This is a genomic window from Croceivirga thetidis (genome assembly GCF_012272815.1).
Classification (GTDB): Bacteria; Bacteroidota; Bacteroidia; order Flavobacteriales; family Flavobacteriaceae; genus Croceivirga; species Croceivirga thetidis.
Window position 1 is genome coordinate 173,014 of record NZ_JAAWWL010000002.1, and the last position, 43,170, is coordinate 216,183.

General features: G+C 38.4%; 25 protein-coding genes (1 of these 25 only partly in view). 16 read left to right on the forward strand and 9 right to left on the reverse strand.

Annotated features, from left to right (window positions below; translation table 11 throughout):
• Together HCU67_RS08495 and HCU67_RS08500 are read right to left on the reverse strand one after the other, a co-directional pair.
• Positions 1 to 592 carry the 5' portion of an AI-2E family transporter gene (locus HCU67_RS08495; RefSeq protein WP_168552213.1) on the reverse strand. It extends 509 nt beyond the left edge of the window, so the window shows 592 of its 1,101 coding nt (coding positions 1-592); it begins with the start codon at positions 590 to 592; the stop codon falls past the left edge of the window.
• Between the two features lies 1 nt (position 593).
• Positions 594 to 1,247 carry a DUF4159 domain-containing protein gene (locus HCU67_RS08500; RefSeq protein WP_168552214.1) on the reverse strand — a complete coding sequence of 218 codons (654 nt, stop codon included), beginning with the start codon at positions 1,245 to 1,247 and terminating at the stop codon, positions 594 to 596.
• Positions 1,248 to 1,285: 38 nt separating this feature from the next.
• Here HCU67_RS08500 and HCU67_RS08505 point away from each other — a divergent pair, with 38 nt between their 5' ends.
• Positions 1,286 to 2,047: a DUF1223 domain-containing protein gene (locus HCU67_RS08505; RefSeq protein WP_168552215.1), complete on the forward strand. Its 762-nt coding sequence runs from the start codon at positions 1,286 to 1,288 to the stop codon at positions 2,045 to 2,047.
• Here HCU67_RS08505 and HCU67_RS08510 read toward each other — a convergent pair.
• Positions 2,044 to 2,748 carry a 16S rRNA (uracil(1498)-N(3))-methyltransferase gene (locus tag HCU67_RS08510; RefSeq protein ID WP_168552216.1) on the reverse strand — a complete coding sequence of 235 codons (705 nt, stop codon included), beginning with the start codon at positions 2,746 to 2,748 and terminating at the stop codon, positions 2,044 to 2,046. The genes HCU67_RS08505 and HCU67_RS08510 overlap by 4 nt on opposite strands.
• A gap of 18 nt (positions 2,749 to 2,766) precedes the next feature.
• The gene (tsaD, locus tag HCU67_RS08515; RefSeq protein ID WP_168552217.1) at positions 2,767 to 3,795 is read right to left on the reverse strand and encodes a tRNA (adenosine(37)-N6)-threonylcarbamoyltransferase complex transferase subunit TsaD; all 1,029 of its coding nucleotides are present in this window, start codon (positions 3,793 to 3,795) and stop codon (positions 2,767 to 2,769) included.
• A gap of 81 nt (positions 3,796 to 3,876) precedes the next feature.
• Between tsaD and HCU67_RS08520 the strand changes: the two genes are divergently transcribed.
• The 4 genes from HCU67_RS08520 to HCU67_RS08535 all read left to right on the forward strand — a co-directional run bounded on the left by HCU67_RS08520 (position 3,877) and on the right by HCU67_RS08535 (position 11,356).
• A complete protein-coding gene (locus HCU67_RS08520) occupies positions 3,877 to 8,307 on the forward strand; it encodes a translocation/assembly module TamB domain-containing protein (protein WP_345890700.1) in 4,431 nt (1,476 codons plus the stop codon).
• 122 nt (positions 8,308 to 8,429) lie between these two features.
• Entirely contained in the window at positions 8,430 to 9,416 is a 987-nt protein-coding gene (pfkA, locus tag HCU67_RS08525; protein ID WP_168552218.1) for a 6-phosphofructokinase, read from the forward strand.
• Between the two features lie 19 nt (positions 9,417 to 9,435).
• Positions 9,436 to 10,437 carry a type I glyceraldehyde-3-phosphate dehydrogenase gene (gene gap, locus HCU67_RS08530; protein WP_168552219.1) on the forward strand — a complete coding sequence of 334 codons (1,002 nt, stop codon included), beginning with the start codon at positions 9,436 to 9,438 and terminating at the stop codon, positions 10,435 to 10,437.
• Between the two features lie 67 nt (positions 10,438 to 10,504).
• Positions 10,505 to 11,356: an N-acetylglucosamine kinase gene (locus tag HCU67_RS08535; protein ID WP_168552220.1), complete on the forward strand. Its 852-nt coding sequence runs from the start codon at positions 10,505 to 10,507 to the stop codon at positions 11,354 to 11,356.
• Here HCU67_RS08535 and HCU67_RS08540 read toward each other — a convergent pair.
• Positions 11,349 to 11,729 (reverse strand): RidA family protein, encoded by a 381-nt coding sequence (locus tag HCU67_RS08540; RefSeq protein ID WP_168552221.1) that lies wholly within the window; start codon positions 11,727 to 11,729, stop codon positions 11,349 to 11,351. The two genes, HCU67_RS08535 and HCU67_RS08540, sit on opposite strands and share 8 nt — an antisense overlap.
• A 16-nt stretch (positions 11,730 to 11,745) precedes the next feature.
• Positions 11,746 to 14,478: a putative LPS assembly protein LptD gene (locus tag HCU67_RS08545; RefSeq protein ID WP_168552222.1), complete on the reverse strand. Its 2,733-nt coding sequence runs from the start codon at positions 14,476 to 14,478 to the stop codon at positions 11,746 to 11,748.
• A gap of 130 nt (positions 14,479 to 14,608) precedes the next feature.
• On the opposite strand from HCU67_RS08545, the gene HCU67_RS16630 reads away from it, so the two are divergent.
• The 9 genes from HCU67_RS16630 (at position 14,609) to HCU67_RS08590 (ending at position 25,607) form a co-directional block, all read left to right on the forward strand.
• On the forward strand, positions 14,609 to 15,988 hold the full coding sequence (locus tag HCU67_RS16630; protein ID WP_168552223.1) for an N-acetylmuramoyl-L-alanine amidase family protein: 1,380 nt from the start codon (positions 14,609 to 14,611) through the stop codon (positions 15,986 to 15,988).
• A 54-nt stretch (positions 15,989 to 16,042) separates the two neighbouring features.
• On the forward strand, positions 16,043 to 16,999 hold the full coding sequence (locus tag HCU67_RS08555) for an MlaD family protein (RefSeq protein ID WP_168552224.1): 957 nt from the start codon (positions 16,043 to 16,045) through the stop codon (positions 16,997 to 16,999).
• 76 nt (positions 17,000 to 17,075) lie between these two features.
• On the forward strand, positions 17,076 to 18,401 hold the full coding sequence (locus tag HCU67_RS08560) for a 4Fe-4S dicluster domain-containing protein (RefSeq protein ID WP_168553463.1): 1,326 nt from the start codon (positions 17,076 to 17,078) through the stop codon (positions 18,399 to 18,401).
• A gap of 10 nt (positions 18,402 to 18,411) precedes the next feature.
• On the forward strand, positions 18,412 to 19,197 hold the full coding sequence (locus HCU67_RS08565; protein ID WP_168552225.1) for a (Fe-S)-binding protein: 786 nt from the start codon (positions 18,412 to 18,414) through the stop codon (positions 19,195 to 19,197).
• A 1-nt stretch (position 19,198) separates the two neighbouring features.
• Positions 19,199 to 19,684: an ABC transporter ATPase gene (locus HCU67_RS08570; protein WP_168552226.1), complete on the forward strand. Its 486-nt coding sequence runs from the start codon at positions 19,199 to 19,201 to the stop codon at positions 19,682 to 19,684.
• A 94-nt stretch (positions 19,685 to 19,778) separates the two neighbouring features.
• Positions 19,779 to 22,685 (forward strand): serine hydrolase domain-containing protein, encoded by a 2,907-nt coding sequence (locus HCU67_RS08575; RefSeq protein ID WP_168552227.1) that lies wholly within the window; start codon positions 19,779 to 19,781, stop codon positions 22,683 to 22,685.
• A gap of 29 nt (positions 22,686 to 22,714) precedes the next feature.
• Entirely contained in the window at positions 22,715 to 23,857 is a 1,143-nt protein-coding gene (gene bshA, locus HCU67_RS08580; protein WP_168552228.1) for an N-acetyl-alpha-D-glucosaminyl L-malate synthase BshA, read from the forward strand.
• A complete protein-coding gene (locus HCU67_RS08585) occupies positions 23,817 to 24,311 on the forward strand; it encodes a hypothetical protein (RefSeq protein ID WP_168552229.1) in 495 nt (164 codons plus the stop codon). Before bshA ends, HCU67_RS08585 begins: the two co-directional genes overlap by 41 nt.
• A gap of 111 nt (positions 24,312 to 24,422) precedes the next feature.
• Positions 24,423 to 25,607 (forward strand): OmpA family protein, encoded by a 1,185-nt coding sequence (locus HCU67_RS08590; RefSeq protein WP_168552230.1) that lies wholly within the window; start codon positions 24,423 to 24,425, stop codon positions 25,605 to 25,607.
• 9 nt (positions 25,608 to 25,616) lie between these two features.
• Here HCU67_RS08590 and HCU67_RS08595 read toward each other — a convergent pair whose 3' ends face one another.
• The 3 genes from HCU67_RS08595 to HCU67_RS08630 form a co-directional block, all read right to left on the reverse strand.
• Positions 25,617 to 26,318, reverse strand: coding sequence for a fibronectin type III domain-containing protein (locus HCU67_RS08595; protein ID WP_168552231.1), 702 nt, complete (start codon positions 26,316 to 26,318; stop codon positions 25,617 to 25,619).
• A complete protein-coding gene (locus HCU67_RS16505; protein ID WP_210423678.1) occupies positions 26,315 to 30,856 on the reverse strand; it encodes a PQQ-dependent sugar dehydrogenase in 4,542 nt (1,513 codons plus the stop codon). Before HCU67_RS16505 ends, HCU67_RS08595 begins: the two co-directional genes overlap by 4 nt.
• A gap of 270 nt (positions 30,857 to 31,126) precedes the next feature.
• Positions 31,127 to 32,341 carry a glycosyltransferase gene (locus HCU67_RS08630; protein ID WP_168552232.1) on the reverse strand — a complete coding sequence of 405 codons (1,215 nt, stop codon included), beginning with the start codon at positions 32,339 to 32,341 and terminating at the stop codon, positions 31,127 to 31,129.
• 359 nt (positions 32,342 to 32,700) lie between these two features.
• On the opposite strand from HCU67_RS08630, the gene HCU67_RS08635 reads away from it, so the two are divergent.
• Both HCU67_RS08635 and HCU67_RS08640 read left to right on the forward strand, forming a co-directional pair.
• Positions 32,701 to 39,459, forward strand: a complete 6,759-nt coding sequence (locus HCU67_RS08635) for a PKD domain-containing protein (protein WP_168552233.1) — start codon at positions 32,701 to 32,703, stop codon at positions 39,457 to 39,459.
• 210 nt (positions 39,460 to 39,669) lie between these two features.
• Positions 39,670 to 43,170 (forward strand): PQQ-dependent sugar dehydrogenase (locus HCU67_RS08640; protein ID WP_210423679.1); only part of this gene is annotated, 3,501 nt, incomplete at its 3' end.

Genomic DNA, 43,170 nt, shown 5'->3' on the forward strand with positions numbered 1-43,170 from the left:
TATTACCCTCTTTTTGATCAGGAATGAAGGTCATTATACCATTCTGAAACAACTTACTGTCTTTAAGAAAAAAGAAAGAAATGAATAGCACAGAGAACAATCCTATACTAAATTCACTAACCACGTTAACCACTGAATTTAGCAAATTGGGTATGAAATTTAGGTTAATACCAGAAAGCACATTTTTTTCAATTTCAGAATCCCTGATTAGGTTATTGACATCGGAGGTTGATGTACCCAGATAATCCATAATCTGGGCATAAAGGAGATTTAGGTTTTTCTGAAGGTCTTCAACACTTAAAAGGGATAAATTTTTACTTTGCTCATTAATTAGAGGTATGAATAGGGCCAATATGCCTAAAAAGATAGATACCATAAACACCATGGTCACAATTACAGCTACCGTGTTTGGGAATTTTAGTTTCCTTCTTAAAAACAGAACAATGGGCCTCCCTAAAAGAGCAACAACAGCTGCAATTGCTAAATAGGCCAAAACCGAACGAATGGCATATAAGAAATAACCAACCAAAACAATGGCCGCTAAAATCAGAACTGCACGCAAAATGCCGTTGGCTATTTTTTTGGATTCCATTTTAAGATTTAAAAACGTATTGAACAATATTTGCGCCCATCTGCAAAGCCCTTTTTCGAACTTCTTCTGGGTCATTATGAACTGAAGGGTCTTCCCAACCATCACCCAAATCACTTTCAAGGGTAAATAAAAGCATCAATCGACCTTCTTCGAAAATTCCGAACGCTTGCGGCCGTTCACCGTCATGTTCGTGAATTTTTGGTAATCCATTGGGGAATTTAAATTTTTGATTGAATATCGGATGGTCACTTCCTAATTCCACCAATTCACTATTAGGAAAGACTTTAGTCAATTCTCTCCTGAAATAAGTTTCCATTCCGTAGTTGTCGTCTATATGAAGGAACCCCCCGGACAATAAATAAGTTCTAAGGTTCTCAGCTTCTTCTGCTGTAAAAAATACATTTCCATGACCCGTCATATGCAGAAAAGGATACTGAAAAATGCCCACGCTACCTACTTCAACTGTTTCAGGTTTTGAATTGATCTTGGTATCGATTTCCTGATTGCAAAAACGAATTAAGTTCGGTAGTGCCGTTGGGTTGGAATACCAATCACCGCCACCACCATATTTTAAAATGGCAATCTCTTGTGATAGCGATGTGTTAATCACAAAAAGAGTTAAAAACAGTATTGATTTGGTAAGAATCCTGTGCATTTTCCGAATAATCAAGGGTAATCAAAAATAACATTTTCGTGATTAAGAATCTCTCAATTGTAACAATAGTACTTGTTGGCCTGTTATCGACAGCTTTTTTGGCTAGTAATGAACCTGAAAATAAATTAACTACTTCAAATTTTAAACCAATTGTTGTTTTAGAACTGTTTACTTCTCAGGGTTGTTCGAGTTGTCCACCCGCTGATGTTTTATTGGATGAGGTAAAAGTAAAGTACCCTAAAGACGTGTACGCATTATCGTATCACGTTGATTATTGGAATTACATTGGTTGGAAGGACCCTTTTAGTCAATCAAAATTCTCGACTAAACAGCGATTTTATAATTCAAAACTTAGGAGTAGGGGTAATTATACACCACAGTTGGTTGTAAACGGAAGTGAACATTTTGTCGGTTCAAACAGGTTAAAAATGTACAATGCCATTGAATCAAAAAAGAACTTAAATCCAACAAACCAAGTTGAAATAAAAAATGTTGGAAAGAAAAACAATACGATTTCATTCAATTACGAACTGCTAGGCAGTGTTAAGGATAAAGATGTGAGGGCCGTTTTGGTGCTTAACGAGCGAATTACTAAGGTTTCTCGGGGAGAGAATCGAAACCGAACACTTAAGAATACGAATATTGTTGTTGCCGAAAAGTACTTAAGTAACATAAATGAAAAATCTGGGATTATTAAGATTCCAGAATTGGTGTCTGAAAACGATGAATTGAGCTTAATGATAATCATTGAAACTTCAGATCTAACGATAACAGGGGCCGCTAAAGAAAAAATAAATTAGGCATTGACGATAGCTATGGTAGCACAAGCTACAACTGCTGCTGTCTCCGTTCGTAGTCTATTTTTACCCATGGTAATTGGGGTGAAACCCTTTTCCATAGCTTCTTTTATTTCGTTTTTCGAAAAATCACCTTCCGGACCTATCAATATGACAACGTCTTTATCTGCAGCCAATCTTCTCTTAAGTTCAACTTTTTCAGAATCATCACAATGCGCTATGAATTGTAATTCTCCCTCGGTTTTCGAAATGAAGTCATTGAATGATGTAGGTGCGTTTAATTTGGGTAATCTGGTTTGTAATGATTGTTTCATAGCTGCCTGAAGTACGCGTTCAAAACGTTCTTGTTTTATAACTCTACGCTCAGAATTTTCGCAAATGATAGGGGTGATTTCATCAATCCCTATCTCCGTAGCTTTCTCCAAAAACCACTCATATCTATCGTTCATTTTCGTTGGTGCGACTGCTAAATGCACTGAGAACATTTTGGGTATGGAGCGTTCTTCATTGATTATTTGCGCCTTACACTTTTTAACGTCCGCAACTAAAATTTCCGCTTCAAACAGGCTTCCTTGTCCATTGGTTATATGAAGAATATCGCCTTCCTTTTTTCGTAATACCCTCACTATGTGCTTGCTCTCCTCAGCTGAAAAGAAAAATTGTTTAAAGCTATTATCCAATGAAGGGTTGTAAAAAAGTTGCATTTTTTTATTTATTAGTTATTATTCCCCTATGACATATCGCGCTTTCGCAACTACATTTTTAGCTGAAAAGTTTTTTTGTAAATATTTCAAATAGCCAACAATACCAATCATAGCAGCATTATCCGTACAAAATTCAAATTTTGGAATATAGGTTTGCCAACCTTTTTCATGTTCGGCAGCAGCCAATCGATTTCGAATTCCAGAATTCGCTGCAACGCCACCTCCGATAGCCACTTGTTTTATTCCGGTTTGATTCACTGCTTTCTCAAGCTTTTCCATTAAAATTTCCAATATGGTATATTGGATACTTGCACAAACGTCTTCTAGGTTTTCTTCCAAAAAATTTGGATTTGCCTTGGTTTGTTTTTGAATGTAGTACAAGATACTGGTCTTAAGACCACTGAAGCTAAAATTTAAACCATCTACCTTAGGTTTTGGAAAAGGATAAGCACGTGGATTTCCCTTTTTTGCAAGTTTGTCAATTAGTGGCCCACCTGGATAGGGTAGACCTAATAATTTTGCGCTTTTGTCAAATGCTTCACCAACAGCATCATCTAAGGTTTGCCCAAGAATTTCCATCTCTAAAAAGTCCTTGACCAATACGATTTGCGTATGCCCGCCACTAATGGTCATCGCCAAAAAAGGAAATGTAGGCGTTTTTTGGTTTTCATCCTTTATGAAGTGAACTAATATATGTGCTTGCATGTGGTTGACCTCAATTAGGGGTATTTCCAGTCCCATCGACATGGATTTGGCAAATGAGGTGCCTACCAAAAGGGAACCCATAAGTCCAGGACCACGAGTAAAGGCAATAGCTGATAGCGCTTTTTTATCGATATTTGCTTGAGCCAAAGCTTGATGAACCACGGGAACGATATTTTGTTGATGCGCCCTCGATGCCAATTCGGGAACCACACCACCATATTTGCGATGAATTTCTTGGTTGGCAACAACATTGCTAAGCACTTTGTCATTTGCAAGAACTGCAGCTGACGTATCATCACAAGATGATTCAATGGCTAATATGTAAGTTGTTTTATGATTCATTAAAGTTTGGAACAAAAATTGTCGAACAAAGATAAAAGTTAGGTCCCTATCAAAAAACTCCGCAAAATACTGTTTCGGGTTGTGCTGTTCATTTTACTGATTTTAGTAGTGGCAACCTTGGTATTTTCCATTCCTGCAGTTCAAACAAGTATAGCGAAAAGGGTCACCTCAGATTTGAATGGAGAGTTTGGTACGAATATTCAAATGGAGCGAATACAAATTTCTCCTTTAACCATGAATACTCATATCAAAAGTATTTATGTTGAAGATTATCAAGGTGATACCTTAATTTTTATAGATAAAGTTTCCACATCAATTTTGAGCGTCAAAAATTTAATTGACGGTAAATTGGAGTTTGGTGATTTTGATATTGAAGGACTGCTGTTCAATATGAAAACCTATAAGGGCGAACGTGACACCAACTTAGATGTTTTTGTAGATAAGTTGGATGATGGCAAACCTCGAGAACCGGGTACACCTCCTTTTTATATGTCATCTACAGAGATAAAAATTAAAGATGGTAGCTATAGACTGAATGATGAAAACTTAGAAGAACCAAAAATCTTAGACTTTAGGAATCTAAAAGTTTTGGCTAATGATTTTCAAATTTTAGGTCCGGAAGTAAGTTTGGATATCAAAGAATTAGGATTTGATTTTAACCGTGGTCTAAGAATGGAGAATTTGAAGACTCAATTCAAATACACCAAACAAGAGATGCGTTTCGAAAATCTTGGGATTAAAACACCGGAATCGAATCTAGAAGGTCAATTGGTGTTTTCTTACGACCGCAAAGATTTCGCGCAATTTTTGGACGCGGTAAAATTGAAGGCAAGCTTTAATGATTCTAAAATTGCATTCAATGAACTTAATCTGTTTTTCAATGAATTTGGAAAGGATAAAGTGGCAGTTTTTTCTGGAGATTTTGAAGGAGTGCTTAATGACTTTGAAGCGCAGAATCTGGTATTAAATTCTGATTACACCAGAATCAACGGTGATTTTAATTTCAGAAATCTTTTTAGGGAAACGGAACCTTTTATTATCAATGCAGATTTGAATAGAGTCTCTTCTAGCTATTACCAACTTAGATCTATTCTACCAAGATTATTGGGTAGAAACATACCAAGCTCCCTAAAAAATCTTGGTGGATTTTCCGTACGTGGAATTGCAGAAATTACAGAAAGTTCAGTTGATGCCCAAGTTGATCTTACTACGGCTATCGGAAACGCCACAACTGATCTACAAATGACGAATGTCAATAATGTTGATAATGCCTCATATAGGGGGCTTGTTTCTTTTGAAGAGTTTGATATTGGTGTTTTTTTGGAAGATCCAACTTTTGGCAAAACCACATTAAATCTTGATGTTGAGGGTAGGGGCTTTACACCAGAATTTTTAAATACCCGGGCCACTGGTGAAATTGACAAACTCGTCTATCGTGGTTATGAGTATAATGATATTAAGGTTTCAGGTATTCTGAAAGATCAGTTATTCGATGGTAGACTCAATTGCAATGACCAAAATTTGAGATTCGATTTTCAAGGATTAGCAAATTTTGGAGGTGGTCGAAACCAATTCAATTTTATTGCCGATGTCGATTATGCAGATTTAAAGAAAATGCGCTTCATAAACGACAGTATTTCAATATTTAGAGGTAATGTAAAAATGGATATTACAGGTAATACACTAGATAATATTGCTGGAGAAGTGAATTTTACTGATACTGCATATCAGAACAAAAATGAAATCTATTTTTTTGATGATTTCAATATAGTTTCAAAGTTTGAAGGAGATTCAATTCGAGAAATTAGCATAAACTCTCCTGATATCATAGAAGGGTATGCTCGTGGTATTTTTAAAGTTAATGAATTAGGTAAATTGGTTCAAAATTCAGTTGGAAGCATTTACACTAATTATGAACCATTTGAAATCTCATCAGGTCAACGTATCAATTTTAATTTCAATATTTATAATAAAATTGTAGACGTCTTTTTTCCCGATGTTAGCTTTGGTCCTGATACTTCAATCAAGGGAAGAATTGTATCAAATGAAAAAGATTTCAAACTCACTTTCGAGTCCCCTCAAATTGAAGCTTTTAGAAATAAATTTGATGGGGTCGAGCTACAAATAGATAATAATAACCCATTGTTCAATACCTTTTTGACAGTTGATGAAATGTCAACAATTTACTATGATGTCAAAGACTTTAGTTTAATAAATACCACATTAAAAGACACCCTGTTTTTTAGAACTGAATTCAAAGGTGGTGGTGATAATGACGATGAATACAACCTAAATTTTTACCATACTTTTTCTGGTAATAACAGTTCGGTAATCGGACTTAAGAAATCGGATGTGAGTTTTAAGGGTAATACCTGGTTGTTGAATTCAGAAGGCAACCAGCAAAATAAAATTATTATAAACAACTCATTGGATAGCTTGCGAATTCAAGAAATTGTAATGGATAATATGAACAACGAAAGAATTCGTTTGAACGGTCAAATGGCCGACTCAACCTTCAAAGATTTGGAATTGGAGTTCAAATTGGTTTCGTTGGACAAAATAACCCCCAACATCGATAGTCTTAAACTTGATGGCCAAGTTGATGGGTTTTTGAATATTCTCCAGAAAGATGGAAAATATTTGCCTTCATCGAGTTTAAGAATCGACGATTTTTCTGTTAACAAAACGATTCTGGGTGACATGGAGATGATGATATTCGGTAACGATGATTTAACTGAATACGGAGTTAATACATGGTTGACCTACAAAGGCCAAGAGCAATTCGGCATGAGCGGTAAAATTTTCGACTCTAAGACTGAAACTACACTTGATTTATTGGCGACTTTTGAGGATTTTTCTTTGGAGCCGCTCGCCCCTTTAGGTGAGGATGTCATCTCGAATATCAGAGGGTTTTTGAGTGGTAGCGCCCGTGTTACTGGTAATGCACGAAATCCTAGTATTGACGGAAGTTTAACAATGAACGAAGCGGGCATGGGTATCGCTTATCTAAACACAGACTATGATTTTGCCCCGTTATCGCGAGTACGTCTTTTTGATCAAACCTTTTTCTTTGAGAATATAGAACTCACAGACACCAAGGAGCGTACAAGGGCCATTCTAGATGGAACAATTTCACATACCGATTTTTCTGATTGGACCCTTGACTTAAACGTCAATGCTGATGAAGGTCGTTTCATGATTCTTGATACTGAATTTGAAGAAGAAGCCCTTTATTACGGAACAGGCTTTGTTAATGGTCAAGGAAAGGTTTATGGACCGGTGAATGCCCTTAATATAAATTTCGAGGGTTCTACAGCTAGAGGTACTTCTTTAAAAATACCTCTAAGTGATTTGACTAGTGTAGGTGATTATTCATTTATAAATTTTATAGAAAAAAATCAGTCGACCACGTTTGAGGCTGATCGGGTACTAGATGAATATGAAGGAGTTGAATTGTTCTTCGATTTGGATGTTACTCCAGAGGCTGAGGTTGAGATTGTTGTTGATCAACAAACTGGTAGTTCATTAAAGGGCACGGGGGAAGGACTATTGCTTTTTGAGATAAATACCAATGGTAAATTCAACATGTATGGAAACTTTGTTGTGGTATCGGGTCAATATCGATTTAAACGAGCTGGGGTTATTGATAAAACATTTACCGTACAGCCCGGAGGACAAATAAGTTGGGATGGAGACCCTTTGGCTGCTCAGTTGGACTTAGAGGCAATTTATTCTTTGACAGCAAATCCAGCACCCTTGTTAGACAGCGATAATGCCCAGGGGGTTCGCAGGATACCGACGGATGTTATTGTTAGGTTAGATGGCCAGCTTGAAAGTCCGACCATTGATTTTGATATAGACTTTCCGGGTACTAGTTCAGTTTTAAAGTCAGAATTGGAATACAGACTGCAAGACCCCACCATTAAAAGTAATAATGCATTTTACCTGCTTGCGCAAGGCACCTTTTATGGTGAAACTACCAGTATAAATCAGCAAGCAGTAACGGGAAATTTAATTCAGACTGCCTCTGGATTACTTAATTCGGTACTCGCTGGGGATAACGATAAATTTAATTTTGGTCTGTCATATGAACAAGGGTATACCGAATTTGACGAAGATAGGGTAGGGGTAAATATTTCTACCCAACTATCTGATCGCATTTTGGTTAACGGCAGGGTAGGTGTACCGGTCGGGGGAGTATCAGAAACTGTAGTGGCTGGAGATGTTGAAGTTCAAATCTTATTGAATGAAGAAGGTACTTTGAGTGCGAAAATTTTTAACCGCGAAAACGAAATTCAACGGTTTTTAACCGAACAGATTGGATATACTCAAGGTGTTGGACTTTCTTATCAAGTAGACTTTAATAATTTTAGGGACTTATTAAGGAAGATTTTTAAAAAAAACAGGGAGGTTGAAAATCCTAAAGAAGAAGAATTTATAAGTAACACTACAATGGGCCAAGACAGCTTAATTAAGTTTTACTCCAAGAAATCTTCTCAAAAGCCCAAATAACAAACAATTCTTAAAATTTTCATTAAAAATTACCACCGAAATCGTTGTAGATTTTGGTCTGCATTCGCCTTTTTTTTTTATTGAACCGACATTTGCTAGTTTTGCAATTCTTTGTTTCAAATATGACTGAAAACATCAAGAAAGTTGCAGTTTTCACCTCTGGAGGAGATTCACCAGGAATGAACGCTGCTATCCGTTCTGTAGTAAGAACCTGTGCCTATAAAAATATCGAATGCGTTGCAATCTATAGAGGCTATCAAGGAATGATAGATGGAGATTTCAAGCAGATGAATGCTAGAAGTGTTAACAATATCATTAACAAAGGTGGGACAATTCTTAAATCAGCCCGATGTGAAGAATTTAGAACCGAGAAAGGTAGAAAGAAGGCCTACGACCAATTAAAAAAGGAAGGCATTGATGCATTTGTTGTAATTGGGGGTAATGGAAGTTTTGCTGGAGCGGTCAAATTCAACCGTGAATATGATTTCCCAGTTATGGGCATACCGGGCACTATTGATAATGACATATTGGGAACCTCTTTTACAATTGGTTTTGATACAGCAATAAATACAGTTGTCGATGTAATTGACAAAATCAGGGATACGGCAAGTTCACATAACCGGCTTTTTTTTGTTGAGGTTATGGGCCGAGACGTTGGCCATATTGCTTTAAATGCAGGTGTTGGTGCTGGAGCAGAAGAGATTTTGATACCTGAGCAAAACCTTGGTTTGGAGCGTCTTTTAGATTCTTTGAAAAGAAGTAAGAAATCGGGTAAATCATCAAGTATAGTAATCGTTGCCGAAGGTGATAAAATTGGAAAAAATGTTTTTGAACTCAAAGAATATGTAGAAGAGCATCTTCCAATTTACGATGTAAGGGTCTCGGTACTAGGCCATATGCAACGTGGTGGTAATCCAACATGTTTTGATAGGGTTCTGGCAAGTAGAATGGGTGTTCGAGCGGTAGAAGCCCTTATAGAAGGCAAATCAAATTATATGGTTGGAATCAGAGATAACAAATTAGTTCTGACCCCAATTGAAGAAGCTATAAAAGCGCATACTGAAATCGATATGGAATTATTGAGGGTTTCAGATATCATGACAACTTAAAACTTAAAAACACTTAAAAATGGCAAATACAAAAATTGGTATTAACGGATTTGGTAGAATTGGTCGCCTGGTTTTCAGGGCAAGCGTAAAACGAGACAATATTGATGTCGTTGCTATCAATGACCTTCTTGATGTTGAACATTTAGCTTACCTATTAAAATATGATTCTGTTCATGGTAGGTTCGATGGTGAGGTTGATATTAAAGATGGTAACCTAATCGTAAATGGTAAGACGATTCGTATCACTGCTGAAAGAGACCCAAAGAACCTGAAATGGGATGAAGTTGGAGCAACTATCGTTGCTGAGTGTACCGGAATTTTCACAACTTTAGAAATGGCACAATACCACATTGATGGTGGTGCCGAAAAAGTGGTGATTTCCGCGCCTTCGAAAGATGCGCCAATGTTTGTAATGGGTGTTAACCATCATGATGTTAAGGCCAGCGATAAAATAGTTTCAAATGCTTCCTGTACTACGAACTGCTTGGCACCATTAGCAAAAGTGGTTAATGATAACTTCGGTATTGTTGAAGGTTTGATGACTACCGTTCACGCTACAACCGCTACACAGATGACCGTTGATGGTCCTTCACGAAAAGACTATCGTGGTGGTCGAAGTGCTATGTTGAATATAATTCCAGCTTCTACAGGTGCTGCTAAAGCAGTAACAAAAGTAATCCCAGCTTTGGAAGGTAAATTGACTGGGATGGCATTTCGTGTTCCAACTGCTGATGTATCGGTTGTTGATTTAACCGTTAAAACCGAAAAGGCAACCTCTTATGAAGAAATTAAGGCTGCATTCAAAGCCGCCTCAGAAAATGAATTGAAAGGCATTTTAGGTTATACCGAAGAAGCTGTTGTATCTCAAGATTTCGTCTCTGATGCTAGAACTAGTATTTTTGATGCGGGAGCAGGAATCGAGCTTAACTCAAACTTTTTCAAATTGATTTCGTGGTATGACAATGAAGCTGGTTTCTCAAACAAAATGGTTGATTTGATGGGCCACGTTGCCAGTTTGTAATTTTCAAATCCATATTCCTGAAGAGTAAGATTAATTCTTATTTTTCAGGAATATTTCTATTTCCAATATGATTTTAATAGTCGATAGTGGGGCGACCAAAGCTGATTGGATTGCCTTAGACGAAAAAGGTGACAAACTCTTTAATACCCAAACTTTAGGCTTGAGTCCTGAGGTCTTGACACGTGAGGTAATCGAAGATAGATTAGCCAATAACTTTGATATTTCAAAAAATAAGGAGGATGTTACCAATCTTTATTTCTATGGTGCTGGATGTGGTACGGATAGGATGAAGATTTTTTTAAAAGAAATTTTTACAGAATTCTTTCCGAAGGCTAAGGTTGAAGTTCGAGAAGATACCTACGCCGCTATCTACTCAACGACCAAAATTGGACATCAAGGTATTGTCTGTATTTTGGGTACGGGATCAAATTGTAGTTATTATGATGGCCATCAGCTTTTTCAAAAGGTTACTTCATTAGGGTATATTTTAATGGATGATGGTAGTGGTAATTTCTTTGGAAGAAAATTACTTCGCGACTACTATTTTCATAAAATGCCCCAAGATTTGGGAATTAAATTTGCAAAAGAGCACGAGTTGGAAGCAGATGTTATAAAAGAGAATCTTTACAAGCAGCCTAACCCTAACACCTATCTGGCGACCTTTGCACGTTTTTTAATTGAAAACAAATCACATCCTTATTGCCGTGGTGTAATAGACAAGGCGTTTCAACAGTTCGTAAATAATTATATCATGCAATTTGAACTGGCAACTAAAGTTCCAATCCATTTTGTAGGGAGTATTGCCCATTTTCTAAGGGAAGAACTGGAAACAGTAATCGAAAGAAACGATTTAATTCTTGGGGAAATTCGCAGAAGACCAATTGATGGATTGGTAGAGTTTCATAGAGAAACTATTTAACCGCAATCATCGAAATTTCCACATTTACAAACATCGGTAGATTGGCTACTTCAACTGTCTCTCTTGCAGGTGCGGTTTCGGCATTAAAATAACCTCCGTAGACTTCATTTACTTGAGAAAATTGATGCATATCTTTTAAGAAAATAGATGTTTTTACAACATTTTCGAAAGTCATATCGGCCGCCTCAAGAATAGCACCTAAGTTTTTCATGCATTGCTTCGCCTCATCTTTTACATCTCCTTCAACTAACTTTCCGGTAGCGGGGTCGATTGGAGTCTGACCTGAGATATACAGCGTATTTTTTATTAAAATGGCTTGGTTATAAGGTCCGATAGGGCCTGGGGCATTGGAAGTTGTTATAATTTTTTTCATAACCTAAATTTAGGACTTATCTGCTACCTAGCCTACGTTGACTTCTATTTTCCCATTTTAAGTCTTGCAACAGTGAACTACTTATTCCTATAAAAAAGTACCAGCGCTGGTTTCTACCAAAAGGAACCCAATCAAATCGTAAATCGAAGCTCTTCAAATTTCGAGTAAAATTGAATTGGGTTAGTGTAAAACCTTGATTTTTAAAGTCATATCCAGAACTAAAGCGCATGCTCCAGCGTGGGGTTAATTCTAAATTTCCTGAAAACATCAAAGAAGCATTGGAAAATTCATTCTGGCGATTGCTATTTAAATATGAAGTTGTGAATGCCAATCGCATATCCCAAGGCGTTTTATTGGCATACGCAGGGTTTTCAATATCCGAATCATCTTTTTTAGTATCCCTTCCGTAAACGGGATCGTTTCCAAAACCTAGTAAGTCGTCTGTACGACCCCCACTTTGTGCGCGATATAAATCTTCTGCATCCTCATCTTCTTGTGAATCCGGATCCTTGTCCTTCTTTTTCTTAAAGGTATTGCTGTCAAGTGAATAACCTAGATTGATACTGGCTCTGGTAAGTCTAAGTAAACTTCCTCCGGCATCAACATTGAACGTATTGATTCTCCTACCATTATTATCAACCGTATAAGGGTCTAAAGAACCTGAAAAGTTAATTGACAGTTTACGGTCAAACAGGGTCGTCCCGCCATTAAAACTGACCGGAGCCAATTTTAAGGAGTCTGCCTCGAAATTATAGGAAGTGGCAAAGTTCAGGTTGCTCAATAGTTGTATTTTCTTTGGTTCGGTAGCCGTTGAGTCCTTATCCCTAACCTTGGCTTCCAATTGATTTTGAACTGAAAATGAGATGGAGTTTGCTTTGTTTAAACTCGGAGCTCCATTTAGCGTTCCTTCAAAGCGGCTATAGAGCACTTCTTCGCCGTTATTATCAGTATAGCTATCGTAAAACTGCTCGAACGATGGTGTATATCCCCAACCAATTGAAGGTCGAATCTGATGGCGAATAGCTTGTATTTTCTTATCCTCACCAAAATTGAAGGTTCCATATAAGGTTGTACCGATACTGGCATTTAAACCGTAGCGATTAAATCTATCAAATCCGTTGATAGTGTCAAGAACAACCTCTCGATTGCTGTCAGGATCATCTGGGTCTAGGCCGCGTTCAAATGTTTCTAAAGTCCAGATATCCTCGTAAGTACCACCAACAGAAACGCTGAAATATTTGGCTACTTTAAAGTTAGTCGTAAATGGTAATCGATGCGTGGCTCCGAACCTTGCATTATCAAACATTCGATTGGTAAGAAAAAGTGAATCGGTTGTAGAGATTTGGTTACGAGCATTTACGTTATACTGTAAGTTAAAGTTTTGTATAGCTCCTTTTTTAGTTCCTTCACGTTTGGCAAAAGGGAATATACGCTCCATACTTCCTTGAAGGGTTGGCAACGTCATGTTAATGGCTTCGGTATTCGTATTTTGATTATGGGTAGCTGTCAAACTAACATTGACCGAAGGATATTCAGGAAAAGTCTTTGAATACGAAATTGATGATGACAAGTTATTATTTTGAGTATTGGCAAGATTCACTTGATTTGCTGATTGCGCAAAATAATTACTACTACCTAAATTGACCGAGGCAGCAAATCGCGAGTTAGGATTTGCCTTAGCATCTTGTTGATGCGATATTTGTAGGTTATAGAGCGTGCTCCTTGAGAAATCATCAAAGCCAGGTTGACTTCGTATTAGGTTCTCGAATCTGAAATTTATGTTACCTCGAAACTTATAGCGTTTGGTATAAACTGATTGAATTCTAAAATCATAGCTCCCATTAGTGTAAAAACTACCTAATAGATTTAAATCAACATATTCACTTATCGGAAAATAATACCCACCATTTTGTAGAAAATAACCACGTTGAGGATCGTTACCAAAAGATGGAAACATTAGACCTCCAGTTCTACCTGCCGATAAAGGAAAATAGGCAAAAGGTAATGCAATTGGAGTTGGTACATCAACCAAATACATATTACTGAAACCAGCGATTATTTTCTTTCCGGGTACAAATTTGGCCTTATTGATTAAAATATAATAATCGGGATCTAAGGTATCTTTTGAAGTTGTAATTTTTCCTCTTCTCAAGAAATAAACCGAATCATTTTCTTTTTTAGTTATTTCGGCAAGTACTTTCATCGCGTCAACTCCGACAGAACCTATACCACCTGAACTCTGTTCAGTTCTAGAATTCCAAATCAGTGCTTTTTGGGTGTCAAAATTGAATCGTATGGAATCTGGTATTACTTCTTGAGTTCCCTGCTTAAAATAGGGTAACTGAGTATATTCCCCAGAGACAGTATCCTTTATTCGACCTGCATAAACTTCATTTTTTACATAATCAAGAATTATTATACCCGCTTTTAGCTCCGTATCTTGATAATAAACTTCGGCTTCGTTGTATAGGTAAATTTTATTGTCCTTTTGGCTTAGCCTTGCGTAGTCTTTTGCCTTGTATTTGATCTTATCAAGCAAAAACCCTTGCTTTTGTACAGTTGTGTCTTTTTGAATTGAATCGTTTTCAGGCTTATTGTTTAGTAGTTCTTCAGTTAAAATAGGAGCTGTAATACTGTCGTTAATGGGTCTAATTGGAAGCGGTACAACACGGTCCTCTTGAGCCTTTGCAGAGACCATGGCCAAAACAGCTATTAACAGTAAAAGAAAAGATGGATTGTTTGCTCGCAAGGTGATTAATCCTATTTTTGTATAGCTTGGCTCGGTTTTTGGAAGCCAAACTTACATATATTTTTAATTCTGATTTAGGGGCATTACAATTATTTTAACCCCATCAGTGTTTGAAAAAACTGCAGTTCTTATGTTTAAAAAATGTTCGGTTCTTTTCATTTTTTTGGTGTCCTTTCTATTCTTTTCATCTTTCCACAAGAATGATACCGAATCCACATCCATTAAAAAATTCGTTGTTGTTTTAGATGCTGGTCATGGTGGACATGACCCAGGGAACTTAGGAAATGGGTTCTTGGAGAAAGATATTGCTTTGGCCATTACGAAGAAGGTTGGTGCGTTATTGGCCAAGAACAAAGACATAAAAGTGGTCTACACAAGAGAAGATGATACCTTCATTGGATTACAGCAAAGAGGTGCCATTGCAAATGAAGCCAAGGCCGATTTATTTGTTTCCATTCATTGCAACGCGCATAAATCGGAGGCTTATGGAACAGAAACATTTGTATTGGGATTGCATGCTAATGATAGGAATTTTGAGGTAGCGAAAAAGGAGAACTCCGTAATATATCTTGAAGATAATTATGAGATGAAGTATGGGGAATATGATATAAACTCACCAGAATCCGTAATTGGTTTGACCATAATGCAAGAAGAATTTCTAGAGCAGAGTCTTCAAATTGCAGGCTTAGTGCAAAGTAGGTTCAAGACCAAATTAAAAAGGAAAGATAGGGGACCTAAGCAGGCAGGATTCATAGTGTTACATCAAACATTCATGCCCAGTATTCTCATTGAAGTTGGTTTTCTAACCAATAAAAGTGAAGGAGCTTATCTAAATTCTGATAAAGGCCAAAACGAAATGAGCAATACCATAGCCCAATCAATTCTTGATTATAAAAATGGTGTGGAAGCAGGTTCAATTGAGATAAAATCTGAACCTAAAGAAGATGTTATGGCAAAGGAAAAGGTAGTTGAGAAAGCACCCGAGGTTAAAAAACCTGAATCAAAACAAGTTGCCACCGAAAAACCTACGGTAGAAGCAGTAAAGCAACAGGCCGAGCCAACAAAAGAGCTAGTTGAAGAAGTTATCGAACCGAAAAAAGTTGAACCAGAGCCATCTACTAGTGTGCAAAATACTACTAAGGAAGTTGTTGAAAATAAGGTAGATGAGACTAAAATCGAAACAAAGAAAGTATTACCGGAAAAAGTAAGCAGTAAAACAGTTTCTGAGGTCGCCAAGACCAGTCACGGCGTTACCTTCAAGGTGCAGATAATGGCTACAGTTGACGTGATTCCTTTAGACGGAAAATTTTTCAGGGGACTTGATACAATATCAAAAGAACCATTTCAAAATTTGTTTCGTTACATGTATGGAGAAACGGATAAATATGAAAGTGCGAAACAATTAAAATCAAATGCTGATGCCAAAGGTTACACTGATAGTTACATTGTATCTTATAAAGATGGAGAACGAATTCCACTTTGGAAGGCTCTCAAATTGATTTCAGACTAATAAAATCCCACTGATTTATTTGCTAATTTTGTTAGTAACCAAAAAATCAAGCTTTTGAAATTATCGCGCGAAGTAAAAACGGGTATAATCGTTTTAGGCGGAATTTTACTTTTTATCCTTGGCTTCAGCTATCTGAAATCCAGTTCACTTTTTGATAATACAAAGACCTTTTACGTTGTCTATGACCATGTTGGTGGATTGCAAACTGGGACGGTAGTCTCAATAAATGGTTTTGGAGTTGGAAAGGTTACCAATATGGGATTTAAGGATAGTTCTGGTAAATTATTGATAACACTAGCAGTAGATAGCAAATTCGAATTTTCGAAAAATAGCCCTGCAGAACTCTTTGATACCGGAATAATCGGTGGAAAAGGAATTCAGATTCAACCTGTATTTGATGGCGCTCCAATGGCCAAATCTGGGGACACCTTAAATGGTACCATTAAGCAAGGACTGACTGAATTGGTTCAAGAAAAATTAACCCCTCTGCAAATGAAAGTTGAAGGAGCGGTTACTAATGCTGATTCCTTGTTAGGGAATTTTAATGATATTCTGGACGATCCAACAAAAAGGAGTTTGCAGAATAGCATCGCAGGCCTAAATCAATTGGTTTATTCCTTACAGAAAAGTGCAAATGCCTTCAATTCTTTAATTGCTGATAATCAAGAAAAACTTGACAGTTCATTAAATAACGTTAACACGATTACCCAAAATTTTTCAGAAATATCAAGTGCACTTAAAGAAGCGAATCTCGAAGAGACCATGAAAAAATTCGGGGAAACTGTTGATAATTTAAATGGTCTACTGGCAAAAATTGAAAATGGTGAAGGAAGTTTGGGAAAAATGGCCAACAATGAGGAGTTATACAATAATCTATCCAACGCCTCACGAGAACTGGACCTATTACTTCAAGATTTTAGATTGAATCCTAAGCGCTATGTAAACGTTTCAGTCTTTGGCAAAAAACAAAAGGAATATACCTTGCCCGAAAACGATCCGGCCGAAAACTAATAAAGACCTAAACAGATAATCAATTTATTATGCATGCATAATAAATTTTGTAATTTAGCAGTTGACTATTTCTATGATGGCTTACATTCCGAACATTGTATTTGCAATTGCCTTGATATTTGGCATTTGGTTTTTTACTAAAAACGTTAAAAAGTTAAAGCGCAATATCAATCTTGGTAAAGAGGTTGATGTTTCAGATAACAAAACCCAACGCTGGAGCAACATGGCAAGAATTGCTCTCGGACAAACTAAAATGGTCGTACGGCCAATTGCAGGGCTTTTACACATAGTTGTATACCTAGGCTTTATTATCATCAACATTGAGGTATTGGAGATTATAATTGATGGTTTGCTAGGAACGCACCGCATTTTTTCCTTCATGGGTGGTTTTTACGATTTTTTAATTGCCTCATTTGAAATTCTGGCTTTGTTGGTTATAGTTTCGGTAGTCATTTTTTGGCTTCGTAGGAATATTATTCGTTTAAAGAGGTTTATTAAGCCCGAGATGGAAGGTTGGCCTAAAAAAGACGGTAACCTTATTCTTTATATCGAGTTGGTCTTAATGTTTCTATTCTTGACTATGAATGCTGCCGATTTGCAACTACAGAATATGGGAGCTGATCATTATGATAGAGCAGGGGCATTTCCGGTAAGTCAGTTTATAGTTCCTTTATTAGAGGGAATGTCACAATCAACTCTTATCTTGCTAGAACGAGGTGCGTGGTGGATACATATTTTAGGAATTTTGTTTTTTCTGAATTATCTCTATTATTCGAAACATCTGCATATACTTCTCGCATTCCCAAATACGTATTACGGTAAATTAAAACCGCAAGGACAGTTCAATAATCTGCAATCGGTAACCAATGAGGTTAAACTAATGCTTGACCCTTCAGCGGACCCCTTCGCTGCTCCATCTGAAGATGAAGGAACAGATCCTGAAAAGTTTGGAGCATCAGATGTAATGGATTTGAATTGGGTTCAGTTGATGAACGCATATACTTGCACCGAGTGCGGTCGATGTACATCGGAGTGTCCCGCGAACCAAACGGGTAAGAAACTTTCCCCTCGAAAAATAATGATGGATACCCGAGATCGTTTGGAAGAAGTAGGGAAAAACATAGATGCCAATAACGGAGAATTTGTACCTGATGGAAAGCAATTATTAGACGATTATATTTCAAGGGAAGAGCTCTGGGCTTGTACCACATGTAATGCCTGTGTTCAGGCTTGTCCAATAAGTATTGATCCTTTGTCCATTATTGTTGAGATGCGGAGATTTTTGGTAATGGAACAGTCTGCGGCACCGACCGAACTAAACAATATGATGTCTAACATTGAGAATAACGGTGCCCCATGGCCTTACAATCAAATGGACCGTCTTAATTGGGTAAATGAATAAAGCAGTGATTATGAAAGAAGCACTTATTGTTAAAACAATGGAGGATTTCGTGGCGGAAGGAAAACAGCCTGAAATCTTGTTTTGGGTTGGTTCGGCAGGTAGTTATGATGATAGGGCAAAAAAGATTTCGAGGGCGTTTGTAAAAATTTTAAACAAAGCCAATGTCGATTTTGCTGTGTTAGGACCCGAAGAGAGTTGTACAGGCGATGTAGCGAAAAGGGCCGGCAATGAATTTTTATTTCAGATGCAGGCTATGATGAATATCGAGGTTCTCAATGGTTACGAAATTAAGCGGATAGTTACCTGTGATCCACACTCTTTTAATACCCTTAAAAACGAATATCCAAATCTTGGCGGAAATTACGAAGTCGTTCACCATACTCAATTCATTAAGGAATTGTTGGATAGTGGAAGATTGGTAGTCGCTGGAGAGACTTATAAGGGCAAAAGGGTAACTTTTCATGACCCATGCTATTTGGGTCGTGCAAATGCCGTTTACGAAGCACCTCGTGAAGTTCTGCAAAGAACCAACGCAGATATTGTTGAGATGAAAAGGCACAAAAAAACAGCGCTTTGTTGTGGGGCAGGTGGTGCCCAAATGTTCAAGGAACCTGAGAAAGGGGATATGGACATCAACGTATTGCGAACCAAAGATGCCTTGGAAACGAATCCGAATATTATAGCGACCGGTTGCCCCTATTGTAACACGATGATGACTGATGGAATAAAAGCGCATCAAAAGGAAGATAGAGTTACTGTTTTGGATGTTGCGGAACTCTTGGCAAATTCAATTTAATATGTTGGTAGACTTTACATTGCTTCCTGAAAATGCACGAATTTGGATTTACCAATGCAATCGCAGCTTTTCGGAAGAAGAGATAGTCGAGGTAAGAAGTTCACTCCAAGATTTTCTAACCCAATGGACAGCACACGGTCAAGATTTAAATGCGGGATTCGAATTACCTTACAACCGATTTATTGTCATAGGTCTAGACCAGTCTATGGCCAGTGCTTCTGGTTGTTCCATTGATGCTTCTGTTCACTTCATTCAAGCTTTGGAGCAAAAATTCGGTGTTGATCTTTTGGACAAAATGAATGTGTCTTACAAACATGGAGAATACATCGCTTATAAGCCCTTAAAAGATTTTAAAAAGATGGCTAAGGATAAGGCCGTTTCAAAAAATACCGTGGTTTTTAACAACCTCGTCGCCACAAAGGGAGAGTATGTTGAGCATTGGGAAGTTCCGGCTTCTGAAAGCTGGCATGGACGTTTTATGAAATAGAGACTTGAGAACATTTGGCATGTTTTTGGTTCATTCTATTTGAATTACATATTTTTAAACGTATCATTTTAATTCCCTCAACAAAAAAGGCTGCATGAAGAGACTTGTACTATTCATTTTCCTATTCTCAACTTTAATAAGCGCCCAAAATAATCCACTACTATCTTTAGATTCCATATCGCAAAAATCTTGGGTTGATTCAAGGTATAATGAAATGTCCCTTGAAGAGAAGATTGGCCAACTATTTATGGTCATGACCTTCACTAAAAATGGTGATAAAGAAAAACAGTCAATTAAGAAATTAATTGAAGAACATCACATCGGGGGTGTAATTTTTTCTTTGGGCGGCCCGGTTAGGCAGGCTCAATGGACTAACGAGTTCCAGTCCTCATCAAAAATACCACTAATGGTAGGTATGGATGCCGAGTGGGGGTTAGCGATGCGTTTGGATAGTACCTATGCTTTCCCTTGGAATATGACCCTCGGGGCAATTAAAGACTCCTCGATAGTCGAACGTGTTGGAAAACAGATAGGTAAACATTGCAAAAGACTTGGGGTGCACATAAATTTTGCTCCTGTTTTAGATGTCAATATTAATCCTAAGAATCCAATTATTGGTAATCGCTCCTTTGGGGAAGACCGAGAAAATGTTACCCGTAATGCAGGGGCTTTTTTAAAAGGAATGGCTAGTGAAGGAATTTTGTCTTCAGCAAAACATTTTCCAGGTCATGGAGATACGGCTACTGATTCCCATAATTCACTTCCCTTTCTAGATTTTACAAGAGAACGGCTTGATAGTATTGAACTGTATCCATATAAAAAATTAATGAAGAAGGGTCTTAGCAGTTTTATGGTAGCACATTTGAACATACCTGCTTATGAGTCTCAAGAGGGTCTACCGTCTTCGCTTTCAAGGTCCATTACTACGGACCTTATAAAAAAAGAACTTGGCTTTCAAGGTTTGGTCTTTACCGACGGGTTGAATATGAAAGCTGTGTCAGAGTTTGCACCAGAAGGTGAAGTTGAGCTTTCTGCCTTTTTAGCGGGCAACGATATCTTGTTAATACCTGCCGATCTCAAAAACGCAAAACAAAAACTACTTGAGGCATATCAAGATGGCAGGGTTACCGAAGAACGTTTAGCTGAATCAGTTAAAAAGATTCTCATGGCCAAATACAAGGTAGGTCTTAACGCTTATCAAGAAATTTCGACAGAAAACTTGTTTGAGGATTTGAATTCAGTAGAAAACGATTTGGTATACGAGAACGCCATCGAAAATGCTATAACCCTTGTACAAAATCGCCTATCATTGATTCCAATAAGAAATTTGGACAATAAGAAAATAGCATATGTAAAGTTGGGGGATGCGGAAAATAAAACGTTTTTAGAAACTTTAAAACGATATGGCAAGGTTGACGAAATTTCTGCTCCTGATATAGCCACGTTTAAAAACAAACTGAAAGATTACAATCTAGTAATTATAGGGATTCATAAAAGCAATAAAAACCCTTGGAAAAAACATAATCTTTCAAAAAATGAACTTTTTTGGCTGCAAGAGATATCAAAAATGCGGACCAGTAATACAATTTTGGTTTCATTTACAAATCCTTATGCACTTCAAGATATAGTTGATTATTCTGGTCTCGATGCTGTAGTCTTAGCTTATCAAAATAGTAAGTTCGCTATGATTAAGGCTGCTGAAATACTATTTGGAGCTATTGGTGCCAAGGGAAAATTACCTGTCTCTATTTGGAAGGAATCCCCCGTAAATAGTGGTTATGAAACCAAACCCATTGGACGGTTGGGTTTTAGTTTTCCAGAACGTGTAGGCATGAGTTCTAAAGGTTTATCACATGTCGATTCACTGGTAATTCAAGGTATAGACTCTATGATGTTTCCCGGAGCGCAGGTATTGGTCTCAAGGAAGGGCAAGGTCATTTACAATAAGAACTTTGGTAAAACGACCTATCATAAAAATGATACGATCACTGGTGACCACATATATGATTTGGCATCCCTAACCAAAATTTTATCCACATTACCCATCATAATGAAAATGGAAGAAGAGGGTAATTTGAAGTTGAACCAAACCTTTGAGGAGCTTTTACCGGAATATGCCGATACAGAGCTAAAGGATGTAACGGTATTAAAGTCCTTGTCCCATTATGGGCGTTTACCTGCATGGATTCCATTTTACATTAGCACATTGAATAAAAAGCGTAAGCCTTCTGATGAGTTTTATCGAAGAAGTCCAGAAACGGGTTTCTCAATAAAGGTCACGGACGATTTATATCTAACCGATGCATATACTGATTCTATTTATAACAGAATCGGTAGGCAAAGTCTAAAATCCAATCGTTATCGCTATAGTGATGTAGGGTATTATGTTTTCAAAAAATATATTGAAGAGTTCTATGGTTCAAAGCTTGATTTTTTATTGGATAATTTTTTATTAAAGTCGCTTGGAGCCTCAAATACGACATTTAATCCGCTAGAAAAATTTGAAAGCGATAAAATCGTTCCCTCCGAAGAGGATAATTATTTTAGGCATAGAACAATTCAAGGATATGTTCATGATATGGGTGCTGCTATGCAAGGCGGCATAGGTGGGCATGCTGGATTATTTGCCAATGCCCTTGATGTGGCTAAAATAATGCAGATGTATATACAAGGCGGATATTATGGTGGGACCCGTTATTTAAATTCAAGAACCGTTGAAAAATTCAATAAATGCTATTTCTGTAATAAAAAAGTTAGGAGGGGTGTTGGCTTCGACAAACCCCAACTAGAAGATAGCGGTCCAACATGCGGTTGTGTTTCTAGAAAAAGCTTCGGACACAGTGGATTTACGGGCACCTATACTTGGGCCGACCCCGAAGAGGAAATCGTTTATGTTTTTCTTTCCAACCGCACTTACCCTACATCGAGCAATCGAATGTTGGTCAAAAGTGGATTACGCACAAGGATTCAGAAGGTGATTTATGATTCCATTATAAATTAACAAGTCAATAAAGAACTAGATTTGTTGCTATGAAAATTGCCATTGTCTGTTACCCTACCTTTGGCGGTAGTGGGGTTGTTGCCACTGAATTGGGAATAGCACTAGCTGAAAGAGGTCATGAAATCCATTTCGTTACATACCGTCAACCAGTCAGATTAGAACTTTTAGGAAATAATATTCACTTTCACGAAGTAAATGTTCCAGACTATCCTTTATTTAGATATCAACCATATGAATTAGCGCTATCGAGCAAGCTGGTAGATACCATTAAAATGTATGATATCGAGTTACTTCATGTACACTATGCCATTCCACATGCATATGCCGGATATATGGCTAAAAAGATGTTGAAAGAAGAAGGGATTTATATTCCAATGGTTACGACCCTACATGGTACTGATATCACGTTGGTTGGTAACCATCCCTTTTATAAAACAGCCGTAACATTTAGTATTAATAAATCTGATGTTGTAACATCCGTTTCACAAAACTTAAAGGAGCAGACTATTGACTTTTTTAATGTTCATAAAGATATTGTGGTAATTCCAAACTTTATTGATGCTTCAAAATATGAAGAAGATTATACCGACTGCCAACGCTCACTAATGGCCGATGAAAATGAAAAAATCATCACCCATATTAGTAACCATCGAAAGGTTAAACGAATAGCTGATGTCGTGAAGATTTTTGAAAAAATTCAAAAAAATATTCCTGCTAAACTAATGATGGTGGGTGAAGGCCCAGAACGGGAACCAGCTGAAGCATTAGCAGAATCTTTAGGTATTAAGGATAAAGTAGTTTTTCTAGGTAATAGTAATGAAATTGATAGAATTCTTTGTTTTTCAGATTTGTTCTTATTACCCTCAGAATCAGAAAGTTTTGGATTAGCTGCCTTGGAAGCCATGATTAATAAGGTTCCAGTTATTTCTTCTAATGTTGGGGGGATTCCTGAGGTGAATAAAGACGGTATTTCCGGTTTCTTAAAACCAGTTGGAGATATAGAAGGTATGGCACAGAAAGCAATAGATATTCTCAAAGACGATTCGGTTTTGGAAGAATTTAAAATCAGGGCAAGAAAGACTGCACTTAACTTCGATATCCGAAACATTCTACCGCTCTATGAAGAAGTATATGAGAAAGCTTATGCGTCACGCTATAAAAATTCATACTAGTGAAGTCCTTCTAGTTATTCTTGCATTAACATTTGTTTTTGCCTGTAAATCTAAACAACGTGTTGATTCAATGAACCCAGAAAAACCAAAGCAACAAATGGAACTTTTGTTGCATGATGCTTATTTTCTGTCTGATAGTTTAATTACTGAGGTTGTAAGGGATGAAAAAAGTTTACAGAAATTTTTTTCAAAAGTAAATTTGACCCGTAAACCAGGTTTACCTGTGCCTATAATTGATTTTTCTAAAAATGATGTTATCATAGTTTGTGCAGGGAAAACCAAAACAAAAGGGTATCCAATTCTAGAAATCTCTACCGAAGATTCTAATCAAATTACAGTGCTAATTCAGCAATCGGACATTGATAAGTCTGCTGATAATCAAGCGATTTCATACCCATTTAGTGTTTATGTCACACCGAAAACAGATAAAAAATACGTTTTCAAAAACCAATAGATTAGACTTTCACAACGTAAATCAATACAATCACAACCTTACAGGCTGCATTTCATCGATATTTTTCGATTTTAAACTACTTTTAGCATTGAAAACCTCAAATGTTCATTGATGAACCTTAGAATTTTAATTTTACCATTTTTCGTTTTTTTCTCAATAGCCGTTCTGGGTCAAGACGAGACAGAAAATCTTCAGCTTACAAAGAAAGATAGCATTGTGACAAGTTCATGGATTGCAGGACTTGGTTTTAATGCAGTTGATGATGCTGGTACAGAATTCACCAACTTTTTCAATGTTTCGGATAATTGGAACATTGTGCCTTACCCTTCAAGAATTAGTATTGGAAAGTACTTTAAAAATGGTTTGGGCATAGAATTCATTGGCGCTTATAATCAATACCAAGAAGGAAAGTTTGTAGATGGATTCATTATAAGTGAGGCAATCGATTATTACAGTGGCGATTTAAGATTTAGCTATGATTTGAATAAAATCCTAGGGGAAACAGGCTTCTTTGATCCATACGTTGGTTTAGGAGCTGGTTATACTGAGGCAAATAATCAAGGACGAGGAACCTATAACGCCACTCTTGGTTTTAGAACTTGGTTCAATGATCGCGTAGGTTTGGATTTTAATTCTACTGGCAAATGGACAATGAACCCAGACAATTCTACCAACCATTTACAGCACGCTGCAGGAGTTGTTTATCGGTTTGCAATAGAAAAGGGTCTGTCTAAAAAAGGAGAGGAGAAGCTTGCTCGAATCAAGGAAATAGAAGAGAAGCAGAAAAAGATGCAGGATAGTATAAATATCGTTCGTCAAGCTGAGGAAGAACAAAGGCTATTAGCTGAACGATTAAAACGAGAAGAAGAAGAACGATTAGCGGCAGCAGCGAGCGAAAAGCAGGCAATTGAAGATGCCAGGAGGACTTCAATTGATGAAGCTATTAACGCATTGGGCTATGTTTACTTTGATTTAAATTCTTCCTACCTGCCTGCGAAAGGAAAAGGTTTATTGGATGAATTGGCATTGATATTACTTAAGAATCCCTCTGTAATTCTAGAAATCAGTTCTCATACCGATTCACGAGGAACAAGCAAATACAATCAATGGTTATCAGAGCGAAGGGTTATGCGAACAGCAAATTATCTAATTGCAATGGGTATTGATGAGAATAGACTAAAGATAAAAGGTCTTGGTGAAAATGAATTGACCAATGAATGTGTTGATAGGGTACCTTGCCCTGAAGAAAAGCACCGGGAAAATAGACGCTCTCAGTTTAAAGTTCTAGAGTACTAAAACAGATATCTATTGAACTGAAAAAAAGAAGATTTCAGAACTGGATTCGTTTCCAACCTGGTCTTTTGTAACTACTTTCCAATAGTAGGTATTTCCAGTACTGATGACAATATCGTTGACAATCGTATTCTCTAAATCCGACATTTCAAGCGGAGGTGGTGTCACAGTACCAAAATAAAAATCGAATCCTATAATATCATTGTCTAGATCACTGGATTCCCAGCTTACATCTATCGTCGTAGTAGAAGAGAGAAAAGAAGAACCAGATGTCGGGGAAGGATTACTAGCAGGAAATGGCACAAAGAATTGTAATCCAGGACCTGAATTATAAAATGCTTCGGTATCACTGTCCGTTCCTTCTTGTGAATTCACCAGGAAAGAAGTGATTTTCCAACTGTATGGTGTACCTAAAGACAATCGAACTGGCATTGAAGTCATTTCACTGTTATAGGTGTTACTTTCACCAGATGAAAGATTGGTCAGGGTTAATTGATAACTATCACCAATTTCTGCATCACTCCATTCAAAAGTCACTTCACTTTCGGTATCTGAAACTGGAACTCCGGTTGTACATTCCTCATTTTTCTCGGGAAAGATTAGGCTTACTTTAGAAGGGACACTTGGGTCTTCCAGCACTTGTTGAACAAAATCCGTATCTGCAGCGCATGATGCGACTAAGAAAATTAAAAGAAAATAGCTTAGAACTTTCATTGCTTTATTAATTTGAGATGGCTAACAAATCCATTTTCAAAAACTTGAACCAGATAAACCCCTTGAGGTAAAAATGCAGTATCAATTTCTTTTTGGGAGTTCGAGCTATCCATTTGATCGGTTAATAATACTCTACCGGAAATATCGTAAAACTTAATCTCAATTTCGCCAGAGGAGGCTGGGCTTCTTACAATAGTAAGGTTATTTTTAAAGGGATTAGGATATGCTAGAACTGTCCCTTTTAATACATAAGTGGCTTCGAATATTCCTTGACAGCTTTTATCTGTGGATATTTGAAGAATATTTTCTTCTTCAGATAATTTTAGTTCGATTTCATTCGAAGTAGTGGTAAAACTTGTTCCATTGAGGTTTATTTCATATTCATTTCCTCCTTCCAATCGCAATTGAAGTAGGTTGGATTCTTCGATGAACTCACTAAATACACTTAAAGAACTTGGAGCATCAACAACGATGGTTGAACAAGATTCAAAATCTTCAACCCCATTAACAGTAATACATAATTCAAATGTTCCTGCAGGTAAATTATCAAAAGTTAAATTTTGAGTGAAATTTTGACTTTCGGCAAAAGATACAGCTCGTAATCTAGCGCTGTAATTTAATGTTCTTTCTGCTTGAATATTTATTTGACCATCAAAAACACCAATACATGATATACCTACGCTAGAAAGCGTAAAATTACTTGCGGGTAGGGTGAATATTTCACAACCGTTGACATCAACAAGACTACCTGAAGGTGTGTTGGGGCAAATATCATCCTCGTTTGCGACTCCGTCACCATCATCGTCAGGGGGTAATTCACAGCCTGCAAAATCAACTTCAACACCAGAAGGTGTATTAGGACATAAGTCGTCTGCATTGGTAACACCGTCATTATCATCGTCTAATTCGGAATCTGCACAGCCATCCGCATTAACAGCTTCTCCTTGGGGAGTATTGTTACACAAATCTTGAGAATTTGGCACCCCATCATTATCAATGTCTTGTTGGGAAGAACTACAACCATTGGCATCTACACTTTCTCCAGCTTCGGTATTTGGACATAAGTCATCGAGATTAGAGACTCCATCATTATCATCATCGAGTTGAGATGCACTACAACCAGAAAGATTAGCTAATTCATCAATGGGTGTATTTGGACACTGGTCCTCCGAATTATTTACACCATCTCCGTCATCATCTAATTGTGACTGTGAACAACCATTTGAATCTACAGATTCGCCATTCGGAGTTTCTGGGCAGTTATCCAAATTGTTGAATACACCATCGTTGTCGTCATCAAGTTGTGATTGTCCACAACCATTTGCGTCAACAGTTTCTCCGCTTGGAGTATTTGGACATTGATCGTCAGGATTTAAAACCCCATCGTTGTCATCATCTCGCTGTGAGTTCGAACAACCATTGGAATCTACTGATTCGCCATTTGGCGTATTCGGGCAGCTATCAACATTGTTAAATACCCCGTCATTATCGTCATCGAGTTGTGATTGACCACAACCATTTGAATCTACAGATTCGCCATTTGGCGTGTTAGGACATAAATCCTCTGTATTGAATACACCGTCATTGTCATCATCTAATTGAGATTGGGAACAACCATTGGCATCAACTGTCTCGCCAGCTGGCGTGCCATTACATAAATCATTAACATTTAAGACGCCGTCGTTATCAATATCTTGTTGTGATGGTCCACATCCTAAAACATCAGCGGTTTCACCAGCGGGTGTATTCGGACAAATATCAACATTGTTGAACACGCCATCATTGTCATCATCTTTTTGGGATTCGCCACATCCATTACCATCTACCGATTCGCCATTTGGTGTATTAGGACAAAGGTCAACGTTGTTGAACACACCGTCATTGTCATCATCTTTTTGGGATTCACCACAACCATTCACATCCACTGATTCTCCTGCCGGAGTGCCTGGGCATATATCGCTGGAATTAATAACTCCGTCATTATCTTCATCTCCGTTAGGGTCTTGAAGAACGGTTAATTCAAAGGTTGCAGAGCAACCTTCCGTAGTGGTTATAGTATAAGTTCCAGCATCATCGAAAGTTACATTAGCAATTGTGAGGTTGCCTGAAATCGAAGTGTTATCAGGTGATTGAACCGTTATAAAAATGTCTTGGGTGACACCCAATTCAAACGACGAACCTTCAAAAATATTCAATGAATTATTACCACTGTCAGCAGTACCATCAACACTATAATTAGGAGTTATGGTTCTATTTGCACAATTTGCATTTTCTCCCCAAATCACGATGTTCGAGGCAGTTGTTGTACCCGCATTAGAAAAATTCCCTCCAATCAAAAGTTCGGAGTTGTCATTTGTAAACGCCATTGAATTGACTAAAGTGGTCACACCTACGTCGGTGTTAGGTCCCATTGCCTCCCATCCATTACTATCACTCCAGCGGGCAATGGCATTCATTATTTTATTGACATCAACTTCATCTGAAGCCGTTGTAAAGGCTCCACCCACATAAAGATTACTGCCATCGAAAGACATGGAATTAACATTGCCGCTTAATCCTTGGTTTAGTGATTGCCAATTATTTAAGTTCCTATCCCAACGAGCTATTCTGTTGACAGTATTGCCACCTGCAATTGCGAAATTTCCTCCAGCGTAGATATAATTTGAGGTGGTAACTATTGCCTGAACAAAACCACTTGTTCCACTACCTAGCGTTCCCCAGTTTGTACCGTTCCAAACAGCTATTCTGTTTGCCGAATTACCCCCGGCAGTATCAAAATTTCCACCAATGTACAGGTTGTTCGATTCGTCGAAAGCAATAGCACGTATTTCATTATTGGTTCCTGCAAGACTATTCGTTGCATCTGTAAGCGCATTCCAGGATCCATTCCATAACGCGATATTGTTTACTGTAATCCCGCCAGCTGTCACAAATGAGCCCCCAACATATACATTGTCATTTGAATCAATACCGATTCTAGCAACAGCTCCGTTTGTTCCAGTACCCAAAGCTGACCAAACACTACCATTCCAAAAGGCTATATTGTTGGCAGAAACCCCGTTAACCGAGGTGAAATTTCCTCCAATGTATACATCTCCATTGCTGGCAACAGCAACTGCACTCACTTTTCCATTTGTTCCTGTTCCTAACGTCTCCCATCCTGCTGATTTCGAATACTTTACGATGTTATTTGCTGCAACTCCGGAAGCATCGGTAAATTCTCCTCCAACATAAAAAACATCATTTCCATCATTGACAATTGATTCAACAATTCCGTTCACTCCAGGTATTCCACTATTCAAATAATTTCCTACACCATTAACAGCAACATCTATGGGTCCTGAATTCTCATCAGTTATTTTATAAAGTTTTACGCTTGAACCATAATTTGAAAAATAAATTTCACCAGATTCGTCAAGACCGAAACTCGAAATGAATTGACCACTTGTCTTAAATAGTAATTCGTTGGATGTTTGACCATTTGAAGAATTGTATTCTAGTGCCCATACACGACCTGAGATATAATCTCCATAGATGTACTTGCCTTGAAGGGAGGAATTAGACATAGGTCCCCGATATACATACCCCCCTGTTATTGAAAGGTCTCCACTTCCGTGACCATATGTGAAGATAGGCTTTGTATCAGGCGAACTAACAAGGCCTACACTTCCTTTATACAGGTTATTACCTTCAAAACGGCTCCAACCATAATTTCCACCATTCTCGATAATGTTGATTTCCTCTATATTGGCTTGACCAACATCTGCCGCATACAGAAGGTTTCCGTCGAAGGAAAATTTCCAAGTATTTCGAATACCCCACGCATATATTTCATCAAGACCACTTTGCCCGACCCTTGGATTATCAGAAGGTATTTCATACTGCCCGTTGCTTGAAGTTGGATTATTACCATCTACGTCAACATCTATTCGAAGCATGCTACCAAAAGCATTGTTTAAATTTTGGGAATTATTTTGGGGGTCTCCCGCACCACCGCCATCACCTAGCGAAGCATACAAATAACCATCTGGTCCAAAGGCAATTTTCCCGCCATTATGATTGGAATCACTTTGATTCTTTACTGTGCTGAGAATCAAGGTTTCAGTACTTGTATCTGCAAGGTTTGGATTATCTGAACGTACTTTATATCGAACAATATTTGCTCTGTAATTGCCAGGTCTGTCAGTGTAGTAAACGTAGAAAAAACCATTAGAGCTAAAGTTCGGATGAAAGGCCAAACCAAGTAAACCTATTTCTTGTCCCGAGCTATAGCTCACCTTTGATGTAACATCTAAAAATGTAGTCACTTCGCCTGAAGTTACTGCTGAATTGTTAGGAAATACCTTGATTCTACCCGGTTGTTCTACGACAAATAGTCTATTGCTCCCATCATTGGCATTTTGAATTTCTACTGGAAAATTGAAAGAGATATTGGAGAATGCCTCTTCATAAGAGACTTGAGAGAACGCTGAAAAACCTATAAAAAGGAACGTAAATAAACTATTGAAATAGTTAAGCTTTGCTATTTGGGAGCGCATTTTATTTAAATGTGGGGGGGCCAAAGATACAACGTTTAATTAATTTGTTAATTATAACCAAATCTCTTTTCTTAAATTCATGTAAGGATTTAGTCTTTCTATTTACGATGTATTTTCTGTTTTGGATCTTAGTTTTTAAGAATTCTTTAGCGCTTTTCGTTTAATAAAAACCTAATTGTAAAACCTCAAATTTTGTTCATAAAGTTTAAAGGTCAAGGTTTATCAAGATTGGTGCTATTGGTTCATGAACTGGAATAAGAAATACGAAAACTAATTCTCAAGTAATCGTTTGTAAAGTTTAATGTACTTCAAGAATTGTGCGTCTTTTTCATAGTTATCCACAGCAAATTCCCTACATTTTTTTATGTAATGTTCTTTCCCAATTTTTTTAATTTCCCTAACCTGTTCAAGACTGGCATCCAAATCACCTTGATCAACTACAAAGCCCGTATTCGAATTTACTGGTTCAGTACTTCCTCCTGTTTTGTAGGTCACAATGGGAGTCCCACAAGCCAATGCTTCTAAATTGACTGTTGGAAAAGTATCTCCATAGGTCAAATTCAAGAAAACATCTGAAATAGAATAGAATTCGGCAAGTTCATGTACATCTTGAGTTCTTTGGATACCTAGTATATTTTTTGGAATTTCCTTAGTCTGTTTCTCATCCAAGCCAACTAAAATCAAAACTTCATCCGTGTTGAGCTTAGATGAAAGTTTTAAAAAATCCTTATAGCCTTTATTCACAGTCCAAACCGCTGCAACACCCAGAATAATAAACTTATTCTCAAGATTGTACTTTGCTTTTAATTTACTGTTCTCCCTAGGATAAAAAATGTTGGTGTCTACACCATTTGATATTTTTACGATTTCCTTATTTGACAGAAAAGATTTGCGAATGATATCGACTGACCATTCAGAACTGGTAACCAGTGTAAGATTGTCGACTTTCGTAAACCAATTTTTTTTCATCAACTGGTTTTTTGTTGAACGGTCAATTCCTAGGCTTTTCGGATACTCACGGGTCAATGGACATTTATGGCAAGAAGTAATCCATTTTTCACAACCAATATGCTCAAATTGAGGGCAATGGCCGGTTAAATTCCAGGAGTCATGCAATGACATGACAACGGGTCCTTCAAAATTTTCTAAAAACTTAAATAAGATGGGAATATTGAGATAGTAGCCATGTAAATTATGTAATTGAATAATATCAGGTTCAATTTCCTCAATCCAATTGATAAATTTCTTAGTAGCCATTCTAGAACTTAGGCCATGTCGGTCAAAGAGTCTGGTTTCTGCCACATGTAGGTAATTGTCAAGTTTATTACCAATTCGATACGTATTGGAATTTTCGACCTCGTCTTTTCTTCCAAATCCAACATAGTTTTGCCATCCCTCCTTATTTGCCATTTGTCCAATGCCAACAACTATTCTTCCTGTTGAACTATAACTGGCAACTGTATTTATTTGAAGTAATTTAGGCATAGAATTCTAGTTTCGAACAACAAAACAAATTAGTAACGGTCAATTATCTATAAATATTCAAAACTAGCATAAAATTATCTTTTTTTTCTTCTTTGATTTTGTTCTATTTAAGGATTAAAAACCTAAAATTTTTTTTGATAAGAATGCGGTTTAAACAATTCAATTTTAATGGTTTTGTTGCAAATCAAAATCAAAAGAATGAACGTAGAATTGTTAACTTAGAAGGTTAAACAAAGTGGTAGTTAACTTGTTTTTTATGCAGTTTGGCGACTATTTGAAAACTTAGTTGAAGAAAAGAGTTCTTTTACATAGAATTAATGTCCCCTAATTAATACTTTTGATCTTAAAAAACGCTAGAAATGGAAAATAAATTCAGCTACAGGAAAGTTGCTGTTCACCTCACTCTATTAGTCCTATTTGGCACAACCTTTCTATCAGGTTTCAATGAACTCTTTTTTGCACCCGGTTTAACTGATCCTGAACCAATTGGTCAATATGCAAACGGCGTATTTCCTAATTTGGGTTTCACAGAAGACCCATATGAACCTGCATTTGAAAATTTAACGTTTGATTCACCTCTGAATTTTACGATAGTACCAGGCCAAAATAAAATTATTATTGGTCAACGTGATGGAGAAATTTATTGGTTTGATAATTTAGAAACAACCACCACAAAAAATTTACTTGTTGATTTATCAACTGAAGTAGGAGTAGTTTGGGACGGTGGTTTTTTGGGTTTGGCCATTCATCCTGATTTCGGAACCGCGGGCAGTAATTATTTCTATGTCTATTACACTTCAAAATCAGAAACTGGAGACGACTTTTTGAATTCACCAGCCGGTCAAAACTTCTCTTGTAATCTCGGTAATGAAGAAGATGAGTTTTTCGGTAATTTTTTACGCCTTGAACGATTTGAAGTTAATCCTGCTGATTTAAGTTTTGTGGCAAACTCAATGGAAACCATGTTCAAACTGCGCATGTACAGAACAACTCATAGGGGAGGCGGTTTAGAGTTTGGTGATGACGGTTTTTTATATCTAACCACTGGCGAACAATCAGTCAAAGCGCATGCACAGGATATTACTGATAATTTAGATGGCGGTGTATTGAGGATTGATGTGGATAAGGACCCAACGAAAAGTCATGCTCCAATAAGAACCATGCAAAACAGTGCAGGAGAAGCCGATGAATTTTCAGGCATTGAATATTGGATTCCAAATGATAATCCCTTTCAAAGTCCAGATGGTTCGAATTTCGAGGAATATTACACCCTAGGTCATAGAAATCCACACAGAATGACAAAAGACCGTCAAACTGGGGTTTTCTATATTGGTGAAATAGGTGAAGCCACCCACGAAGAAATCAACATTGTAACGGCGGGAAGTAATTACGGTTGGCCTGTTTATGAAGCTACGGCCGGTCCAAATTTAGGATGTGTTCCTGGTTTATTGAATGGAATGGACCATGAAGAACCCCTTGTTGAATTTCCACGAACCGATGCAAACGCAATTATTGGGGGATATGTATACAGAGGATCGGACATACCTGATTTGGTTGGAAAATATATTTGTGCCGATTATGGCACAGGCGATGAGATATGGTCAGTTGATACTGTAACCGGAGAATACCAACTTCTAGGAAATTTTGCCCCTACAGACATCATATCGTTCGGTCAAAATTATGATGGAGAGTTGTATTTATTGAAGCAAGGAGCAGGAGTTGGGCTGTATCGTTTATCAAATAGTGGAGCTCCAGATTATAGCAGTATGCCACAACTGTTATCTGATACTGGTGCTTTTGACGATTTGAGTACAATGGATGTAGCCGACGGATTTATACCTTACGAATTAATTGATCCATTTTGGTCTGACGGCGCATACAAGAAGAGATGGATGGCAGTGCCTAACGATGGTACCCATGATACTCCGGGCGAAAGAATAACCTACTCAGAAAATGGTATTTGGGATTTTCCTGAAGGGTCAGTATTGATCAAACACTTCGATTATCCAATCGATGATAATGATCCTACAGTTACACGGAAGATAGAGACAAGATTTTCCATTAAGGCCAATGATGGAAATTTCTATTACCTGACTTATAATTGGAATGAAGCACAGACAGATGCTGTTCTTCAAGAAATTGGTTTGGACGAGACAATAGATGTGACCACTGTTGGTGGTGGCACTCGTCAAGTTACTTGGCATTATCCCTCCAATGGTGAATGCTTAAGTTGTCATAGCCCTGCCACGAAAGGTACTTTGGGCTTAAGAACTAGATATCTTAATTCCGATTATACCTATGACAAGACGGGTGTTACAGGAAACCAAATGGAAACCTTAAGTTTTCTAGGAATTATAGAAGAAACAATTACTGATGCTGATACCCCTAACTTTCTAACACATACTTCTATTGATGACCCAACAGGTTCTACAGAGGATAAAGCTAGGTCATATCTTGATTTAAATTGTGCTTATTGTCACCAACCAGCCACTGGTAATAGGGCTGACTTTGATTTAAGACTTATTAATTCAATGGCCGAAACGGGTTTGTTGACTGCAGGAATCAATACGCCTTTAGGTCTTGCTCCTGACGAAGAGATTTTATTTCCTGGAGATGCATCAAAATCAATTCTTTACCATAGAACAAATAGTACTGACCCTACTATCATGATGCCACCATTAGCAAAAAATGAAATTGATGTGGCTGGTGTTGCTTTATTGGAACAGTGGATAAATGAAATGGATGCATTAAACCAGCCTCCACCGGAAGATACTTACCGAATTGTCAACTTGGGCACTGGTCAAACTATGGAGGTTGTAGGTGCAGGAACTGCTAATGGAACAAACGTGGCCCAAGCAGGTTATGCTGCTGCGGATAATCAACATTTCGCATTAGAAGAAGTTAGTACGGATGTTTATAGTTTTAGGGCCATTCATAGCGATGGTTACTTAGATGTGCAAGCAGCAAATCCTGATCCAGGTGCAAACGTATGGCATTTTGCAGGAAACGGTTCAGCCGCTCAATTATGGCAACTTGTTGACGCTGGTGATGACACCTTCCATATAATAAGTACATTAGGAGGTAATTACTTAGCCGTTGAAGGTGGAGGGAACATCGCAGTTCTCGCAGCAGACGGAAGTGATGAACAACGTTGGCAATTCCTACCTACTGGCACACCTTCTGGCGCAGGAATCACTCCTGAGCCAGGCATAGTATCAACTTCTGAAACCGGAACAAACGATTCCTTCACGGTTGTCTTAGATGTTGCACCAACTTCAGATGTTGTTTTAAATCTTACAGAGACCCTAAATGGTGATGAATTTGATATTTCAGAAACATCGCTAACATTCACTTCTGCCGATTGGAATCAGCCGCAAACAGTAATAGTTACTGGGTTGGATGATGTTGATGCTGATGGGGTACAATATTATGAGATAACTTTATCAGTTGCTGCTGGTAGTGATTCTGCTTATTTAGGATTCTCGGCAGTTGTCGATGGGTTTAATGCTGACGACGATGGGGGAGCGGCAGCCCCTCCTGATCTTGATACCTATAGAATATTAAATACTGGCACTGGCCAAACTATGGAGGTTGTTGGGTCAGGCACTGCCAACCAGACAAATGTGGCCCAAGCCGGATATACAGCCACCGATAATCAACATTTTGCATTGGAATACGATGGCGGAGGTTATTACAAGTTAAGAGCAGAACATAGCGGTAGTTATTTAGATGTTCAGGCGGCGAGTTCTGCATCTGGTACAAATGTTTGGCAGTTTGCTGGGAACACCTCTGATGCTCAATTATGGCAAATAGTCGATGCGGGCGGTAATACTTTCCATATAATAAGTAAACTTGGCACGAACTATTTGACCGTTGAACCAGACGGAAATATTGCTGTTTATACTGCAGATGGTAGTGATGAGCAACGTTGGCAGTTTTTACCTACTGGTACCCCAACTGGAGCTGGAATCACAGCAGAACCCGGTATAGTCTCAACTTCAGAAGATGGAACTACTGATTCATTTACGATTGTTTTGGATGCAGCTCCGAGTTCTAATGTTATTTTACAAATAACGGAATCATCAAATGGTGATGAGTTTGATATTTCTCGAAATGTATTGACCTTCACACCTGCTGATTGGAACGTTCCACAGGCTGTTGGTGTAATTGGTTTAGATGATACAGATCTTGATGGGGTTCAATACTATGATATTACCGTTACGGTAGATCCTACAAGTGATCCAATTTATTTAGGTTTTTCAACCATAGTAGACGGATTTAATGCAGACGATGATGGAGGTGCCGCTTCACCACCTGCATTAGCTACTTATAGAATCATAAATAGAGGAACCGGACAATCAATGGAGGTTGTAGGTTCAGGTTTAGCTGACCAAACAAATGTTGCCGAAGCGACTTACATAGAATCAGATAATCAGCATTTTGCACTGGAATATGACGGGCAAGGATACTACAAGTTCCGAGCAGAGCATAGTGGTAGCTACTTAGATGTTCAAGCTGCTAGCCCAGATTCAGGAACCAATGTATGGCAGTTTACTGGAAATACTTCCGATGCTCAACTTTGGCAAATAGTTGATGCAGGAGATAACACTTTCCATGTTATCAGTAAGGTTGGCGGTAATTATCTTGCGGTTGAGCCGGATGGCAATATTGCCGTGTATACTGCTGATGGCAGTGACGAGCAGAGATGGCAATTTAAGTTCCCAGGCTTCGATCCTACTGCGGTAGCAATTTCAGATATTACGGAGGGTGATGCACCTTTATTGGTTAACTTCACTGGAGATCAGAGTACTGATGATGTTGGTATTGCCAGTTATTCATGGGATTTTGGGGATGGAGTAGGTACTTCCACTGATGCTAATCCTAGTTATACATTTACAGGAGCTGGAACTTATACTGTGGTATTAACAGTTACTGATGATGGTGGTCTTACTGATACTGCTGAAATTGAAATAACTGTTACGGTAGCCAATGGTGCTCCAACGGCGGTTGCAAGTTCTGATGTCACTGAAGGAGAAGCTCCATTATTGGTGAATTTCACGGGCGATCAAAGTACCGATGACGTTGGTATTGCCAGTTATTCTTGGGACTTTGGAGATGGAATAGGAACCTCTACCGATGCTAATCCAAGTTATACATTTACAGGAGCGGGAACATATACAGTAGTACTTACCGTTACCGACGATGGCGGTCTAACAGATAGTGCGCAAATTGAGATTTCAGTTACCGCTGCCAATGGTTCTCCAATAGCTTTGGCAATTGCTGATGTTACGGAGGGTGATGCTCCTTTATTGGTGAATTTCACCGGAGATCAAAGTACTGATGATGTTGGCATTGCCAATTATTCTTGGGACTTTGGGGATGGAGTAGGTACTTCCACAGATGCTAATCCTAGTTATACGTTTACAGCAGCGGGAACTTATACCGTTGTATTAACGGTTACTGATGATGGTGGTCTTACCGATACTGATGAACTTACTATTACGGTTACGACGGCTAATAATGCACCTACTGCCGTAGCAACTTCAGATGTAACAGAGGGTGATGCACCCTTATTGGTGAACTTCACCGGAGATCAAAGTACTGATGATGTTGGCATTGCCAGCTATTCTTGGGACTTCGGGGATGGAGCAGGCACTTCGACTGATGCGAACCCAAGTTACACTTATACAGCAACAGGAACGTACACAGCAGTTTTAACGGTTACCGACGCTAACGGCCTTACTGATACAGCGCAAATAGAAATAACCGTTAACGCCGCCAATGGCGCTCCAACAGCAGTGGCCAGTTCTGATGTATCAGAGGGTGATGCACCCTTGTTGGTTAACTTCACTGGAGATCAAAGTACTGATGATGTTGGCATTGCCAGTTATTCTTGGGACTTTGGGGATGGAGCAGGAACTTCGACCGATGCGAACCCAAGTTACACTTATACAGCAGCAGGAACGTACACAGCAGTTCTAACGGTCACCGACGCTGATGGTCTTACCGATACAGCGCAAATAGAGATAACCGTTAACTCCGCCAATGGCGCTCCAACAGCAGTGGCCAGTTCTGATGTAACTGAAGGGGAAGCACCCTTATTGGTGAACTTCACTGGAGATCAAAGTACCGATGATGTTGGCATTGCCAGTTATTCATGGGACTTTGGGGATGGAGTAGGCACTTCGACCGATGCGAACCCAAGTTATACGTATACAACAGCAGGAACGTACACAGCAGTTCTAACGGTCACCGACGCTGATGGTCTTACCGATACAGCGCAAATAGAGATAACCGTTAACTCCGCCAATGGCGCTCCAACAGCAGTGGCCAGTTCTGATGTAACTGAAGGGGAAGCACCCTTATTGGTGAACTTCACTGGAGATCAAAGTACCGATGATGTTGGCATTGCCAGTTATTCATGGGACTTTGGGGATGGAGTAGGCACTTCGACCGATGCGAAACCAAGTTACACTTATACAGCAGCAGGAACGTACACAGCAGTTCTAACGGTCACCGACGCTGACGGTCTTACCGATACAGCGCAAATAGAAATAACCGTTAACGCCGCCAATGGCGCTCCAACCGCAGTTGCTAGTTCTGATATCGATAGTGGGGAAGCTCCTTTATTGGTGAACTTCACTGGAGATCAAAGTACTGATGATACCGGAATTGCAAGTTATTCTTGGGACTTTGGGGATGGAGTAGGTACTTCCACAGATGCCAATCCAAGCTATACATTTACTGACCCAGGAAGCTACATCGTAACCTTGACTGTAAGTGATGTTGAAGGTTTAAGTGATGATACCTCACTTGCCATTGAAGTTTTGGAAAATCAAGTTTCAGATTTAGAACCAGATCCGTTCATAGCTCCTAATCCAGCAAGTAATGTAGCTAATCTATACGTTGGAAATTTAAGCAACGACAGAACGATAACTCAATTCAAACTATTTGATTCTTCGGGTAAACTCTTAGGAGTTTTCGAGCCAAGTCAATTATTTGTTTCTGAAGGTCAATATGGCATTCCAGTTTATAATCTAAGAGATGAACTATATTTCATCGTTATTGAATTAAATACTGGTGAACCACTCTTAAGAAGGATTTTGGTAAGTAATTAAGATTACAACCTTGCATAAGAAAGCCGATGTGAAAACATCGGCTTTTTTTATAAAGGAGAAATACAAACGTAATCTCTAAAGTTTTTTATCGATCAAAATAGTTCCTCATCGAAACATTGATTTCCATTCAACATTGGTCTAGTTTTTTTTGGGACTATGAATTAACTTTGAGAATCCCCCATTTAATCGTGAATATTAATTCATCCAACCATGAAATCAATTAAATGGGTTTTGTTTTTTGCAATAGCGTTTGGCTTATTCTCAACGGCAATTTTTCAACCTCCTGGATTAACCTCTCCTGAGCCAATTGGGCAATTTTTAAATAACACATTTCCTAGGAACAATGTAGTACAACCACCCTACGAAATTGCATTCCCTAATATCACCTTTAATTCACCCTTAAATTTCAATCTCGTACCAGGTCAAAATAAATTTGTTATTGGTCAAAGAAATGGGCAGATCTATTGGTTTGAAAACGACGAAAACACTCCGCAGAAAAACCTATTGGTAGATCTTTCTGATGAGGTTGCAATTGTAAGGGATGGAGGTTTTTTAGGGTTAGCAATCCATCCTCAATTTGGTAACGCAGGTAAGAATTTCATTTACATATATTATTCTACAAAATCTGTCACGGGCGATACAACTTTAGAGGGCCCCCCGCTTGGCCTTTCATGCGGACTAGAAAGATTTCACGGTAATTATCTTCATTTGGAAAGATTCGAGGTAAACCCGAATAATTTTACATTTATTGATGGGTCTTTGGTTACCATGTTTAAGCTTCAACTTTACAACACTACCCATAGAGGAGGTGGGATGGAATTTGGAGATGACGGATTTTTATATTTAACAACTGGGGATCAATCTACCTATAAAAGTTCTCAATCGATTTCAGATAATCTAGATGGCGGAGTGTTGAGGTTAGATGTAGATAAAGACCCCAGCAAAAGCCACGCTCCGATTCGGACAATGCCAGCTGATGCCGGAGAATCTGATGAATTTAGTGGGATTGAGTATTGGATTCCTAATGATAATCCTTTTAATAATAATGACGGTTCTATTTTTGAAGAGTATTACACACTTGGTCACAGAAACCCTCATAGAATGACCAAAGACCGAGAAACTGGGACTTTTTATATCGGTGAAATTGGAGAAAGTAAACACGAAGAGATAAATGTTGTTGTTAAAGGGAAAAATTATGGTTGGCCTGTATATGAGGGCAATGCGGGCCCTTCAACTTTCTGCTCACCAAACCTGTTGAATAACATGCCTCATGAACGTCCTTTAGTAGAATTCCCACGTGCTGATGCCAATGCAATTATGGGAGGCTATGTCTATAGAGGCTCTAATATTCCTGAATTATATGGTAAATATATCTGTGCTGATTTTGGTACAGGTGATGAGATATGGTCTGTTGATACAACAAATGGTAACTATGAGTTGTTGGGTAATTTTTTACCAACGAACATAATTTCTTTCGGTCAAGATTATGATGGAGAACTTTATTTATTAAAGCAAGGGGAGAATGTAAACCTATATCGACTAGTCCCAACTGAATTGGATGTAGCAACAATTCCAAGTACCCTCTCTGAAACTGGTGCGTTTTCGAGCTTGGAAGACTTAACTGTGGTAGACGGTTTTATTCCATATGAATTAATAGACCCCTTTTGGTCTGACGGGGCACTTAAGAAAAGGTGGTTGGCAATACCAAATGATGGTACTCATAATACTCCTGGTGAACGTATTTCATACTCTGAAAATGGAGATTGGGATTTTCCCACTGGTACGGTCATCATAAAACATTTTGAATTCCCTATTGATGAAAATAACCCGTCATTGACCAAAAAGATAGAAACTCGGTTTTCTATTAAAGGTGAGGATGGTAATTTTTATTTTCTGACCTACAATTGGAATGATCAAGAAACCGAGGCTTTTCTTCAAGAAACTGGCATTGAAGAACCAATACAAGTAACCACCCTAGGTGGAGGTACCAAAACAGTGCAATGGCACTTTCCATCTAATGCAGAATGTATTGGATGTCATAACTCCACCACTAAGGGATCCTTAGGTCTGCGAACAAGATATCTGAACAAAGATTTTACCTATGAAAGTAGTGGGATAACTGCTAATCAATTGGTTACATTAAGTCATCTTGGAATTATTGAACAAAATATTTCTGATACAAATACTTCAAATTTTCTAACCCACTCTTCAATTTATGATACAAATGCCTCACTTGAACAAAGGGCAAGATCATATTTAGATTTGAACTGTGCCTATTGCCATAGGCCAGGTGCCTCTGGAGATCGGGCAAATTTTGATTTGAGGTTAACAAATTCTTTAGACGAGACAGGACTATTGAATGCAGAAGCAAATACCCCCTTGGGTCTAAGCCCAACGGAAAAGATAATTGATCCAGGTAATGCTTCCAATTCCATATTATATCATCGGGTAAACAGTGTTGACCCAAGTATTATGATGCCGCAATTGGCCAAGAACGAGATTGATATTGAAGGAGTTACCCTTCTTGAACAATGGATAAACCAATTAAATCCAAACACCAATACAGGAGAACCAGCTGAAATAGTTTACCGTATCAATTGTGGAGGTCAAACAATCCCTTCAACTGATAGTGGGCCTAACTGGGCAAACGATTCTGGACAGGGTTTTTTTAATGGCACAGGCCATTCGGTAAATACTGGTAACCTAGGCGGCACAGGTGGAATTTCAAATTCTGTACGGCATTTTTCAGTACCCTCTTATATTGGGGCTGAACTTTATCAAAATATTTTTGCATCTCAAAGATGGGATCCAGGTGAAAGTCCCGAAATGACTTATAACATACCAATTCAAAATGGAGACTATTCTGTAAATCTTTATGTTGGAAATGATTTTGGTGGGACCGGTGAAATTGGGGATAGGGTTTTTGACATTACAATTGAAGGCCTTATTGTAGAGAGTGATTTTGATCCCGTATCGGAATTCGGTCATTTGGTTGGTGGTATGCTGAGTTATCCGGTAACCATCTCTGATGGTGTTCTTAATATTGGTTTTCTTCATATTATCGAAAATCCTTTGATTAGTGGTATTGAAGTTATTATTCCTGGCGAAGTGGAAGACCCTGAACCGGACCCATTGGTGCTTTCGGCGATAGCCGACCGCAGTGATGTTGTTGGGGCTACGATAGGATTTGACGCCCAGGCCAGCGGTGGTGATGTTTCCGAGCCCTTATCGTATGTAATGACGGGTGCGCCTTCGGGCATGGGCATCGACAGTTCGACAGGTAGCATAAGTGGTACTATAGCCACGGGTGCTGACACTGGCGGTCCATTGAGCGATGGGGTCTACCAGGTAACGGTCACGGCCTCACGAGCCGGTTCCACTGACGTATCGACGAGTTTTGAATGGACGGTCACGGCAGACGACCCTGCACCGGGCCCATTGGTGCTTTCGGCGATAGCCGACCGCAGTGATGTTGTTGGGGCTACGGTAGGTTTTGACGCCCAGGCCAGCGGTGGTGATGTTTCCGAGCCCTTATCGTATGTAATGACGGGTGCGCCTTCGGGCATGGGCATCGACAGTTCGACGGGTAGTATAAGTGGTACGATAGCCACGGGTGCTGACACTGGCGGTCCATTGAACGATGGGGTCTACCAGGTAACGGTCACGGCCTCACGAACCGGTTCCACTGACGTATCGACGAGTTTTGAATGG

What these genes read in the sequence shown, in the direction of transcription:
- tsaD (WP_168552217.1), bottom strand. Translation starts at nt 3,795, where the DNA reads ATGAATCATAAAACAACTTACATATTAGCCATTGAATCATCTTGTGAT.
- HCU67_RS08585 (WP_168552229.1), top strand. Translation starts at nt 23,817, where the DNA reads ATGAGAAAGCTTATGCGTCACGCTATAAAAATTCATACTAGTGAAGTC.
- HCU67_RS08540 (WP_168552221.1), bottom strand. Translation starts at nt 11,729, where the DNA reads ATGAAAAAAATTATAACAACTTCCAATGCCCCAGGCCCTATCGGACCT.
- HCU67_RS08590 (WP_168552230.1), top strand. Translation starts at nt 24,423, where the DNA reads ATGAACCTTAGAATTTTAATTTTACCATTTTTCGTTTTTTTCTCAATA.
- HCU67_RS08510 (WP_168552216.1), bottom strand. Translation starts at nt 2,748, where the DNA reads ATGCAACTTTTTTACAACCCTTCATTGGATAATAGCTTTAAACAATTT.
- HCU67_RS08570 (WP_168552226.1), top strand. Translation starts at nt 19,199, where the DNA reads ATGTTGGTAGACTTTACATTGCTTCCTGAAAATGCACGAATTTGGATT.
- bshA (WP_168552228.1), top strand. Translation starts at nt 22,715, where the DNA reads ATGAAAATTGCCATTGTCTGTTACCCTACCTTTGGCGGTAGTGGGGTT.
- HCU67_RS08635 (WP_168552233.1), top strand. Translation starts at nt 32,701, where the DNA reads ATGGAAAATAAATTCAGCTACAGGAAAGTTGCTGTTCACCTCACTCTA.
- gap (WP_168552219.1), top strand. Translation starts at nt 9,436, where the DNA reads ATGGCAAATACAAAAATTGGTATTAACGGATTTGGTAGAATTGGTCGC.
- pfkA (WP_168552218.1), top strand. Translation starts at nt 8,430, where the DNA reads ATGACTGAAAACATCAAGAAAGTTGCAGTTTTCACCTCTGGAGGAGAT.
- HCU67_RS08595 (WP_168552231.1), bottom strand. Translation starts at nt 26,318, where the DNA reads ATGAAAGTTCTAAGCTATTTTCTTTTAATTTTCTTAGTCGCATCATGC.
- HCU67_RS08565 (WP_168552225.1), top strand. Translation starts at nt 18,412, where the DNA reads ATGAAAGAAGCACTTATTGTTAAAACAATGGAGGATTTCGTGGCGGAA.
- HCU67_RS16630 (WP_168552223.1), top strand. Translation starts at nt 14,609, where the DNA reads ATGTTTAAAAAATGTTCGGTTCTTTTCATTTTTTTGGTGTCCTTTCTA.
- HCU67_RS16505 (WP_210423678.1), bottom strand. Translation starts at nt 30,856, where the DNA reads ATGCGCTCCCAAATAGCAAAGCTTAACTATTTCAATAGTTTATTTACG.
- HCU67_RS08500 (WP_168552214.1), bottom strand. Translation starts at nt 1,247, where the DNA reads ATGCACAGGATTCTTACCAAATCAATACTGTTTTTAACTCTTTTTGTG.
- HCU67_RS08560 (WP_168553463.1), top strand. Translation starts at nt 17,076, where the DNA reads ATGGCTTACATTCCGAACATTGTATTTGCAATTGCCTTGATATTTGGC.
- HCU67_RS08630 (WP_168552232.1), bottom strand. Translation starts at nt 32,341, where the DNA reads ATGCCTAAATTACTTCAAATAAATACAGTTGCCAGTTATAGTTCAACA.
- HCU67_RS08575 (WP_168552227.1), top strand. Translation starts at nt 19,779, where the DNA reads ATGAAGAGACTTGTACTATTCATTTTCCTATTCTCAACTTTAATAAGC.
- HCU67_RS08535 (WP_168552220.1), top strand. Translation starts at nt 10,505, where the DNA reads ATGATTTTAATAGTCGATAGTGGGGCGACCAAAGCTGATTGGATTGCC.